Annotated in this window: 42 protein-coding genes and 1 pseudogene; 17 read left to right on the top strand and 26 right to left on the bottom strand. The window is 32.8% G+C overall.

Going from position 1 to position 47,202, the window contains the following annotated elements; translation table 11 throughout:
* Positions 1–36 precede the first annotated feature (36 nt).
* Positions 37–240: pseudogene (locus tag IX290_RS02625) on the top strand (ABC transporter permease); the annotation flags it as partial.
* Positions 241–352: 112 nt separating this feature from the next.
* Here IX290_RS02625 and IX290_RS02620 read toward each other — a convergent pair.
* Both IX290_RS02620 and IX290_RS02615 read right to left on the bottom strand, forming a co-directional pair.
* Positions 353–1,708 (bottom strand): HAMP domain-containing sensor histidine kinase, encoded by a 1,356-nt coding sequence (locus IX290_RS02620; RefSeq protein WP_211491651.1) that lies wholly within the window; start codon positions 1,706–1,708, stop codon positions 353–355.
* A 2-nt stretch (positions 1,709–1,710) separates the two neighbouring features.
* Complete coding sequence (locus IX290_RS02615) at positions 1,711–2,388, bottom strand: response regulator transcription factor (RefSeq protein ID WP_211491650.1); 678 nt, start codon at positions 2,386–2,388, stop codon at positions 1,711–1,713.
* Positions 2,389–2,542: 154 nt separating this feature from the next.
* On the opposite strand from IX290_RS02615, the gene IX290_RS02610 reads away from it, so the two are divergent.
* Genes IX290_RS02610 through IX290_RS02595 form a run of 4 tightly spaced genes read left to right on the top strand, consistent with a single transcriptional unit; the run spans position 2,543 to position 6,581 of the window.
* Positions 2,543–3,262 (top strand): glycosyltransferase family 2 protein, encoded by a 720-nt coding sequence (locus tag IX290_RS02610; RefSeq protein ID WP_211491649.1) that lies wholly within the window; start codon positions 2,543–2,545, stop codon positions 3,260–3,262.
* A complete protein-coding gene (locus IX290_RS02605) occupies positions 3,255–3,521 on the top strand; it encodes a lipid-A-disaccharide synthase N-terminal domain-containing protein (RefSeq protein ID WP_249168815.1) in 267 nt (88 codons plus the stop codon). Before IX290_RS02610 ends, IX290_RS02605 begins: the two co-directional genes overlap by 8 nt.
* 11 nt (positions 3,522–3,532) lie before the next feature.
* Positions 3,533–5,113 (top strand): glycosyltransferase family 39 protein, encoded by a 1,581-nt coding sequence (locus tag IX290_RS02600; protein WP_211491647.1) that lies wholly within the window; start codon positions 3,533–3,535, stop codon positions 5,111–5,113.
* 4 nt (positions 5,114–5,117) lie between these two features.
* Positions 5,118–6,581, top strand: a complete 1,464-nt coding sequence (locus tag IX290_RS02595; RefSeq protein ID WP_211491646.1) for a glycosyltransferase family 39 protein — start codon at positions 5,118–5,120, stop codon at positions 6,579–6,581.
* Positions 6,582–6,836: 255 nt separating this feature from the next.
* On the opposite strand, the gene IX290_RS02590 is transcribed toward IX290_RS02595, so the two are convergent.
* The gene (locus IX290_RS02590) at positions 6,837–8,705 is read right to left on the bottom strand and encodes a sigma 54-interacting transcriptional regulator (RefSeq protein ID WP_211491645.1); all 1,869 of its coding nucleotides are present in this window, start codon (positions 8,703–8,705) and stop codon (positions 6,837–6,839) included.
* A 198-nt stretch (positions 8,706–8,903) separates the two neighbouring features.
* Here IX290_RS02590 and IX290_RS02585 point away from each other — a divergent pair, with 198 nt between their 5' ends.
* The 3 genes from IX290_RS02585 to IX290_RS02575 are packed head-to-tail and all read left to right on the top strand — an operon-like array spanning position 8,904 to position 11,355.
* A complete protein-coding gene (locus tag IX290_RS02585; RefSeq protein ID WP_211491644.1) occupies positions 8,904–9,200 on the top strand; it encodes a UxaA family hydrolase in 297 nt (98 codons plus the stop codon).
* 24 nt (positions 9,201–9,224) lie between these two features.
* Positions 9,225–10,382 carry a UxaA family hydrolase gene (locus IX290_RS02580; RefSeq protein WP_211491643.1) on the top strand — a complete coding sequence of 386 codons (1,158 nt, stop codon included), beginning with the start codon at positions 9,225–9,227 and terminating at the stop codon, positions 10,380–10,382.
* Positions 10,383–10,410: 28 nt separating this feature from the next.
* Positions 10,411–11,355: a 2-keto-3-deoxygluconate permease gene (locus tag IX290_RS02575; protein WP_211491642.1), complete on the top strand. Its 945-nt coding sequence runs from the start codon at positions 10,411–10,413 to the stop codon at positions 11,353–11,355.
* 97 nt (positions 11,356–11,452) lie between these two features.
* Here the strand turns inward: IX290_RS02575 and IX290_RS02570 are convergent, their stop codons facing one another.
* The 4 genes from IX290_RS02570 to IX290_RS02555 form a co-directional block, all read right to left on the bottom strand.
* Positions 11,453–14,353 carry an autotransporter domain-containing protein gene (locus IX290_RS02570; RefSeq protein ID WP_211491641.1) on the bottom strand — a complete coding sequence of 967 codons (2,901 nt, stop codon included), beginning with the start codon at positions 14,351–14,353 and terminating at the stop codon, positions 11,453–11,455.
* A gap of 146 nt (positions 14,354–14,499) precedes the next feature.
* The gene (locus IX290_RS02565) at positions 14,500–17,760 is read right to left on the bottom strand and encodes an autotransporter domain-containing protein (RefSeq protein ID WP_211491640.1); all 3,261 of its coding nucleotides are present in this window, start codon (positions 17,758–17,760) and stop codon (positions 14,500–14,502) included.
* A 161-nt stretch (positions 17,761–17,921) separates the two neighbouring features.
* The gene (locus IX290_RS02560) at positions 17,922–19,295 is read right to left on the bottom strand and encodes an MATE family efflux transporter (protein WP_211491639.1); all 1,374 of its coding nucleotides are present in this window, start codon (positions 19,293–19,295) and stop codon (positions 17,922–17,924) included.
* A gap of 198 nt (positions 19,296–19,493) precedes the next feature.
* Complete coding sequence (locus IX290_RS02555) at positions 19,494–20,621, bottom strand: anaerobic sulfatase maturase (protein WP_211491638.1); 1,128 nt, start codon at positions 20,619–20,621, stop codon at positions 19,494–19,496.
* A gap of 398 nt (positions 20,622–21,019) precedes the next feature.
* On the opposite strand from IX290_RS02555, the gene IX290_RS02550 reads away from it, so the two are divergent.
* The 8 genes from IX290_RS02550 (at position 21,020) to pfkB (ending at position 29,835) form a co-directional block, all read left to right on the top strand.
* Entirely contained in the window at positions 21,020–21,742 is a 723-nt protein-coding gene (locus tag IX290_RS02550; RefSeq protein ID WP_211491637.1) for a GntR family transcriptional regulator, read from the top strand.
* 48 nt (positions 21,743–21,790) lie between these two features.
* Positions 21,791–23,503, top strand: coding sequence for a solute:sodium symporter family transporter (locus IX290_RS02545; RefSeq protein WP_249168816.1), 1,713 nt, complete (start codon positions 21,791–21,793; stop codon positions 23,501–23,503).
* A 25-nt stretch (positions 23,504–23,528) separates the two neighbouring features.
* Positions 23,529–24,980, top strand: a complete 1,452-nt coding sequence (locus IX290_RS02540) for a sulfatase-like hydrolase/transferase (RefSeq protein WP_211491636.1) — start codon at positions 23,529–23,531, stop codon at positions 24,978–24,980.
* Positions 24,981–25,087: 107 nt separating this feature from the next.
* Positions 25,088–25,828: a GntR family transcriptional regulator gene (locus IX290_RS02535; protein ID WP_211491635.1), complete on the top strand. Its 741-nt coding sequence runs from the start codon at positions 25,088–25,090 to the stop codon at positions 25,826–25,828.
* A gap of 64 nt (positions 25,829–25,892) precedes the next feature.
* On the top strand, positions 25,893–26,846 hold the full coding sequence (locus IX290_RS02530; RefSeq protein WP_211491634.1) for an ROK family protein: 954 nt from the start codon (positions 25,893–25,895) through the stop codon (positions 26,844–26,846).
* Positions 26,847–26,864: 18 nt separating this feature from the next.
* Positions 26,865–28,007 (top strand): SIS domain-containing protein, encoded by a 1,143-nt coding sequence (locus tag IX290_RS02525; protein WP_211491633.1) that lies wholly within the window; start codon positions 26,865–26,867, stop codon positions 28,005–28,007.
* A gap of 35 nt (positions 28,008–28,042) precedes the next feature.
* Positions 28,043–28,894, top strand: coding sequence for a tagatose bisphosphate family class II aldolase (locus IX290_RS02520; RefSeq protein ID WP_211491632.1), 852 nt, complete (start codon positions 28,043–28,045; stop codon positions 28,892–28,894).
* A gap of 2 nt (positions 28,895–28,896) precedes the next feature.
* Positions 28,897–29,835: a 1-phosphofructokinase gene (gene pfkB / locus IX290_RS02515; RefSeq protein ID WP_211491631.1), complete on the top strand. Its 939-nt coding sequence runs from the start codon at positions 28,897–28,899 to the stop codon at positions 29,833–29,835.
* Positions 29,836–29,908: 73 nt separating this feature from the next.
* Here pfkB and pdxS read toward each other — a convergent pair whose 3' ends face one another.
* Complete coding sequence (gene pdxS, locus IX290_RS02510; protein ID WP_211491630.1) at positions 29,909–30,781, bottom strand: pyridoxal 5'-phosphate synthase lyase subunit PdxS; 873 nt, start codon at positions 30,779–30,781, stop codon at positions 29,909–29,911.
* Between the two features lie 154 nt (positions 30,782–30,935).
* Between pdxS and IX290_RS02505 the strand changes: the two genes are divergently transcribed.
* Complete coding sequence (locus IX290_RS02505) at positions 30,936–32,333, top strand: PLP-dependent aminotransferase family protein (RefSeq protein WP_211491629.1); 1,398 nt, start codon at positions 30,936–30,938, stop codon at positions 32,331–32,333.
* Positions 32,334–32,378: 45 nt separating this feature from the next.
* Here the strand turns inward: IX290_RS02505 and atpC are convergent, their stop codons facing one another.
* The 18 genes from atpC to rplS all read right to left on the bottom strand — a co-directional run bounded on the left by atpC (position 32,379) and on the right by rplS (position 47,077).
* Positions 32,379–32,783: an ATP synthase F1 subunit epsilon gene (gene atpC, locus IX290_RS02500; protein WP_211491628.1), complete on the bottom strand. Its 405-nt coding sequence runs from the start codon at positions 32,781–32,783 to the stop codon at positions 32,379–32,381.
* Positions 32,784–32,785: 2 nt separating this feature from the next.
* Positions 32,786–34,186 (bottom strand): F0F1 ATP synthase subunit beta, encoded by a 1,401-nt coding sequence (gene atpD / locus IX290_RS02495; protein WP_211491627.1) that lies wholly within the window; start codon positions 34,184–34,186, stop codon positions 32,786–32,788.
* Between the two features lie 18 nt (positions 34,187–34,204).
* Positions 34,205–35,056, bottom strand: coding sequence for an ATP synthase F1 subunit gamma (gene atpG, locus IX290_RS02490; protein ID WP_211491626.1), 852 nt, complete (start codon positions 35,054–35,056; stop codon positions 34,205–34,207).
* A gap of 14 nt (positions 35,057–35,070) precedes the next feature.
* Positions 35,071–36,573 carry a F0F1 ATP synthase subunit alpha gene (gene atpA, locus IX290_RS02485; RefSeq protein WP_211491625.1) on the bottom strand — a complete coding sequence of 501 codons (1,503 nt, stop codon included), beginning with the start codon at positions 36,571–36,573 and terminating at the stop codon, positions 35,071–35,073.
* Between the two features lie 26 nt (positions 36,574–36,599).
* Positions 36,600–37,124: an ATP synthase F1 subunit delta gene (gene atpH / locus IX290_RS02480; protein WP_211491624.1), complete on the bottom strand. Its 525-nt coding sequence runs from the start codon at positions 37,122–37,124 to the stop codon at positions 36,600–36,602.
* Complete coding sequence (atpF, locus tag IX290_RS02475; RefSeq protein ID WP_349290734.1) at positions 37,121–37,618, bottom strand: F0F1 ATP synthase subunit B; 498 nt, start codon at positions 37,616–37,618, stop codon at positions 37,121–37,123. Before atpF ends, atpH begins: the two co-directional genes overlap by 4 nt.
* Before the next feature lie 56 nt (positions 37,619–37,674).
* On the bottom strand, positions 37,675–37,947 hold the full coding sequence (atpE, locus tag IX290_RS02470) for an ATP synthase F0 subunit C (RefSeq protein WP_211491623.1): 273 nt from the start codon (positions 37,945–37,947) through the stop codon (positions 37,675–37,677).
* 49 nt (positions 37,948–37,996) lie between these two features.
* A complete protein-coding gene (atpB, locus tag IX290_RS02465; RefSeq protein ID WP_211491622.1) occupies positions 37,997–38,872 on the bottom strand; it encodes a F0F1 ATP synthase subunit A in 876 nt (291 codons plus the stop codon).
* Positions 38,873–38,899: 27 nt separating this feature from the next.
* Entirely contained in the window at positions 38,900–39,277 is a 378-nt protein-coding gene (locus tag IX290_RS02460) for an ATP synthase subunit I (protein WP_211491621.1), read from the bottom strand.
* A 9-nt stretch (positions 39,278–39,286) separates the two neighbouring features.
* Positions 39,287–39,505, bottom strand: coding sequence for an AtpZ/AtpI family protein (locus IX290_RS02455; RefSeq protein ID WP_211491620.1), 219 nt, complete (start codon positions 39,503–39,505; stop codon positions 39,287–39,289).
* A 92-nt stretch (positions 39,506–39,597) separates the two neighbouring features.
* Positions 39,598–40,308 (bottom strand): class I SAM-dependent methyltransferase, encoded by a 711-nt coding sequence (locus IX290_RS02450; protein WP_211491619.1) that lies wholly within the window; start codon positions 40,306–40,308, stop codon positions 39,598–39,600.
* A gap of 17 nt (positions 40,309–40,325) precedes the next feature.
* Positions 40,326–41,681, bottom strand: coding sequence for a phosphoglucosamine mutase (glmM, locus tag IX290_RS02445; protein WP_211491618.1), 1,356 nt, complete (start codon positions 41,679–41,681; stop codon positions 40,326–40,328).
* The gene (locus IX290_RS02440; protein ID WP_211491617.1) at positions 41,678–42,199 is read right to left on the bottom strand and encodes a Gx transporter family protein; all 522 of its coding nucleotides are present in this window, start codon (positions 42,197–42,199) and stop codon (positions 41,678–41,680) included. Before IX290_RS02440 ends, glmM begins: the two co-directional genes overlap by 4 nt.
* Complete coding sequence (gene purB / locus IX290_RS02435; RefSeq protein ID WP_211491616.1) at positions 42,199–43,632, bottom strand: adenylosuccinate lyase; 1,434 nt, start codon at positions 43,630–43,632, stop codon at positions 42,199–42,201. The genes IX290_RS02440 and purB overlap by 1 nt, the downstream gene beginning before the upstream one ends.
* A gap of 60 nt (positions 43,633–43,692) precedes the next feature.
* The gene (locus tag IX290_RS02430) at positions 43,693–44,121 is read right to left on the bottom strand and encodes a GNAT family N-acetyltransferase (protein WP_211491615.1); all 429 of its coding nucleotides are present in this window, start codon (positions 44,119–44,121) and stop codon (positions 43,693–43,695) included.
* A gap of 9 nt (positions 44,122–44,130) precedes the next feature.
* On the bottom strand, positions 44,131–45,060 hold the full coding sequence (gene lepB / locus IX290_RS02425) for a signal peptidase I (protein ID WP_211491614.1): 930 nt from the start codon (positions 45,058–45,060) through the stop codon (positions 44,131–44,133).
* Between the two features lie 215 nt (positions 45,061–45,275).
* Positions 45,276–46,619, bottom strand: coding sequence for a Sapep family Mn(2+)-dependent dipeptidase (locus tag IX290_RS02420; RefSeq protein WP_211491613.1), 1,344 nt, complete (start codon positions 46,617–46,619; stop codon positions 45,276–45,278).
* Positions 46,620–46,726: 107 nt separating this feature from the next.
* Positions 46,727–47,077, bottom strand: a complete 351-nt coding sequence (gene rplS, locus IX290_RS02415; RefSeq protein ID WP_211491612.1) for a 50S ribosomal protein L19 — start codon at positions 47,075–47,077, stop codon at positions 46,727–46,729.
* Between the last annotated feature and the right edge of the window lie 125 nt (positions 47,078–47,202).

The following is a 47,202-nucleotide window of genomic DNA, read 5'->3' as shown; positions in this document are numbered from 1 at the left end:
TCCTCTATAGGTGGTGAGTAGTTCACTCCAACACTTAACTCAATGCTTGGAATGGGAATAGTATCTCTTCCAGGTATGATGACTGGACAGATTTTATCAGGAACTCTCCCAAAAGTAGCGATTTTATATCAGATTTCCATCACCCTTATCATCACTACAATAGTGTGTGTAAGCTGTTTTGGAACTCTCTATTTTGGCCAAAAAACCCTATGGAACAAAGATGCTCAGATAAATATATAAAACAAGAGGCTGTTGCAAATACTCTAAAAATATAATTCTCTTAGCTATCAATTCTTTCTAATGCCGAGAATTTTATTTTTATAATTTTAGAAATGCAACAGCCTCTTCTTAACTATTTTTCAATGGGAATAGTTAAAATCACCTTTGTTCCCTTACCTAAAGTGCTCAATATATTTATATCAATATTTAAAACCTCTGATATTTTCTTAACTATAGAAAGACCAAGTCCATGACTTCCCATCTCTCTACTTCTCCCTTTATCCACTCTGAAAAACTTATCATAAATATGTTTTAGATTCTCCTCGCTTATTCCCTCTCCCCTATCTTCTATCTCTATAATAAGATTTTTTTCAAGTCTTGATGCTACAGTTATCTCATTGCCCTTACCATATTTAACAGCATTCTCAAGAAGATTTATAAGAAGCTGCCTTAAAAGAAACTGGTCTGAAACAATGTGAAAATTCGCCTCTTTTATCTCTATTTTTTGAGCTGGATAAAGATGGTGAAGCTCTCCTTTTATCTCATCTAAAAGCTTTTGAATATCCACATCACCATTGTCTATCTCTTTAACCTCACCTTTTGCCAAAAATAAAAGTTTATTAACAAGATTGGACATGGTCTTTACCTCATCTCCAATTGCCTCAATAGCTTCATTAGTAATATCTCTATTCTCTATACCCCATCTTTTTACCATATTTATATAGCCACCTATAACAAAAATAGGTGTTTTCAACTCATGAGATGCATTATTTACAAAATCTATCTGAACATCTGTCTGCTCCTTAAGCCTTGTTAACATCTTTCTATATGAATTCATTATCATATCAAACTCTATAAAAGTGTTCTCTGAATCTATCTTATCCCCAACTGTATCAAGGTTTATATTATTAGTAATATGCTGGAGTTTCTTTAAAGAATTGGCAAACTCCTCATAAAATCCACGAGATATTCTGATACTTCCATACAGAGCAAGCATTCCTATTCCAAAAGAGATTATTAATACATTTATAATCATCTTTCTCTCATGTTTCATATCTTTTACAATGACAAGTTTTATAGGTGACTGGTCATTTACCTTGACATCTTTTACCATATATTTATATTTAAAATATCCTTCTGTTTTTATTCTGTCATATAAGACATCTAAATCAAGGCTCTTTAAAACTCCATTATCCTCTTTTTTCGAGTATTTTTTCCCGTCATGTATAAAATAAACATTTGTTCCCAATACCTCAGGACACTCTTCTAAAGCATCATGAAAGAGTTCTTCCAGACTTTTCCCCTTAGCCAGTTTTTTATCATATTCACTTGTTTCATAAGTTAAAAAGCTATCTAAAGTTTTTACATCACTTCCAGCATTCCTATTTATATATGAAATAAAGAAAAGAAGTATCCCAGTAAATGAAACTACAAATAGAAATATTATATAAAAATAGCTCTTATAAAGTTCCTTTGAGATTTTCTTCATAATTATTCTCCTTTTTTCTTAAATATATAACCAAAACCTCTTACACTGTGAATATATTTCTCCCCATCACTCTCTATCTTTTTTCTCAAGGAATTGACATATACATCTATTATCTTCGTATCCCCTTCAAAATCAAATCCCCATATATCCTCTATTATATGCTCTCTTGATACTACAATCTCTTTATTTAGCATAAAAAAAGCCACCAGAGCATACTCTTTTTTAGTAAGTGGTATCTCTACATCATTTTTATAGAATTTTTTTAAGTCTCTGTTTATCTTAAGATTTTCATAAGAGATTATATCCTCAGTACTATATGCTTTCTTATTTCTAAGAGCCACACGCATCCTTGCAAAAAGCTCCTCTATCTCAAAAGGTTTGGTGATATAATCATCAGCTCCCATATCTAAAAGATTTACCTTACTTAATAACTGCTCTTTTGCTGTCAGGACTATTATTGGAATCTGAGATGTCTCACGTATTTTTTTACACACCTCTTCTCCTGACATTCTTGGCATCATAAGGTCTAAGAGTATCAAATCAAAATACTCTTTTTTAAAAAGTTCCAATCCTTCAGCTCCATCTTTAGCTTCACAGACCTTATATCCCTCATGTTCAAGTTCCAGTTCAAGAATTCTTCTAATCTTAATATCATCTTCCATTATCAGTATCTTTTTCATAGCACTCTCCAAAATATATTATTTAACAAACATTTTCCTTGCTTAAATTATACCCTAAATTATATTTATTTGAAAAAATTTATTTCTTAACCAATTCTTAACTTTTCACTGTTATGATGATATTAAGTTGGGAAATGATTTAAGGAGGATGATTATGGACAGAATTTCAGTTATTGCACCTGTTTATAATGAAAAAGAAAATATTGTAAATTTTATAGAAAGAGTTGAGGAAAGTCTTAAAAAGGAATTTACCTCTTATGAGATTATCCTTGTTGATGATGGTAGTACTGATGGTAGCCGTGAAATCTTAGATAGAGAGGCATGTAAAAATGGCCATGTAAAAGTATATCATTTTACAAAAAATAATGGACAGACAGCTGCTCTTGCTGCAGGATTTAAAGCTGCTACTGGTAACCTTGTAGTAACTATGGACTCAGATTTGCAGACTACACCAGAGGATATCTATACTCTTCTGCCATATATTGAAAAATATGATATGGTAAATGGAAAAAGAGAAACTAGAGAGGATGGATTAAAGAGAAAATTTTCATCATGGGTTGGAAATACAGTAAGAAACCTTGTAACTGGTGACAATATCCAGGATACAGGTTGTCCTTTAAAACTCTTTAAAAAAGAGGTAGTAGACAGCTACTATCTATATGAAGGAATGCACAGATTTCTTCCAACACTTGCTAAAATAAATGGATTCAAAGTTATTGAAGTCCCAGTAAGACACTATGACAGAGAGTTTGGAACTTCAAAATATGGTGTATGGAACAGACTTTTTAAAGGTCTTAAAGATGCCTTTGCTGTTCGTTGGATGAAAAAAAGAAAATTGAGATATGTTATTGAGGAGAATGATAAGAATGATTAATCCAAAAACACTTATGATACTTGGGCTTATTGGACAGGGAATGTTTTCAATGAGATTTATCGTTCAATGGCTTGCCAGTGAAAGAGCTAAAAAAAGCGTAATACCATTTTCATTCTGGATATTCAGCCTTGCTGGGAGTATAGTACTTCTTACATATGCAATATTCCGTAAAGATGTTGTATTTACATTGGGACAGTTACCTGGATTATTTATATACTCAAGAAATATCTGGCTTATTAAAAAAGGAGCAAAAAAATAAAAGGGGACGCTATGAATGTTAAAGATAAAAAATACCTGATTACACTTTTTATAATATCTGTAATTTCATTTTTTTCTAACATTTGGGTGAGAGAAGCAGACCTCATGGAGCAGAGAAACTTTATAACTGCAAGAGAAATGGTTAAACATGGAAATTATCTTGTGACTACCTTAAACGGAAATCTGAGATTTGAAAAACCGCCATTTCCAACCTGGCTCACTGGGGTCATTATGAAACTGACTAACAATTTTAGTGATGAATGGATACTGCGTATCCCTGCAGCTTTAACAGGAGTTCTTTTAATATTTTTGATATATTTTCTTGTTAAAGTTCTTACAAAAGATTGCAACAAAGCTTTTTTCAGTTCATTTTCTGCTGTAACTATGTTTATGATTATTAAAACAGCAAATGAAAATAACTGGGATATATATACATATGTTTTTGCTTTTGGTGGTATACTCTTATTGGTGTATGGCCTTAAACAAAATAGATTAAAATATTTTATTGAAAGTGGGATATTTTTTGCCATCTCAATTATGAGCAAAGGTCCAGTTGGACTCTATGGACTTGTACTTCCATTTCTCATAGCTTATATAGCTACTTATGGAAGGGATGAATTCAAAAAAAACTGGAAAAATATTCTTATTCTGATTGGAGTGACAGGAATACTTTCAGCTATTTGGCCTCTTATGATGTATCTTAAATATCCTGATTACTTTTTAAGTGTTATGGATAAAGAGGAAGCCACATGGTCAAGTAAGCATACTCAAAGTTTCATTTTTTATTTTGATTACTTTATCTATACAGGAATATGGATATTCTTTACTCTCATAGCTCTTTTGGAAAGAGGAAAAGAGTTTAAAATAAAAAAATATTCAAAATTCCTTTTAATATGGAATATTGCTGTGTTACTTCTGCTTTCAATAATAAGTATGAAAAAGAAAAGATATGGTATACCAATATACATGGTTTCAGCTCTAAATATAGGAGTTCTTTGCAATTACTACTGGAATACAATGTGGGAACAGCTTAAAAAATATGAAAAAATCCTTCTATATATTCAGGGAGGATTTATAACTGTTGTGTCAGCACTGCTTTTACTTCTATTTATCTATGAAGCTATATTTAAGAAAAAAATTCCTATGGAATATCTGCTTTTAACACTGGCTACTTACTCTGCACTTATCTATCTCACTATCTTTACATTTAAGAAGAATAAAGAGGGTGTAGGAAGGTATATCACAATTGCAAGTGGGGCATTTATGCTCATTGTCAATCTTAATGCCAACTGGTTTATAGATAGAAACTATGTGAGAAAGCAATATAGTGGAAAATATCTGAATTCTAAACTTCTTCAGAAAAATCCACCGATTCTGGATATTTATTCAAATAATTTTGATGTTGATGAAGTCTGGGATGTTGGAAAAGAGATAAAACCTCTTAGTGATACAACTCATCTTCCAGATAGTTTTATCCTTTTAGGTGATGTTCCTGAAGGACTTAAAAACAGATACCGTATCAATAAAAATGAGATTTACTCTGAAAATGATGGAGATACATTAAAGCTTTATTACTTAAACAGGAAGGAGTAGTGATATGAACAAAAATTATAATTTTTTCAAAAGACATAGCTATCTATCTATAGTTCTTCTTTATTTTTTCATTTTTATCCCTATAATCTTTTTGAGATTTCAGGATTTAAGAAATGAGATTAAATACTTTATAGTTACTGAGCAGTTTTTAACTGAGAAAAATCTATTTGTACTCAGTTATTTCAACTCCCTGTACCCAGATAAGCCACCTCTATATTTCTGGATATTGGGGATTTCTAAATATATCTCTGGACAGTACTTCCCTATAGTAGGGATAATTTTAGGGTCTCTTATTCCATCTATTGTAATTGTTATTCTATTTTATAAGATGGTAATAAAAATAAAAGATGAAAATATGGCATTTTCATCTGCAATAGCACTTGCAATGCTCCCTTTATTTGCTGGACTTACTATGTTTCTTAGAATGGATATGCTGATGACTATGTTTATATTTATAGCTCTATATCTATTCTTTGGATTTTACTATAAATGGTTTAATATTAGTGGAGGAAAACTTACACTTTTTTATCTTGCTATTTTTTTAGGACTCTTTACAAAGGGTGTAGCAGGAATAGCTATTCCAATACTTATACCTTTGGTATTTCTAACTCTTGAAAGAGATGTAAAATTCTTAAAAAAGATTAAATTTCCATTGGGATTTTTATTTGTCCTTGCCCTTACATTGTTATGGTTTGCACTGATATATTTTTCTCCACGTGGTGTTGACTACATTTCACTTATGCTTGGACGTGAAACAGTAGGAAGAATAGTAAATTCAAAAGCACATGTAAAGCCATTCTATTACTATTTAAAAATCCTGCCACCTTTGATGTTTCCATATACTATTGCAATAGTATGGGGAATTATTCTGGGATTTAAAAATATAAAGAGATGGAGAGAGTGGGAAATTGGAGAAAAGATAGGATTTATATGGATGATAGTTCCTCTTGTTATGTTTTCTCTTGCAAGTGGAAAACTGGCTGTGTATCTGTTGCCTATTTTCCCTGGAGCAATTATTTTTATTCATTCACTCCTTTTAAAAGAGGATTCAAAGATAAAAAATATTATTTTAAAATCATGTGAGATACTATCTGTACTTCCATTTGTAATATCCCTTATAGACAGAAAAAAAAGAGATGTTTTATCACGTATAAATAGAATCAATTACTCTTTGATTATACTTATGTTCTGTACTATTGGTGGACTTAATTACTACAACGACAACTATACTGCTAAACCTTTTGTAAAGCTTGTAAGAGCTCATAAGATTTCAGCATATAATTTTGAAGATGGATTAAATCTTGTGTACTATACAACATATCCTATAAAAAACTATGAGGATATTCAGGAATTAAAAGAGACACTGCCAAACTATCTTATGACAAAGGTAAAATATGGAGCTGACCTTAAAGAGTTAGGTTATAAGGTCTCTTTTAAAAACAAAGTTTATGGAATATATGAAAGATAAAATAAAAAGAGTTGATAGAGATATCTCTACCAACTCTTTCTTCATTTAGAGGCTGTTGCAAATTCTTTAAAAATATAATTCTCTTAGCTATCAATTCTTTCTATTTATTTTGCTTACAGAAAGAAGATTCTAAACTCACTTCGTTCAAACAGTCGAATTTTCAGTATTCTGTTTCGCTGCATAAATTAAGAAACAATTTCTAATGCCGAGAATTTTATTTTTTAAGTTATAAGAATCAACAGCCTCTCTCTTTGTTTATCTACTTAGTATTCTTCCTAAAGTACCTCTATCAATTCCAAGTCTTACAGCTGCCCTGGTTTTATTATTTCCCTCTTCACGAAGTATCTCCTCAACAATCTGCTGTTCAATCTCTCTCAATGTTAAATTATCATAAGATTTTATTTTTTTATCTTCTTCGTTTAACGGAAGCAGATTAAGTATCTCTCTATCTGACAATCCCAATTTAGATTTTAAAACTACTATTCTCTTTATAAAATTTTCAAGTTCTCTTACATTTCCAGGGAAAGTATAATCTTTAAGCTTTAAAAGTATTTCTGAAAAATCTTTTTTATTAAAAAGGTTGTAACTTAACATCTCTTTTTCCAGAAAATGTTCACCAATTACTACTATATCCTCTGGTCTTTCTCTTAGAGGAATAGTTCCTAACTCCAGGACATTTAATCTATAAAATAAATCTCTTCTAAATTTGCCAAGTTCACACAGCTCTTTTAAATTTTTATTAGTAGCTGCAATAACTCTTATATCCACATATATAGTCTCTTCTCCACCTACTCTTCTAAAGCTTTTTTCCTGTAGAACCCTTAAAAATTTATTTTGTAAATGATATGGAATCTCAGAAATTTCATCTAAAAATATTGTCCCATTATCAGCCAGTTCAAATAATCCTTTCTTTCCGTTCTTCTTTGCTCCTGTAAAAGCTCCCTCTTCATATCCAAACAGCTCACTTTCTATTAAATTTTCTGAAATATTTGCACAGTTAAAAGCTATAAAAGGTTCCTTTTTTCTCATACTGCTATTGTGTATGCTCTGGGCAATAAGTTCTTTTCCAGTTCCACTTTCTCCTGTTATAAGTATGGTATTGTCTGTCTTAGCATACACTTTAGCAATTTTCTTTATCTGTTCAAAATCTTTATTTTTGGTAATAAGGTTTCCCCAGCTATATTTAGCTGTATAATCATCTTTACGAAGAGATTTTCTTAATCTATTGGCAGACTCCTCAATATTTTTTAATTTTCTTAAAGTAAAGAGAAAACTATTAATAATATCGTCTTGATAGATAGGGGTAATATCCATAGATATCTGTTCTCTTTCTATTGTTACTAGCATATTTTTATTCTCATCATCAATTTTATCCAACTTATCGCTATCTAATTCAGGTATTATTTCATAAATTCTACTATTTTTAGAGATATTATTACAAAATATCTTATTAGCTACAAGATTATAATGATTTACAATTCCATTTTCATCTGTATATACTATTCCACAATCTGTGTTATTAAGCATTGCTGTTAAATACTTATTCTTAAGATTTTCATCATCTTTAAATTTTAAAAGTTTTTTTGCCTCTTCAAAAGTTTTATATATGGAACTTGGATCTGACTTTATAAGATAAAAATCTATGTAGTACTTCCTTTTTTCCAGAACATTTAAAAGTACCGTATCTCCTATAAATACTTTAATTTTTTTATTATATATCATATCTTCTATCTCAGCTATGTAGTTATCATAACTTTTATCCTCATCTACTATGAGTTCATACCTCTCTTCAAATCCAACAACTCCTGCAAGATAACTGCATTTCTGTACAGCATTTTTATACCCAACTATCCCTAATGGAATGTTGCAATTTTCAATTTTTTTTAAAGTTTTTAAAATTTCCAAGCTTGATACTTCAATCTCTATAACTGTCAGAGGTGTGTTTTCTCTAATTATATTTGCAGTTCCACCTCTAGTTATAATAATCTCTCCACCATTGTTGTAAAAGTCCATAGCTACTCTTAAACTTTCCTTTAAATTTGCATATTTTTTAATTATAAATTTTTCAGACAGTTCAAAGTCTATAAAATTTCTATAAGGTTCTAACAAACAAACTCTCTGCATTTTTCCTCCAAGCTGTATTTTGCTGCTGTAAAATACATCGTTTTAAATTAATTTCTTTCAATTATACCATACTGAATATCTTTTTCATATGTTTAATCATAGATTTTAACAGTTGTTGCGTACTTTATACATAATTAAAATATATATGGCATAGAAGTTGCTATATAAAGAGCATAGCAAATATATAAGGAGGAGAATATGGAAAAACAGGCAGTTATAATTACGACTAATGATTCTTTAGCTACAGCAACAGTTGATTTAAAACGTGGAGATGTGGCTAAAATGTTTCTTGGAAAAGATGTTATTGAGATAACTCTTAAAGAGGATGTTAAATTTGGTCACAAGTTTGCAATTAAAGATATTAAAAAAGGAGAACACGTTATAAAATACAACGAAAGTATAGGTGTTGCAACTAAAGATATCTCTGTTGGTGAACATGTCCATGTACACAACGTTGAAAGTGATAGAGGAAGAGGAGACAAAATACACAATTAATCTATAATTTAGGAGGAAATGATTATGAAATTCATGGGTTACAAGAGAAAAGATGGAAAAGTGGGAATTAGAAATTACGTTCTTATTCTAGCAACAAGTGTTTGTTCAAATAAATTAGCACAGGATATATCTAATGCTGTAGAAGGAACTACACATATTAATAATACTTTTGGATGTTGTCAAATAGCCAGTGACGCAAGACTTACTACAAAAACTATCATAAATACTGGAATACATCCAAATGTTGGTGCAGTTCTAGTAGTTGGATTAGGATGTGAAGGAACTGAACCACTACATGTATATGAAGAGATTAAAAAAACTGGAAAACCAGTTGAAATGATAACTATTCAAGGAGAAGGTGGAACACTTAAAGCATATGCAAAAGGTGTTTCTATTGCCAGAAAGTTTGTTCAAGATTTATCTTTAGATGAAAAAGTTGAATGTGATATTTCAGATTTAATACTTGGAATGGAATGTGGAGGATCTGATACAACTTCTGGTCTTGCTTCAAATCCAACATGTGGTGTTGCATCTGATATAATAGTTAACAACGGTGGAACAAGTATACTTTCTGAAACTACTGAATTTATAGGTGCTGAACATGTAGTTGCAAAACGTGGAATCAATGCTAAAGTATCTCAGGAAATATTGGATCTAGTTAGAGGATGTGAAAAAAGAGCAATGGCTCTTGGTGAAGATATAAGAGGTGGACAGCCAACTCCTGGTAATATAGAAGGAGGATTGACATCTATAGAGGAAAAATCTTTAGGATGTATTCACAAATCTGGAACTGCTCCATTCCAAGGAGTTTTACAATATGCAGATATTCCTACTGAAAAAGGACTATTTATCATGGATACTCCAGGACAAGATATTGAATCTATAACTGGTATGGTTGCTGGAGGTGCTCAAATTGTAATATTCACAACTGGTAGAGGTACTCCTACTGGAAATCCTCTTGCTCCTGTTATAAAACTTACTGGAAATGCTCATACTTACAATAATATGAAAGACAACATTGACTTTGATGTATCTGAAATTATTTCAGGTCATAAAACAATAGAGGAAATGGGTAAAAAATTATTGGAAGAGATAATTGCTGTATGCAACGGAAAAACAACTAAAGCTGAAGCATTAAAACATAGAGAATTCTGTATATATAAAACTGCACCAACATTCTAGTTTTTTAAATATTTAGGAGGATAATAACATGAAAATTAAAAAAGCAATAGAAAGAGTACCAGGTGGAATGATGGTAATCCCTCTTATAATAGGTGCCATCATGAATACTTTCTGCCCTGGAATACTGGATATAGGAAGTTTTACTACTAACCTTGCAAGAGGTGCTATGCCTATTCTTGCTGTATTCTTAGTTTGTATGGGAGCAGAGATAAATCTTAAAGCTGCACCAAAAGTTATAAAAAAAGGATGTGTCATAACAATAACTAAGTTTGTTATTGGAGCTGCTATTGGGATACTGGTTAATAAAATTTTTGGTACAAATGGTCTTTTTGGATTATCTGCCCTTGCTATAATCGCTGCAATGACAAATAGTAATGGTGGATTATACGCAGCTCTTACAGGTGAATTTGGTGATGCCACTGACACTGGTGCAATTGCTATTGTATCTTTAAATGACGGTCCATTTCTTACAATGATTGCTCTTGGAAGTGCTGGTGTTGCAGCTATTCCATTTTCTATCCTAATTGGTGCTATTATTCCTATTGTTCTTGGAGCAATATTAGGTAATCTAGATGAAGATATGAAAGTGTTCTTATCTAAAGCTGGAGGGACTATGATTCCGTTCTTTGCCTTTGGACTTGGGTGTGGAATAAATCTTTCTATGTTAGTTCATGCTGGAATTCCAGGAATAATCCTAGGACTTATGACTGTCTTTATTGGTGGAATTTTTAACATATTCTCTGATAAAATAACTGGTGGAAGCGGGATTGCTGGTGCATCTATATCTTCTACATCTGGTAACGCAGTAGCTACCCCTATGGCTATTGCTGCTATGGATCCAAGATTATTAGATGTGGCTCAAATAGCAACAGCCCAAGTTGCTGCTTCTACAATTCTAACTGCATTTTTAGTACCTATACTTACTACTTATGTTTATAAATACAATAGAAAAAAAATGCAGCAAACTGTATAAATTAAATATTCTAACTTCACACTGAATCGCAATCTTAAATTCTATATAACGTAAAATGCCTGGTAAGTAACCCCCATTACTTACCAGGCATATTTATTTAGAATGAATATTTAAGTCCAACTGATGCTATGCTATTCCATGATTTTCCATTTTCAAATAAGAAATCAAGATTTCCTGTAATCGCTACTGATGGAGATATATCTTTTTCAGCTCCAACACCTAGCCATGTAGTATGTCTTGCTAAATCTATACCTTTAAATCTAAGCATTACATCTGAACCTGTGAAATGTCCATCAAATCCAAGGTCTCTATTTCCAACATTTATCTCATGAGATACATAACCATTTACTCTGTAATCTTCTCCACTGTATTCTCCTCTTAAACCAAGGACAACTCTGTTAGCTGTATAAGTTTTCTTATCTGCATTAATTCCCCAAGCTGCATTTGATTCTGAGAAACTTCCTCTTCTTAAATTATCATAAGAGTATCCTAAATATGGAGTAAAATATCCAAATGTTTTTCCAAACTCAGCATATAGTGAAAGCATTGTATCATGGTGTTTAATATCTCCTTTTACACCACTTAAACTGCTATCAAGTATCTCTCTTTTTACCTTTGAAGTTATTCTGCTTATTCCAGTTCTTCCAGCTATATAGCTTCTGTCTTCAAATGATTTTTTACCATATAGTGATACTCCTACATTGTCACTCTTTGCATCTCCTGCAAATCTATTAAAGTCAGCATCTCCATATGAATAATCTATTGCAACTCCTGCTCTTGCATTATTTCCAACTTTTCTATCCAGACCAAATTGTCCACCAACTACATGAGTCTTAGCTCTTGCATATCCGCTCTTATCAATTCTTCCATAAGAACCCATACCTTGCATCCAGCTTTGCCATCCCTCACCATCAGAAGTCAGCATACGGTTAGATAAAGTTCTATTTACATCTCTTGACTGAGCAAATGTCAGAGCCTGTGCTGTTGCATAAACTTCTCCAGATACAAAATCTGTAACAGTTGTAAGTGATGATGCTGAAAGAGTCTGAATTGCCCTACCTTTAATCTTATCATTAGCAGTCAAAGTTCCAGCTACCTGTTTGCTGTCAAGTTCATCTAAAACTCTGTTCATATTTGCAGCTGTATTAAGTTTGCTCTCATCAGAACCCTCTATACAATCCTCAAGATTTTTTCTCTCAAGTGTTACTGTTAAAGTCTTACCATCTGTTGTAGCACTTCCATTAAAAATATCTCCAGCCATTACTCTTGGAGCTACTCCCTCAATTCTCTGTGCTTCCATAGTTGTTGCAACTGCTCTCTTACCAATATAGTTAGAACCTAAATCCATTACAAGGGCATCATTTGCTCCAAGTGTAGCAGTTCCTCCAACTTTAAGTTTCTTACCAGTATTTATAACAGTACGACCATTTCCATCAGATTTATAATCTCCTGTAACTGTTCCATCTCCCAGTAGTTCAAATGTTCCTTTATTTAAAAGGTTGCTCTTCTTACCAGGGTCTGTAACAGCCTCTCCACGTATATCCAGTTGTCCTATAACACCTTTGTCGTGAAGAACAATTTTTGCTCCCTCTTCAATAGTTGTATTTGAAGAAGAGTGATTTTTATTTATTTTAATTGTTCCCTCTTTTACAATACTGTCTCCAGTATAGTAGTTTTTACCAGAAAGAACCAGAGTTCCAGTTCCTGTTTTATAGATTCCAGAATCTCCATATATGTCATTTTCAAATTTTGTCTCTCCACTTGGAATTCTTGCCTGGAAGTAATTTTTTCCACCCACTTTATTTGCAGAATCAACTGCAAGAAGTGTGTTTAAAAATCTTCCTGGTCCTTTCAGTGCTCTTTTTGCATTTAAAAGTCCCCAACCATACTTAATATCAGGGTCATTCGCAAGATATCTGTTTGCTTCACCTTCAGGTGCTCCAAGTGCAGTTACCTTATCAGTAGTTGTAAGAAGTGTATCTCTTACCTGTGATGCACTCATCCAAGGATATTTTATAGCTACATGAGCTGCTGCATTTGCAACAAGTGGTGCTGAGAATGATGAACCGTCAAATTCCATTTCGACAAGATTTCCAGCTTTATCATGCTTCTTAAGTTCAAAATCTCCAGGTGCTGTTATTGCCCATTTAGCAGCTACTCCTGCATATGAATGGTGTAACTTACCTGATTCTCTTGTTCCTACCACTGCAAGCCACCCTTTTTCAAGTTCTGGAAAATATTTAGGAAGTGATGCTAAAAGTGTAGCATTGTTATATGATTTTCTTTTTGTGTCTTCTGCGTTTCCAGCACTCCATATAAAGAGTCCGCCTTTATTGTTAACTGTATCCTTATAGAAAGTGAGAATCTTTTCATTTTCTGCAGTTGTTCCTGGCTCTTTATCTGAACCTATTAATTCTTTTACATCTTCTTGTCTGAGTGTAGGTCCTGTACCGTCAAAGTAATTATCCGGATAAGATGCCCCCCAAGACTGGTTAAATATCTTAACTCTCTGATGTCTAAGTTCTCCAAGTACGTCTTCATAAAGGTCAACTGATGGATGAATTATTGAAGTGTTTTCTGTCTTCTTCTCTCCAATACTTGCTGCTACTGTCTTATACTGCTCATTACCTTTGTATATAACCTCAAGTACAGCAACTCCATGCTGATTTTCTGATGGAGTATATTTCTTAGGGAGTATCTCTATACGATCTCCATACTTAGCTTCAATATCTGCCTTTTCACTTATAAAGTCACTGTCTAAAAGACCTATCAGGAAGTTTCTTTCAGCTGGTGAAGCTGTATCTATTGTTTCTCCACTTCCTCCACTGTGACTTCCAGTTCCTGTTCCAGTTGATCCTCCCCCAGAAGGTATATGTGTTGTTCCAGTTGGCGGGGTTTTGACGTTACTTCCACCTCCACCACCTCCGCCTCCTCCACATGAGGCTACTAGTAAACCGAGAAGTATATACACTGGTAAAAATTTCAATTTTCCTTTCATATTGCATCTACTCCTTAATCTAAATATATATCTTAATAAAACACAATTTTATCCGAGGTTCCCTCTACTATTATATCACAATTTGTACACAAAATTGTAATTTTTATCAACAAAAAAGCTGTAACTTCACAGCTACAGCCTCTTTACTAAAATGAATATTTTATTCCAATACTCACTATATTATCTCTTATTTTTTCTTTTTCAACAACAAAGTCAACATTTCCAGTTATGTCAAATTGAGGATTAACCTTCCTGCTTATTCCCAATCCAAACCATGTACTGTTTTTAACAAGATTCATTCCCTTAAATCTATATAATCTGTTAGAACCTGTAAATTTTCCTTCAAAGCTCAGATCACGATTGCTAAGAATTACATCATGAGCAATATATCCTGTAAACTTATAGCTGTCTTTTTCGTAAAAACCTCTTATACCAGCAGTTAAAGAGCTATAATCATAGTCCTTTTTATTGGTATTTATTCCCCATGCTGCATCTGATTCAGAGAAACCTCCCCTTCTCAAATGATTGTATGAGTATCCAATATATGGATTTATATAGTTATAGCTTCTACCTATCTCTCCATAAGCTGAAAAAAGTCTATCGTGATGTTTAATATCCCCAGTTACAGAATTCATCTCTTCATCTAAAAGATCTCTTTTTACTCTTGCTGAAATTCTTGACATTCCCAATCTACCTGCAAGATAAATTCCATCTTTAATACTGTTTTTTCCATAGATAGATACTCCTACAATATCACTATTGTATTTTCCAGCATATCTGCTGAAATCAGCTTCTCCATATGAATAGTTGATAGCCACTCCTGCAACAGCATTTTTACTCAATCTTTTATCTATACCAAACTGTCCACCTGCTGTTTTTACCTTAGCAGATGCATAACCACTCTGAGATAGTTTTCCATCACTTCCCATCCCTTCCAGCCATCCACTCCAGTTTGAAGTATCCTCAACTTTTACAAGACGATTACCTAATACTCTATTTACATCTCTTGCCTGGGTAAAAGTAAGAGCCTGTGCCGATGCATAAACTTCCCCAGATATTAACTTAGAAGCATCTTCTATTGCTCCAGCTGACATAGTCTCAAGAGTTTTTCCTCTCAACTTATCACTTTCTGACAAAGTTCCAGTTTCCAGTTTGCTATCAAGTTCTGCAAGTACTCCCTCTATATTTTCAAGTGTATTTAAACTGCTTTTATCCTCAGTTTTAACATAGTCTTTAAGATTTTTTCTCTCCAGAGTTACCGTTATATTTTTTCCATCTGTAGTAGCTCTGCTATCAAAAATAGGTGCACTCATAACATGAGGAGCAACTGTTACAGATTCAGCTTCAATTACAGGGACTTCTATTCTCTTTCCAATATAATTATTTGAAGTTTCCACTCTCAAGGTGTCATTTTCTCCAATACTTACCTCTCCAAGAACTCTAAGTTTTGAATTTATAGGGATTTTTGTCATTCCACCATCCATAGATCTGTAATTTCCACCAATAGTTCCCACTGTGCCATCCAGTTCAAACTCTCCACGATTTTCAACATTTCCAGCACCTTTCAGGATATAGTCATCACTATCCACCTGTGCTATATATCCTTTATCATGTAATACGAGCTTTCCACCACTCTCAATAGATGTATTTTGGGATGAATGAACCTTGTAAACATGAAGTTCCCCCTCTTTTACAACAGTGTCCCCTGTATAGTGGTTTTTACCCATAAGATGGAGTTTACCATTTCCTGTCTTATAAATTCCTGCATCTCCATAAATATTATTTTCAAAATATGTGTCTCCAGCTGGTATCCTTGCCTGGAAGTAATTTTTTCCATCAACTTTATTTGTAGAATCAACTGCAAGAAGCGTATTTAAAAATCTTCCTGGTCCTTTAAGTGCTCTTGCAGTGTTCAGATATCCCCAACCATATTTTCTTTCAGGTTCCATCTCAAGATATCTATTTTCATCTCTGTCACGTACCTCTTCACTATCATTATAATTTATTTTACGTGTATCATCACCAGTTGTAAGTATAACATCTCTTACCTGAGATGCACTCATCCAGGGGAATTTCTGTGATACAAGTCCTGCTGCTCTTGTAACAAGTGGTGCAGCAAAGGATGACCCTCTATATGCCTTTGAACCACCTGATTCCATAATTGTAAAATCTCCATTTGCAGCAATACTCCATCTTTTCGCATCTCCTGCATAGGCAAAATGTCCATAATCTCTCTCATACTGTTGATTTACTGCTCCTACAACAGAGATCCATCCCTTTTCAAGTTCTGGAAGATATTTAGGCATTGAGGCAAATATACTGGCATTGCCATACTGCACTTTCTGATTCTTACCATTTACCTTTATTTTATCCCAATTTCCTGCAGCCCAGATAAAAAGTCCTCCCTTATTGTTTACTGTATCGTTATAAAATTCAACTAAGGCCTCATCATCATCTGACATAAGCCGTCTTTTGAAGTTTCCACTATTTATAGTTGGATAGTTATTATCATCAAGATTTATTGCCCATGAGTTGTTAAATATCTTAACTTTCTGATCTCCAAAAAATCCCATTGCCTTTTTATAGATATCTGCTGATGGTCGTACTGCATTTAAATTTTGTCTTCCATCAAATACAACCTCACCAAAGCTTCCTGCTACAACTTTAAAGTTTTCATCTCCATTAAGATTTATAACTTTTATTACATAGGTTCCATGTTTATCTCCATTTGGAGCTCTTACCTCATGTGGCAGATCCTCTATTATCTCTATGTTATACCTGTTTTTCATATCTGTTTTGTGTGTTATAAAATCAGCATCCATAATCCCTATTATATACTCTGGCCTATTTACAGGTCTTGTTATATTTGGCAGTTGCTGATTATCTATGTACTTAAATGAGGTTCTTGAAAGATTAAGTGGATTGTCGTAATTATTGTGGCTTTCATCTGTATCACTTTCTCCAGTTGATCCTGTGCCACCATGTTGACTATCTCCACCTTGAGATTGTCCATCCCCAATTCCTGGCACATCATGTTCTCCTCCATGTGAAGAACCGCTTCCTGAACTATCTGAGGATCCTGATCCGCTATCTCCTCCACTTTGAGATCCTTCATGTCCTGTGCCTGATGAGTCATGCCCTCCATCTTGTGAAGATCCATCTCCTGAATCAGATGATGAATCTAACCCACTTTCTCCTGTTGATCCATGATCTCCACCGGATGGATGCTCATCTCCTGGATTTACAGCTGGATTTTCATGCTTTGGTCTCTCAATGCCTCCAGGTACATGAGAAACATTTCCAGGGTGAGTGGCTACACTGCCTCCACCCCCTCCTCCACCGCCACATGAAGCAATAAGAAGGCCCAAAAAAATATAAAGTGTTATAAACATCAATCTCTTTTTCATATTAATTTTCCCCTTATCTTAATATTTTATACATTTTTTTAATTATAACATATTTTTTAAAATTTTATATTAAAAAGCTCCTATATAAATCCTTTATTTTCAATAAAAAAAGGTGGACACAGGTTCAAGTTCCCTCATCTCCACCATTATTTTTTAAATATTTATATTGTTATTTCCTCATCATCTCTTAGAAGTTTCTTCATAGTAAATATCATAGTTGTATAGCAGGCTATTCCACCTAGGAAGTTTGACACAGGTTCAGCCATAAATATACCATCTACTCCCAAATTCCATAATCTTGGAAGAAGAAGTGTAAGTGGAACTACAACAAAAACCTTTCTAAACAGTGTAAAGAAAATTGCCTGTTTTGATTGTCCAAGTCCTACAAATACTGCCTGCCCTGAAATTTGGAAAGCCATCATAAAGAATCCAAAGAAATAGATATGAATTGCTGAAATTCCCTTTGAAATCATATCTGGATCTGAGTTGAATACCTTTATCAATGGTTCTGGGAATACTAAAACTGCCACCCAGCTTACAACCATATATACTGAAGTTATAAATGTAACAAATATTATTCCTTTTTTTATTCTATCATACTCTTTAGCTCCAAAGTTATACCCAAGTACTGGCTGAGCTGCAGCTGTAACTCCATGAATTGGCAGCATAGCCACATCTCTTATAGAGTTTACAACAGTCATTAGTCCTACATATACGTCTCCACCAAACTCCTTAAGCATTGTATTACAAGCCACCTGTACCACACCATTTGTTGCAGTCATTAGACAACTTGCCATACCAAGTCCCAATATCTCTCTTAATATTCCAAATTGAACTTTCAAAGTATCTTTAGTTATTTTAAGGAGAGTTCTCTTTCCAAGTAAGAAAGACATTACCCAGGCTACAGATATAAATTGAGAGATTACAGTAGCTATTGCAGCTCCCTGAATTCCCAATCCTAAAAGAAAAATAAATATTGGATCTAAAATTATATTAACTATTGCTCCTGCAAGAATGGTTATCATTCCAATATTTCCAAAACCCTGAGCATTTATAAAGCCATTCATTCCTGACCCAATCACTATAAAAGGAGTTCCTATAAGATAGATCCTCATATACTGCATTGCATAAGGATAACTTGCATCACTTGCTCCAAATAGATACAATACAGGCTTTAAAAAAGTATATGCTAAAAACATAAGTATAAAACTTGAAATTACAAGCATAGTAAGGGTATTTCCCATAACTTCTTCTGCTCTTTTTACATTTTGCTGCCCTCTTGCTATAGAACAAAGAGGTGCTCCACCCATTCCAAAAAGATTTGTAATAGCCATAACTATTGTTATAATTGGAAATGTAAGTCCAAGCCCTGTAAGTGCCAGAGAAGATGCTCCTGGAAGATGTCCTATATATATTCTATCCACTATATTGTATAGAACCTGTACCATTTGAGCTATTGTCATAGGTACTGCCAGTGCCAGAATATGTTTGTAAATACTTCCCTTTGCAAAATTGCTTTTATTAGTTGTTTCCATCAAATCACCGTCTTAATTTTTTCATATGCGTTCTTACATTATATCATACTTAACGGTGATATTTAAAAGAAATAAAAAATTCAATTCTTCATTTATCCCTTAAAATAGGCTATTTTATTAACCAAAAATCATCTAAAACTTCTATTTATTCATATTTATAACGATAAAATGTAGAAATTATTAACATCGTCAATAGAACTATCTATTTCCCATTCTAACTTTTATCACATAATTTGCCACATCTATTAATTTATCCAAATTCTTATCAAAGAACATTGTATAACTTTTACAAAATCTGTTATGATACTCTCCATTTTCATCTATCTCTTTGTGTCTTCTACATCCACCTCTACACAGTTTAAAATAATTGCATTTTTTACATTTTTCATTTACAACTAGAGATGAACTTAAAAACTGATTCTCTTTTTCGCTATTTAAAATATCAGTAAAAGATGAATCATTTATATTTCCAATTTTATACTCATCTAATACGTAGAAATCACAAGGATAAATGCTTCCATCAGATTCAACTATAGCATTGATATTACAATGCCCCACCATGTCACAAGCTTCAGGTTGCTCTCCAAGAATGATTTTTACCATGTTATCAAAGTATCTGACACTTGTAAATCTTCCATTCATAATATCCTCATACCACAATTCAAATGTGTCATTTAAAAAATTACCATAATCAACATCTGTAAGTGTATACTCCTTTTTCTCTTTTGAGTAAAGCTCATCTAAACATGGAATAAATTGAAAATATCTATATCCATTATTCTTGAAAAAGTTATATATCAATTTACCATTTTCTGCTGTGAGTTTATTTACAACTGTTAAAATATTGAAGTCAATTTTTTCTTTTTTTAATAAATTGATACTCTCTTTAACTTTAGCAAAAGTTCCATTTCCACTTTTATCAATTCTAAAAGCATTGTGAGTATCTCTATTACCATCTACTGACACTCCAATAAGATAGTTATGCTCTTTAAATAACCCTGTCCATTTTTTATTAAGTAAAGTTCCATTAGTTTGTAGAGCAAAAGTAGTATTTATTTTTTTAACATTGTATTTTTCAACTAAGTTATGAAATCTCTTAAAGAAATCAATTCCAGCCAATGTTGGCTCTCCACCTTGAAACATAAAATTAACCTGGTAATCTACCTCTTCAAAAGCTTTTCTGACCATATTTTCAAGAGTTGTATCATTCATAATCCCATAATTTTTTATTACTCTATTGTCAGCAATATCATAATAAAAACAATAAACACACTTTAAATTGCACCCACTTGACGCTGGTTTTATTAATAAATTTAGACTATTCATTTTATCCTCCAATACTTTATCATTAGTAAAAACATAACATATAAAAAAACTATAAGCAAGAACTTATTTTTCATCCAAATTTTTATAAGATAAAATAACTAACTCCTACTTCTTATTTTTTTCACAATTTCTTCATCATAAAATAGCACTAAAAAATTACATTTTTATATATTAATCGTGCACACTATTCTTATTATTTCCTATTTTTTTGAAAAAATACAAAAAAAATAAAAAAATTTTTTTTAGATACAAGTACATACAAGAGTAAATTAATTGTGTTTTATGCTCCAATACAAGTTTTTTGTGTCAAAAATCATCATTGACAATAGTATTTTCAATGATTATACTTGTTATAACAACTTAGTATGATTAAAAGATATAATTCAAAAGGTGATAATATGTTTGAGATTAATAAGAATAGTTCTGTACCTATATATGTACAGTTAGCTGATTATATCAAGAAAGCTATAGATAATGGTGACCTTTTGGAGAATGATAAAATTCAAAGTGAAAATGAATTGTGTGCTTCTTATGATATAAGTAGAACCACTGTTAGACAGGCATTAAAAATACTTCACAATGAAGGATATATATACAAGGTTAGAGGAAAAGGAAGCTATGTATCCTCTTCAAAAATATATCAAAATCGTTCTACATTCAGTAAATTTTATGACGATATCAAAAATCTGGGAAAAACCCCAAAGTCTAAGATACTATCTCTAAAAGTAGTAACACCATCTACAACTGTAAGGGAAAAAATGAAATTAGATGATAAAGACAAAGTTTGTGAAATAGTCTGGGTGAGATACAGTGATGATCAACCACTTATCTATGAAACAATTAACCTAAACTATAAACTTATGGAGGGAATAGAAAAAGAACCTCTTCAGGAAATGAAGTTATACGACATAATTACAAAAAAATACAATATAAAGCTTACTCATGGAAATGAACAGTTTATGCCATGCAAGATCTCTAAATCAGAGGCTGAATACTTAAATTGTAATACTGGAGACCTTGGTATGAATGTAATTCGTACTGTATACCAACATGATCAGGTAATTGAATATACAAATTCAACTGTACTTGGAGACAAATTTATCTACACAGTCAATTTTTAACAGGCGTTAATTTACTATAAAAATTAATTTATTTCAAGGAGGATTTATATGTTTATGACGTTTTTAACATTTTTCATTGTAACAGCTTTAGTCGCTTTTATCTCTTGGCTTAAAACTAAAGGTGAAGAAAACAGTGCTAAGGGATATTTCCTAGCAGGTAGAGGACTTAGTGCAACAGTTATTGGGTTCTCAATGGTTTTAACAAGTTTATCTACTGAACAATTGGTTGGAGTTAACGCTTCATCTTATCAAAGTAACTTTTCAATCATTGCGTGGACAGTTCAATCTGTAATTCCACTTTGTGTATTAGCTCTATATCTACTTCCTAGATACCTTAAAGGAGGATTTACTACAATCCCTGAGTTCTTCGAAGAAAGATATGACAAACAAACAAGACAAATAATGTCTCTATTATTCCTAGTTGCTTATACATTCGTATTAATTCCAGGTGCTCTATATTCAGGAGCTATTGCATTTACTAAGATATTTGACGTAGAAGCAATGTTCGGTGTAAGTTTCAACGTAGCTCTTTGGGGTGTTGTATGGTTAATCGGTATTATCGGAGGTATATATGCAATATTCGGAGGATTAAAAGCAGTTGCTGTATCAGATACTCTTAACGGATTTGCTTTAATAATCGGTGGTATCATGATTCCTTTCTTTGCTTTAAGATTCTTAGGAGACGGAAGCATGGTTAAAGGTATCGAAATTGTAACAACTAACCATCTTGATAAATTAAATGCATGGGGAGCTGCTGGAGACCCAGTACCTTGGACAACAATATTTACAGGTATCTTAATAGTTAACTTCTTCTATTGGACAACAAACCAAGCAATCATTCAAAGATCACTAGCTGCTAAGAGCTTAGCTGCTGGACAAAAAGGTATCTTATTTGCAGGAGTATTCCTATTATTACTACCTTTATTACTAAATGTTCCTGGATTAACATCTTTCTATATCTTTGGAGATGCATTAAAAGATCACATAGACTTAGCTTATCCAAGTCTGGTATCAAAAGTATTACCAACACCACTATTAGGATTCTTTACAGCATGTCTATTTGGAGCAATATTAAGTACATTTAACTCGTTTATTAACAGTGCTGCAACACTATTCTGTTATGACTTATATAGACCAATATTCAAAAAAAATATCTCTGATGAAGATTTAATTAAAGTTGCTAAAATAGCAGGTACTATAATAGCAATCATCGCTATGACAATCGCTCCATTATTACAATATGGAAGTGGAGGATTATTCCTAGTATTAAGAAGATTTGCTGGATTCTTCAATATCCCAGTTATCGCTCTAGTTGCTATTGGATTCTTAAATAAGACAGTTTCTGGTAAAGCTGCAAGAATAACTGTATTACTTCACATTATCCTTTACTACTCACTAGTATGGATTTTCAAAGTAAAATTAAACTTCGTACACGTTATGGGTGGTCTATTTGCATTTGACATTATCGTAATGCTTATCCTAGGAAATGTATATAAGAGAGAAACTCCATATGTTTTAACTCATAAAAATAAATCAAATGTTGATTTAAGTAACTGGAAATATGTAAAACAATTCTCAACAGTATTAATTTTAGGTCTATTCTACCTATACACAGTTCTATCTCCTATTGGTTTAGCTGGTGGACATGGTATAATGGGTATAACAATTGTTTATGCTATAATCATTGTAGTTGCATTAATTATCTTAACAATGTATGATAAACAAAAGGCAAAAAAAGTTACTACTGAAACTGAAGAATAATTAAGTTATTTAAAGGAGAATTTCTATGCGTAATATAGCTTACATCTTACTTGACCAAGTAAGATTGGATATGCTCGGAACTTATGGGCATAAAATAGTAAAAACACCTAATATGGACGCTATTGCAGCTGATGGAATAAAGTTTACTAATGCTTTTACTCCTGCTTCTGTATGCGGTCCTGCAAGAACTTCACTATTTACTGGACAAATGCCTAGTAACCATGAACTTATGAGAAATAGTGAAAAAGGTGGACAGGGAGACCCTAAATTAGATAATCCAAATATCATCTCTGAAATGGGAGATTATGTAAATTATCTAATTGGAAAATGGCACGTTGGAAAAACAGTTTTACCTAGAGACTTCGGATTCAGAGGACATAACTTTGATGGTTATGGATATCCTGGAAGCGGAGTTTATAAAAATATGGTATTTGCTCAAGGACCTACTCAAGAACCAAGATATGTAGATTGGTTAAAAGAAAAAGGATTTGAAATTCCTGAAGTAACTAATGCATACTTTGGAGAAAACCCTCACTTAAGAGTACAAGAATTATGTGGATTCTTAAGTGGAACAAGAGAATCTACTCTACCATTCTTCGTAGTAGATGAAGCTAAAAAAGCTATCCTTGAAGCTAAAAAAGAAAATAAACCTTTCTTTGTATGGATGAACTTCTGGGGTCCTCATACTCCATGTGTAGTTCCTGAACCATACTACTCTATGTACAAACCTGAAGATGTTGTACTGGATGAAAGCTTCTACAATCCTATGGATGGAAAACCTCTTCACTATAAAGATATTGCAAAAATGTGGGGAGTATGGGAAGCTACTGAAGAAAGATGGAAAGAGATTATATGTAAATTCTGGGGTTATATCACTCTTATAGATGATGCTATTGGAGAGTTTGTAAAATTCTTAAAAGAAGAAGGATTATATGATGACTTATTCCTAGCTATCACAGCTGACCATGGAGATGCTATGGGAGCTCATAAGATGATAGAAAAAGGTGAATTCATGTTTGACACTACTTACAGAATTCCTATGATTATAAAAGACCCATTAGCTAATAGAAAAGGTGTAGAGGATGACAACTTTGTATATCTTCACGACTTAACACCAACTTGTAATGAAGTTGCTGGAAAGAAAGCTCCTGACTTCTTTGATGGAGAATCACTTTTACCTATCCTTAGAGAGGGAAAAAGAAATAATAGAAAAGGAGTTCTTGGACAATTAGCAGGTCACTTTGTAGCTTTCGAACAAAGAATGTGGAGAAGAAATGATTATAAATTAGTATTTAACGCCACTGACGTTGGAGAACTATATGATCTTAAAAACGATCCTGGAGAATTACATAATCTTTTCTACGATGAAAAATATGCTAAGATAAAAAGAGAAATGTTAGAAGAACTTCATGCTGAAATGGTAAAAATTAAAGACCCATTAGAAAACTGGTTATACAGAATCATCTATGAAATATAAATCTTTTTAAAGGGGGCGCATGCCCCCTTTATAATAAAATTGTATTGTCAAATGATATTAAAGGTGATACTATTAATATAAGAATAAATTCTAATGGAGGGATCCAAATGGTATTAGGTAAAGAAAGAATTCCTCTTTATTGTCAGTTGGCAGATATTATAATAAATGAAATAGAAATCAAAGGATTAAAAGAAAATGATAGATTACCTGCTGAAAGAGAGTACTGTGAAAAATATAAACTTAGCAGAGCTACTGTAAGACAGGCTATCAACTATCTTGAAAAAAAAGGATATCTTTATAAGGTACAAGGTAGTGGGACTTTTGTTTCTTCAAGAAGATTAAAACAGAAACTTCTTAAGTTTTATAGTTTTACTGAAGAGATGAAAAAACAGGGAAAAACTCCAGAATCTAAAATTCTATCATTTAAAATAATTGAATCTGATGATAAAATTTCAAAGGAATTAAATATAACCAAAAAAGAGAAGGTCTTTGAATTGGTAAGACTTAGACTTGCAGATAATGAGAAAGTCATGTATGAAAAGACATATCTTCCATATAAAAGATTTTCTGATTTAACAAAAAAAGATTTGCGTATCAGCCCTTTGTATGATATTCTACAAAGTAGATATGGACTTTCTTTTACAAAAGCAATAGAAAGATTTTCAGTTGGAATTGCAGATGAAAAGGTAGCAGATATTCTCTCTATCAACCCTGGTATGCCAATTATAAATCTTCAAAGATGGACTCACACAGGTATTGAAATTATAGAGTATACAGTAAGTTCAGTAAGAGGAGATAAATTCGAATTTGAAGTTGAGCTGAATAAAGAACAAAATAGCAGACTCTAAAGAGTCTGATTTTATAACAAAACAAAATGGTACGGACAACAGTATGACTTTAAGGAGGGTGAATATGTCTTATTACGTAGGAATAGACATTGGTGGAACTAATGTAAAGCTTGGAATATTAGATGAGTGTGGTCAAATTCTTAAAAAGAAAAGTATAAAGACTGAGTCAAAAAAAGGACCTGAAAATACTTTTACAAGAATTTGGAATACTGTAAAAGAAATGGCTGAAGAGCTAAACATCAATATAGATGATATTATATCTGTGGGATTAGGTATTCCTGGTCCTGTAATTAACAACTCAATAGTTAAAATAGCAGCAAATTTTTCCTGGAATGATGATTTCCCAGCTAGGGATTTAATGGAAAAAATTTCAGGTAAACCTGTAAAAGTTGGTAATGATGTTAGAGTTATTGCTCTTGGAGAAACACTGTTTGGTGCTGGAAGAGGTTATAAAAACAGTATCACTATACCAATTGGTACTGGTATTGCTGCTGGAATAATAATAAATGGAAAAATTCTTGAAGGTCTTGATGGAGCAGCTGGAGAATTTGGTCACGTTGTAGTTGAAAAGAATGGTTACAAATGTGGTTGTGGACTTACAGGATGTCTTGAAACATACTGCTCTGCTACTGGAATTGTAAGAGAGGGTAAAAGAAGACTTCAAGAAAATCACGACAACGCACTATATAAACTATTAAATGGTGATATAGAAAAACTTGAAGCTAAAGATATATTTAATTTGGCTAAAAAAGGAGATCCATTTGCTATGGAAATAGTTGATTTCTTCTGTGATAAGCTGGCTCAAGGTATTGGAATGTTAATCAATATAATCAATCCAGAGGTTATTATTTTAACTGGTGGAGTTGCTAAAGCTGGACAGATTATTGTTGATACTATGAAAAAACATCTTCCAAAATATGCACTTAGAATGAGTATGGATAATATTGCATATAAATTTGGAGAATTAGAAGAAGAAGCTGGAATTAAAGGTGCTGCTGCACTTGTTATGGATAAATAAAAAGGAGTCTGATAAGAAATGGAATTAAAAAATTGTATAACTTTTAAAGAGATTGCACAACAACCTTCTATCTGGAAAGAAGAATTGGACATAATCAAAAATAACCTAAAATCACTTGGTGAATTTATAGACAAAGTTAAAGGGGACAAAATTAAAGTTGTCTTCACTGGAGCAGGATCTTCAGAATTTGTTGGAAATACTTTATGCTCATATGTAAACAGCAAAGTTGATATTGAAGTATTATCTATCCCAACTACTGATATTGTATCTATGCCTGAACAATATTTAGATAAAGATGCAGCTATGATAATGGTGTCATGTGCAAGATCAGGAAACTCTCCTGAAAGTGTTGCTACAATTAAATTAGCAGACAAATTAGTAAAAAATATACACCATGTATTTATTACATGTAACCCAGAAGGAAAACTTGCTCAAATGGCAAAAGATTCAGATAATAAATATCTTCTTTTAATGCCTGAAGAGACAAATGATAAAGGTTTTGCAATGACAGGAAGCTTCTCTTCAATGGTTGTTGCTGGAGTACTTGTATTCTTAAGACAGGATTTTGATAAACTTGCAGACAGAGTTACTTATGTTTCAAATGTTATTGAAAAGAATTTTGATAAGATATTTGCTGATGCAGAAACTATAGCTGACCTTGATATAGAAAGAATAGTTTACTTAGGAGATGGAGCTTTAAAAGGACTTGCTGAAGAAGTTTCATTAAAAGTTCTTGAACTTACAGCTGGAAAACTTGCTTCTTTCTTCAATACATTCCTAGGATTCAGACATGGTCCTAAATCAATAGTTAATGATAAAACAGCTATTGTTTGTATGATGTCAAATAACCCTTATACTAGAATCTATGAATTAGATCTATTAAAAGAGTTCAAACATGAAGGTGGAAAAAAGAAAATTATAGTTTTAGACACTGTTGATGATAAAGAAGTAAGAGCAAACTGTGATTACTACTTCACTTTAAATGATGCAAAAGTTGGTGCTATGGAAGAGGTATTCTCTGGACTTTCATACTTAGTATTTGGTCAACTTCTATCTCTAATTAAATCAGCTAAATTAGGAATTAATCCTGACAATCCTTGTCCTACTGGTGAAGTTAACAGAGTGGTTAAAGGTGTAATAATTCACGAATATAACAAATAATTTATTATTTTATTTAATTTTTAAGGAGGCAAAAAATGTTAGTTTCAACTAGACAATTATTATTAGACGCTCAAAAAGGAAAATATGCTGTACCTGCTTTCAACGTACACAACATGGAAACAATTCAAACTGTTGTAGAGGCTGCTGTTGAATTGAGATCTCCAGTTATTGTTGCTGCTACTCCAGGAACAATGAAATATGCAGGACCTGAGTTCTTTATTAAACTTGTAGAACTTTGTTCAGAAAAATATGACATCCCTATTGCTATGCACCTTGATCACCACGAAGAGTATGATGAGATAGTAAATGGTATCAAATTAGGTACTAAATCAGCTATGATTGATGCTTCTCACTTTGATTTTGAAGAAAATGTAAGAAGAGTTAAGGCAGTTGTTGACTATGCTCACAAATTTGACGTTACAGTTGAAGGAGAATTAGGAGTATTAGGAGGTCAAGAAGATGACCTTATAAGAGATGACAAAGATAGTAAATATACTAACCCTGCTCAAGCTAAAGAATATGTAGAAAGAACAGGAATTGACTCTCTGGCAGTTGCAATTGGTACTGCTCACGGAGTATATAAAGAAGAACCAAAATTAGACTTTGATAGACTTGCAGAAATAAGAGCAGTTGTAGATATTCCATTAGTACTACACGGTGCATCTGGAATTCCTGCTGCCCAAGTAAAAAGAGCTATTGAACTAGGAATTACTAAAGTAAATATCGCTACTGAATTAAAAATGCCTTTTGCTGCTAAAGTAAGAGAAGTTTTAAATGCTAACCCTAACGAAAGTGACCCAAGAAAATACTTCACACCTGCTAAAGAAGTAATGAAAAAAGTAGCTATGGATAAAATCCTTATGTGTGGAAGTAACGGTAAGGCATAGTTATGAGCAAAATATTAACTATTACTTTAAATCCTGCAATTGATGTGAGATATAATCTTGATACTTTAAATCTTGGAAATGTAAATAGACCTCATTCCATTGAAAAAAGTGCAGGTGGAAAAGGAATAAATGTCAGCAGAATTATCAATTTTCTTGGTGGTAACGTTTTAGCTACTGGTATTGTTGGTGGATTTACTGGTAAACTATTTCTAAAAAAATTAAATGATAATGGAATACATAATGATTTTTTAGAAACTCAGTATGAAACAAGAACTTGTATAGCTATGATTTCGAAAGATGTAAAAGGTGTTACTGAAGTACTGGAATCAGGAAAAGGTGATGACCTTGTATGCAAAGAGTTTGTAGATAAATATCTATCTATTTTAAATTCACAAAAGATAGATGTAATCTGTGCATCAGGAAGCATACTTAAAAATATCGATCCATTGATATATAATACCCTTATTGAAGAGGCAAATAAAAAAGGAATCAGATTTATCCTTGATACAAGTGGTTCATCTTTAACAAATGGTATTAAGGCACAACCTTTCCTTATAAAGCCTAATAAGGAAGAGCTTGAAGGTATCTTAAATAGAAAACTTCATAGTGATGAAGATGTTGTAGATGCTGCAAGAGAGCTTATAAAACAGGGTGTTAAAAACGTCATGGTAACATTGGGAGGAGATGGAGCTCTATTTGTAACTGAAGACAGAGTTATGAAAGCTACTTTCCCAAAAGTTGAAATAAAAAATACTGTTGGTTCAGGAGACTCTACTATTGGTGGATTTGCCTTTGGACTAGCTGAAAACAAAGATATAACTGAGTGCTTTAGACTGGGAGTTGCTTGTGGAACTACTAATGCAATGCTTGATTCTACAGGTACTATTGAAATCCCTTTACTAAACACAATTTTACCTACAATTACAATTACCCAGTTGTAATATTTAATCGAATATAACCTAACCTTTACCCAAAACTGCACCTGATAAAATATCAGGTGCAGCTTTTTTTATATTAATATCCTCTATCTGCCATTTTTTCCTCATCTTTTAAGCTGTAAACATTGATTCCTACCATAGCCTCTCCAAGATTTTCAGATACTTCAGCTAAAACTTCAGGATTGTTATAGTTTTTAACAGCTTTTACTATTGCAGCAGCTCTCTTTGCTGGATCTCCAGATTTGAATATTCCAGAACCTACAAAGACACCATCGCATCCTAATTGCATCATTAAAGCTGCATCTGCAGGTGTTGCCACTCCTCCTGCTGCAAAGTTCACAACTGGAAGTTTTCCATTTTCATGAACATATTTTAATAGATCATATGGAACCTGCAGCTGTTTTGCTATATCATATAGTTCTGACTTATCAACAGAAGCAACTCTTCTTATCTCTTCATTCATCCTTCTCATATGTTTTACTGCTTCTATTATATCCCCTGTTCCAGGTTCTCCTTTTGTTCTTATCATTGAAGCCCCCTCTTGTATTCTTCTTAGAGCTTCACCTAAATTTTTTGCTCCACATACAAAAGGTATAGCAAACTTTGTTTTATCTATATGAAATCTATCATCAGCTGGAGTCAATACTTCACTTTCATCTATATAATCTACTTTTAGTGCTTCAATTATTTGAGCTTCTACAAAATGTCCAATTCTAACCTTTGCCATTACAGGAATTGATACAGCTTTTTTTATCTCCTTTATCATTTTAGGATCTGACATTCTTGCTACTCCACCACTTTTTCTAATATCAGCTGGTACTTTTTCCAAAGCCATTACTGCACAAGCTCCTGCTTTTTCAGCAATTATTGCTTCCTCTGGTGTAGTTACATCCATTATTACTCCACCTTTTAAACTTTCAGCTAGATTTTTATCAAATTTATATTCCATTGTTGTATCCCCCTTTATTATTTTTGATTTTTCAATTATAATAAAAGTACCGGTACTCTAAATATATATATCCTACATTTATTATTACATAAATAATTGCCTATTTCAATTGATTACAACAAAAGTGTACCCATACACTTTTTAAGGAGATGACATGAAAGATTTTAGAAAATTTAAAGGAGATACTCTATATTTAAAACTTTACAACTGTATTAAGAAAAAAATTGAAAGTGAAAAGATAAAAGGAAAGCTTCCTCCAGTAAGGAAAACTGCTGAAAACCTTAATATCAGCATAAACACTGTAATAAAAACATATGAACTTCTGGAAAAAAACAGCTATATAACAGCTAAAAAAGGGAGTGGTTTTTTTATTACATATAATAAAAATCAGGATTTCTATCCTGAAGACCATATGAAAAATGAAGATTTTAAATATAGTTATTTTAACAACCAGTGTGAAATAAACTTCTCTTCAGCTTCTCCCAAAACAGATCTTTTCCCAATTGAAATGTTAAAATCAGCTATCTGTGATATTTTAGATAGGTATGGGGAAAAAGCTCTACTATATGAAAATCCTCAGGGGAATATTGAATTTCGTAATACAATAAAAAAAGAGGCAAATAAGTTTGGAATTAAAACCTCTGTAAAAAATATACAGATAATCTCAGGTGCCCAACAGGGAATTAATATCATAAGTAAAATCCTTGTACAACCTGGAGATATTATAGTTAGTGAAGAGCCAACATATAAAGGTGCTATCCAGACTTTCAAAGAAAATGGTGGAAAGATAAAAACAATTCCACTGGAAAATGATGGTATAAATATAGATGCTCTTGAGCAGTTTTTAAAGTTCAATAAAATCAGGCTTCTATATATTATCCCTATATTTCAAAATCCAACTGGAATATCCCTTAGCAGTGAAAAGGCAAAAAAATTAGTAACCCTTGCTGAAAAATATGATTTTTATATAGTTGAAGATGACAGCAGTTCAGATCTATATTTTGATAAACCTGTAAAATCCATTAAAAATTATGACTGCTATAACAGAGTTATCTATATAAAGAGCTATTCTAAAATCTTTATGCCTGGATTTAGACTTGGATTTATGATTCTTCCAACTGAGATTACAGAACCGGTTATACGGGCTAAATATATCTCAGATATATCTACCTCAGGACTTAATCAACGTATATTCCATCATTTTATGAAGAATAAAATCTGGGGGAGTTTTACTGAAAATTTAAGAGAGGAATTTAGAAAGAAACAGGATTATCTCTATGAAAAGTTAAAAAATAATAAGCTTTTATCTTTTGAAAAGCCTCAAGGTGGCCTCTCTTTCTGGATTAAACTTCCTGATGAGATAACTGGTGAAGCCGTATATTTTAAGCTCTTAAAAAAAGGAGTAAGTATCATTCCAGGAGTTGTCTTTTCTCCTAAATTCGTATCATATATAAGGCTTAGTTTTGCACAATGCTCCTATGAGGATATAGATAAAGGGATAGTAAAATTAGAAGAGGTATTAGATGAGCTTGTAAATCTGAATTTAGAGTAATTTAAAATAAAAACGAGGTGGTTATCCACCTCGCTTCTTTATATATTACATCATTTTTTCTGCAACATGAACTTTCATCAAAGCTTCTCTCAGGTTCTTTTGAGTTAACAAAATATCCTTGTCTTCCTGAAGCTTTGCAAGTTTAGCTTTAAGTCTTTCAACTTCTCTTCTTTCTCTTTCAATATCAAGCATATCTGCAGGGATAGCTTCTGTTGCAATTATACTTACAACATTATTTGAGATTTCCAATAATCCTTCTGAAACGAAGTATTTCTCTTCATCATTACCAAGTCTTATCTTCATCTCTCCTGTACTAAGTTCTGCTATAAAAGGAGCGTGATTTGGAAGTATTCCCATATCTCCTTCAGTAGTTCTCACAAGTACAAAGTCAGCTTCCTGCGCTAAAACTTTCTGCTCATATGTTACAACTTTGACTTTAAATGTAGACATAACTACTCATCCCCTTTCATAAGGTCTCTCGCCTTTGCTACTGCCTCCTCTATTGTTCCTACATATAGGAAAGCTTGTTCAGGGATATCGTCATGTTTACCTTCAAGTATCTCTTTAAATCCTCTGATAGTTTCTTTTACTGGAACATATTTTCCTTCCATTCCTGTAAATTGCTCAGCAACAGCAAATGGTTGTGAGAAGAATCTTTGGATTTTTCTTGCTCTTGATACAGTAAGTTTATCTTCATCAGATAACTCATCCATACCTAGGATAGCAATGATATCTTGAAGTTCTTTATATCTTTGTAGTACTTCCTGTACTTCTCTTGCTACATTGTAGTGCTCATTTCCAACTATATCAGCTGAAAGAGCTTTTGATGTAGAGTCAAGTGGGTCAACTGCTGGATAGATTCCAAGTGATGCAATCTGTCTTGATAGAACTGTAGTAGCATCCAAGTGTGAGAATGTAGTTGCTGGTGCTGGGTCAGTTAAGTCGTCTGCTGGTACATATACAGCTTGAACTGATGTAATTGATCCAGATTTTGTAGATGTAATTCTTTCTTGAAGTGCTCCCATTTCTGTTGCAAGGTTTGGTTGGTATCCAACTGCTGATGGCATTCTTCCAAGTAGAGCTGATACTTCAGATCCAGCTTGTGTAAATCTGAATATATTATCTATAAATAGTAGAACATCTTGTCCTTCTTTATCTCTGAAGTTTTCTGCTACAGTAAGCCCTGTAAGTCCTACTCTTAGTCTTGCTCCAGGTGGCTCATTCATTTGTCCGTACACTAGTGAAGTTTTAGATAGAACTCCTGATTCTGTCATTTCATCATAAAGGTCTCTACCTTCTCTTGTTCTTTCTCCAACTCCTGCGAATACTGAAAGTCCTCCATGTCCTTTAGCAATGTTGTTAATAAGTTCCATGATAAGAACTGTCTTTCCTACTCCAGCTCCTCCGAATAGTCCAATTTTACCACCTTTAATATATGGTGCTAATAGGTCAATTACTTTTATTCCTGTTTCGAAAATTTCAGTTTCAGTTTCCTGCTCTTCAAAGCTAGGAGCAGATCTATGTATAGGTAGATATTCATCAGTTTCAATAGGTCCACCATCATCAACTGGTTGTCCTAATACGTTTAATATTCTTCCTAATACTGCTTTTCCTACTGGAACTTTTATAGGAGCTCCAGTATCTATTACTTCCATACCTCTTTGCAGACCGTCAGTAGAGTCCATTGCTACTGCTCTTATTACATTATTACCTAAGTGCTGTTGTACTTCTAGCACAAGTTCTTTATCTTTAACCTTAACTTTTAAGGCATTGTATATATTAGGCAATTCATCTTTAAAAGCAACGTCTACAACGGCACTGATAATTTGAGTTATAGTTCCTTTGTTTTCCACCCTATTGCCTCCTAATCATTAATTTAGTGCTGCTGCTCCTCCAACGATCTCTGTAATCTCTTGGGTAATTGCAGCTTGTCTTTCTCTATTGTACTTCAAGTTCAGCATTTTCAACATATCTTCAGCATTGTCAGTTGCATTCTTCATAGAATTCTTTCTTGCAGAATGTTCACTTGCTGCGTTGTTAAGCAATGCCTGATATATCTCAACATTTAAATATTTCGGAAGAAGTGCAGATAATATGGTCTCTGCATCTGGTTCAAAAATATATGGAGTATTGTCTTTAGCTTCTACTCTTTCTATTGGAATAAGTCTTTTAACTACAAGATCACTTCTCAAAGCAGATACGAATTTATTATAGATTACATAAACCTCATCAAAGATGTTGTCATAGTAATACTCTACAATATTTTCACTTATCTCTTCAGCTTTTTGTCCCATTACTTCAGGAATAAGTTGAATATATGTAGCTTTTAAATCGTAATCTCTCTTCTTACAGTAATCTCTTCCTTTTCTTCCTATAGCTATTACTGAAACCTCTTTTCCACTGTTACGTTTTCTGATTTTTTCAAGTTCTTTTAAAGTTGCGTGGTTAAAGCTTCCGCAAAGTCCTGTATCAGATGTCATAACTATAACACCTATCTTTTTAACTTCCTCTCTTCCGTCAAAAAGTGGGTGCTTTTCAGCTTTGATACCAGCTGCAATATTAGAAAGTATATTATTAATAGTATCTGCAAATGGTCTTGATTTTATTACAAGTGCAGAAAACTTTCTAAATTTTGTAGTGGAAACGATCTCCATGGCTTTAGTAATTTGGTGAGTAGACTGAATACTCTTTATTCTTGTTTTTATCTCTTTAGCTCCAGCCATGCTCTCACCTCTTTCTAGTTAAAATTCTTTTTAAATGCTTCTATAGCATCTGCCAATTTTTTCTCCAAATCTTTATCTAAAGCTTTTTTATCTTTAATTTCAGTTAGAATATCAGTTGTATTTCTAAGTTCTGTTAATAATTCAGCTTCAAATCTTCTTACATCTTTTAATTCAACTGAATCAAGGTATCCATGAACAAGAGTAAAGAAAGAAACAACTTGTTCTTCAACAGGGAATGGTTTGTATTGAGCTTGTTTCAATACTTCCATAATTCTGTGTCCTCTTTCCAATTGAGCTTTTGTAGCTTTATCAAGGTCTGATCCAAATTGAGCAAATGTTAAAAGTTCATTGTATTGAGCAAGTTCCAATTTAACTTTTGCAGCAACCTGTTTCATAGCTTTAATTTGAGCTGATCCCCCAACTCTCGATACTGAAATACCTGCATTGATAGCTGGTCTGAATCCAGAGTTAAATAGTTGTGAGTCAAGGAATATTTGTCCGTCAGTAATTGAAATAACGTTTGTAGGAATGTATGCTGATACGTCTCCTGCTTGTGTTTCAATTATTGGAAGAGCTGTTATTGACCCTCCACCTAATTTATCAGATAATTTTGCTGCTCTTTCAAGTAATCTTGAGTGTAAGTAGAATACGTCTCCTGGGTAAGCTTCTCTTCCAGGTGGTCTCTTAAGTAATAGAGACATCTCTCTGTAAGCTACTGCATGTTTTGAAAGGTCGTCATATATGATTAATACATGCTCTCCCTTGTCCATGAAGTACTCTCCCATAGCTACTCCTGAATAAGGTGCCATATATTGTAACGGTGCAGCCTCTGATGCTGTTGCAGCAACGATAGTAGTGTACTCCATAGCTCCAGCATCCTCTAATTTTTTATAAATTTGTGCTACAGTTGATCTTTTTTGTCCAATGGCAACATAGATACATTTTACTCCTGTTCCTTTTTGGTTGATTATAGCGTCAACTGCAAGTGCTGTTTTTCCTGTTTGTCTATCTCCAATTATAAGTTCTCTTTGTCCTCTTCCAATTGGTACCATTCCGTCAATTGACTTGATACCTGTTTGTAAAGGTTCAAATACAGGTTTTCTAGAAATAATTCCTGATGCCTTTCTTTCTATATCCATGTATTTTTCAGGTGTTATATCACCCTTTCCATCAATTGGTTCTCCAAGAGCATTTACTACTCTTCCTAATATAGACTCTCCTGCTGGAACAGATACAACTCTTCCAGTAGCTTTAACTTCATCTCCCTCTTTTATTAAAGAGAAATCTCCAAGAATAACGGCTCCGACGTTATCTTCTTCAAGGTTTAGTGCCATTCCCATTACTCCGTGAGGGAATTCTAGAAGTTCTCCTGACATTGCGCTAGATAATCCGTAAATTCTTGCAATACCGTCTCCTACCTCTAGTACTGAACCTGAAGTTTTTATATCAAGACTTTTTCTATAGTTCTCAATCTCATTTTTGATTATGCTGCTAATCTCTTCTGGTCTAATGTTCAACTGATTTACACCTCCTGCTACAAGTATTAATTTCTTTTCAAAGCTTCAAGCTCTTTACGGATAGATCCATCCATAACGGTATCTCCCATTCTCAGGATACCTCCACCTATGATACTCTTGTCTATCTTTATAGCCAGTTTAACTTTTTTACCAGTTTTCTTCTCTAAGTTTGCTATTAATTTATCCTGTTGAGCTTTTGTAGGTTCCACTGCAAATGTAGCTTCTACGTCAACTATCTGATGGTTGAAATAATATATTTTTAAATACTCAGCTACAATGCTTCTAATATATCTCATTCTCTTTTTATCCATTATATAGAATACAATATCTAAAACCTGCTCATCAGCACTTTGATACATATCTTTTAAAAATTTCTTTTTCTCATCAATATCGATTAACGGATGAGTTATAAAAGTTCTAAAATCTGTATCTTTTTTATAAAGTTCCATAAGATTGTTTAAAACTTCATAAACCTCTTTTATTTTTCCAGTAGATTCGGCGATTTCATAAATAGCTTCGGCATATCTGTTACCTACTTGATTCGCTATCATTTGTCTTCCCCTACCTCTTGAACAAATTCATCTATTAAGGTAGATTCTATTTTGGAATTAATTTTTTCATGTATAAGTTTTTCAGCTAATTCAACAGCAAGAACCTTAACTTCTTGTTGAAGCATATCTTTAGCATCTGCTTTCATTTTTATTGCTTCCATTTCAGCTGATTTGATGATTTTTTCTCTTTGAGATTTAGCCTCATTAAGAATATCCTCTCTTCTTTCGTCAGCTTTCTTTTCAGCATTTTTCAAAATCTCATTAGCTTCTATTTTAGCTTTCTTTAAGATTTCTTCAGATTGCTTTTGAAGTTGCATAGCTGCATTTCTTGTTTGTTCAGCCTGTTTTAAATCGCCTGTTATCTTTTCTTTTCTACTGTCTAACATTCTTCCTAAAGGTTTTTTGAAATACTTGTTGAATACAAATACAAGTATAAAAAAGTTTATTATCTGCCAGAACATGTTAATATCAATTGATACTACTTTTCCATTCACAAATTTCTACCTCCTTTCTGTAATTAATCAGTCATCTTCTCCATACTGATTAAGGATTATCCTAATAATCCAATGAAAGGATTTGCATACATAAGAATTAATGCAATAACTAGAGCGTAAATACCTGTAGATTCTGCTACTGCTTGTCCTAATATCATTGTAGAAATGATGTTTCCTTTAGCTTCTGGTTGTCTAGCAACAGCTTCAACTGCTTTACCTGCTGCATAACCTTCTCCAATCCCTGGTCCTAATCCAGCTATCATTGCACATCCTACACCAACTGCTGATGCTGCTAAAACTATTGCCTTTGCTAATAACATTTGATCCATTTTTTTACCTCCTAAATTTTAAAACTTTATTAATTTTTATTTCGGGTTTCTAGACAGTTTCCTCACTGTACTCACTGTCTCCCAAAGCTCCCTGAATATATACCATACTTAACATTATGAAAACAAAACTTTGTACAAGTCCCTGGAACAGGTCAAAGTACAAGTGTAATGCAGCTGGTACAACTGCTGGTGCTCCCATATATAGAAGCCCCATAATTACTCCTCCTGCAAATGCGTTTCCGAAAAGTCTGACGGAAATGTTTACAGGTTTTGCAAATTCTCCAACAACGTTCAAAGGAAGCATTATTGGAATTGGTGCTAAGAATCCTTTAAGATATCCAAAAAATCCATCTGTTTTGATTGCTGCTGCTAAAAATGTGAAAGTGGTCAACAAGGCCAATCCAACTGTTGTATTTAAGTCAGCTGTTGGTGTCTTAAATGCTGGTGCAAATGTGAGATGCCCATTTTCTACAAAACCCCATGGAATCGGGAAAAATGCCACGATATTTGAAGTAAATATAAATAGAAATAGTGGTCCGATGTATGAAAAATATTTTTTCTTCCAACTTCCCATCATCTGTTCTATTATTCCATCTAAGAAATCATATACTACTTCTAGAAAAAGTTGCAATTTTCCTGGAATAACTTCAAGCTTACTGGTTCCAATCTTAAATAGTAAAAACATAACTAAAATTAAAAACCAGGTTGTTACTACTGTAATAGTTACAGGTAGTCCGAATTGTCCATTTCCCATATCCATTGCTAGAGGCATTTTATGTAAAAACTCTGGCAAAGGTACGAAAAAGACTATTCTTGGTCCTTCTACTAGCGACGGTGTTACAAACTCAATGGAACCAATTCTTCTTATAATTCCACCTATAATTGCTATTATCGCTATTGGAAGGATTGTTTTTAGTTTCTTCATAGATTCTTATACCCTCCTTTCTTAATGTTATTTTAGGTGCTTATCCCTAAATCTTGAAAATTTATCAGAAAGAGTCATCAATAGAATATTGAACTTCACATTTAACAACCCCAATCCTGAACATATTATCATTGATATCCCCCAAACATAGGCTATCACCCCAAGGTATACTCCATATAGAAAATATCTTTGGAGGTATCCTAAAAAAGCTTTCTTTTTAGATGCATCTTTTGTTGCTACGATTCTTTTAACATCAATAGATAAGAGATAAAGTGCAAGTATCGACACAAGTGCCCCTGAGAACATACCAATATATACTTCTTTACTTTGCACAAGTATCCCATAAATTAATATTGCTACAGCTGATATCCCAGCTCTTTTGAACAATCTCTTTATGTCTTCCACCTAATCACCTTATTTTTTCATAATCAATTTGTAACAGCTGTAAAATCCACTTGCCACTCCTAATAGCACCAAGGCTATAAATAGAAGGGTACTTTTGAACCAGTATCGTTCTATAAGTTTGTATGCCCCAATACACACAAGGATATTCCCAACCATTACAATCCCTAAATGTCCCAGAAGTGAAAAGGCATGAAGTATATCTTTATTTAACCATTTGAAATATTTCAATCTGAATCACTTCCATCAACTACAATTTTATAATATAAAACCATATTAGTCAAACATAAAATTAAACCTAGCCCATATTTCATGGGGCTTCGTCACTGTTTTTTCAACAGATACATGTGTCTTTTCCCCGCTATTTTATCATTTATCAAAATTTTTATAAGGTTTAAGTTCGCCTTTTGCACAGAACTTTTTATCTCTTCCTCAGTAAAAATTTTTTTTGTGTAGGTCTCTGTAAGCTTGTCCCATGTACCTCTTGAGTTCTTTAAAAAGTATACAGCATCAATATAATCAATGCCATTTTCAATCTCATGCTCCCATATGCAAGTTAAATCTTTTCTATCATCTACAAAGACATCACTTGGGAACATTGTTTCCATAAACTCTCTATCTACAACATCAAAGATATATACTCCACCTGGATTTAATGATTTATATACATTTTCAAAGTGACTTGTAAGTTCATCTACTGTAAGTATGTGGTTTACAGTATCAAATAGAGATACCATAATATCATATGTCTTTCCAGTATCAAACTCTATCATATTACCAAGGAAAAGTGATACTTCTCTGTGTTTTAATTTTTTAAATGCTATCTTTAACATCTCTTCTGAAAGGTCCATTCCATCACATTTGTAATTTTTAGCCATTCTTAGAAGAAGTTCACCTGTTCCACACCCAATATCCAAAAGTGTTTTTCCATTGGGTTTTCCCTCAGCTATAAGTTCTTCTATCTGCTTTTCCCAAGCACCATAGTCTGAGTATTTCATAAACTTATCATAAAGTTTTGAAAAAATCTTATACATCTATTTTCTCCTTATACCTATGCTAGTTCTCTTTCTACAACCTCAGCAATTTCATGGGCAACTCTGTCTACCATTGCCTCATCATTACCTTCAACCATAACTCTCACTAATGGCTCAGTACCTGAGGTTCTTACGAGTACTCTACCAGAAGATTTCATTTCTTCCTCTTTTTTTGCTATGAATTCTGTAATGTTTTTATTTTGATTCCATAGATTTTTCTTTTTATTGTCCACTCTTACATTGATAAGTTGTTGTGGCCAATCTTTGATATCTCCTACCATTTCATCAAGATATTTCTTCTCATCTCTTAATGCTTCAACAAGTTTTAATGAAGTTAAAACTCCATCTCCAGTAGTTGCATATCTAAGCATGATAATATGTCCTGATTGTTCTCCACCTATTGCAGAATCTGTTTTAAGCATTTTTTCAAGAACATATCTGTCTCCAACATTTGCTCTTAATAGCTCAATTCCATTTTCTTTAAGGTAGTTTTCAAATCCCATATTACTCATTACAGTTGTAACTACTCTATTTCCAGTAAGTTCACCCTTTCTCTTCATATTCATAGCAAGTGTAGCTATAATCTTGTCACCATCAATAATATGACCTTTTCTATCTACAGCAATAAGTCTGTCAGCGTCACCATCATAAGCAAGTCCCAGGTCAGCTTCATAACCTATTACTACTTTAGATAAAATCTCAGGGTGTGTAGAACCACATTTTACATTGATATTAGTTCCATTAGGTGCATCATTTATAAGTACTACCTCTGCTCCTAAAGCTAAGAATACATCTTTAGCTATTCTATAAGCTGAACCATTTGCAGTATCCACTACTACTTTTATTCCATTAAAATCTCCACTTACTGTTGATAATAGATGATCTCTATATAGATAGTATTCATCTTCAGCATATCTGAATTTTCCAACTTTATCTCCAGGAATAGCATCTTTTAATATCTCTGGATTGTCCATTAATTCCTCTATTTCCATCTCTACTTCATCTGGAAGTTTATATCCATTTGATGCAAATACCTTAAGTCCATTATCCTTTGCTGGATTGTGTGATGCTGATATCATAATCCCTGCATCTGCCTCTTTAGCTTTTGTAAGATAAGCTACTGCTGGTGTTGATATTACTCCAACAAAGTCAACATCTACCCCCATTGATGTAAGTCCAGCAAGAAGTGCTGATCTTAACATATATCCTGAAATTCTTGTATCACAACCTAAAATTACTTTTATCTTCTTTTCATCTTCATTTTTCTTCTTTAAATAGTATCCAAGGGCATATCCTAATTTTAACGCCATATCTACTGTTAACTCTCTATTTGCTTCTCCTCTAATACCATCTGTTCCAAAATACTTTCTCATTTTATATTACTCCTTCTTAAGTTTAATTTTTCTGCTATAAACCCTGTTATTACCCCGGCTATAACTCCGATGAATAGGAATATCCACACAAATCCCATTATTGATTTTGAGTATATAGATACATTCCTGAACATCAGAAAATATACAACTATAAGCTGTATCAAATTATGCAAAAATGCTGATAACGAACTTATTGATATAAGTGACAGATAATTTCTGAATCTATATAAAAATATAGTAAACAGAGTCGTCAATGCCCCTGCTGTAAGGCTTATAATAAAACCAGGTGTAAACAGTGTTCCTAACATAAGTCCCTGAATAAATATTCTAAGGAGTACCAGCTCCATAGCAAATTTAGAATCGAACTTTTCAAGAGCAATGAGAACAGCTATATTGGAAAGTCCCAATTTCATCCATGGAAATGGTTTAGGAATAAAGTTTTCAGCAAGGGAAAGATAAAGTGCCACCAGTACCAACCCAGTCAGATACATCTCTCTTCTCTTTATATTCTTTTCCATTAAACCCTCAATACAGCCTTCATTCCCAATCTATCTTTATATTTTTCAAGGATTGGTTTTACCTCTACATTGATAAATTCTTCTGTTTGCTCTGGTGCAAATCCTATAAAGTTTTTAGGTGCTAAGATTTCAAGAAGTCTCTCTTTATCAAGGTTGAAATATTTGTCATCAAGAATTCTTTGGATAAGGTCGTTGTCTTTTCCCTCTACTTTTACAGCTTTTCCAGCTTCCATAGAATGTACTCTTATTCTTTCATGAAGAGCCTGTCTGTCTCCACCATTTTTTACACATTCCATAATTATATATTCAGTTGACATAAATGGAAGTTCTGCCATTATATGTTTTTCTATCATTTTTGGATATACTACTAATCCATCTAAAACGTTTTTCCAGATGATTAATATTGCATCAACTGCTAAGAATGCTTGTGGTAGCGAAAGTCTTTTATTTGCTGAGTCATCCAGAGTTCTTTCAAACCATTGAGTAGATGCTGTCATAGCAGTACTTTGTTGAAGTGCAATTACAAATTTTGCAAGAGATGATATTCTCTCACTTCTCATAGGATTTCTCTTATATGCCATTGCTGATGATCCTATTTGGCTCTTTTCAAATGGTTCTTCTACCTCTTTCATATGTTGAAGAAGTCTTAAGTCATTTGTAAATTTATGAGCTGACTGAGCTATATTTGCAAGTAAGTTCATAGCCTCAGAATCTATTTTTCTATCATAAGTTTGACCAGTTACCAGAAGTCTCTTGTCAAATCCCATTTTTTCAGTAATTTTTTCATCAAGAGCTTTTACCTTTTCAAAATCTCCATCAAATAACTCTTTAAAACTTGCCTGAGTTCCAGTAGTTCCTTTTACTCCTCTAAATCTTAAAGTCTTTTGTCTAAATTCAAGTTCTTCAAGGTCTAAAAGAAGACTTTGCATCCAAAGTGTGGCTCTTTTTCCTACTGTTGTAAGTTGTGCAGCTTGAAAGTGTGTAAATCCTAAAGTAGGAAGATCTTTATATTTCATTGCAAAATGTGACATCTCTGCAATAACATTTACAAGTTTAGTTTTGATGATCTCAAAACCATCTCTTATTTGAATAAGGTCAGTATTGTCTCCTACATAAGCACTTGTTGCTCCTAAGTGAATTATAGGCATTGCAGATGGTGCCTGTGTTCCAAATGTATGTACATGTGCCATTACGTCATGTCTAAATTCTGCTTCTTTTTTTGCAGCAAGTTCGTAGTCAATATTATAAATATTTTCCTTCATCTCTTTTATCTGTTCATCAGTTATTTTAAGTCCTAATTCTTTTTCAGACTCTGCAAGTGCAAGCCATAGTTTTCTCCAAGTAGAAAATTTCTTATCTGGTGAAAAGTTCTCCAGCATTTCCTTAGAACTGTATCTTTCTGCCAAGGGATTTGAATAAATATTTTTTTCCATCTCTACCATCCTTTATCTCTTTAATTATTTTAATATTTTATGTTAATTTCTTTTGTAACTTTAATCTTTTAGACTTTTTATCATTATAATTGCAGCTTCTCCTGTATCCTCATAGTAATGTTTTCTCATTCCTATCTTCTCAAAACCTTTTTTCAGATAGAAGGATATTGCTGTGTCGTTATTCTCTCTCACTTCAAGGAAAATATCCTTTCCCATTTTTCCCATCTCATCTATAAGTATTCCTCCCAAACCTTTTTTTCTATGTTCAGGAAGTGTTCCAATCTTCATTATTTCAAGAGATTCACTATTATCAAAAACTATCACATATGAAAGAATCTCTCCATCCTCTTCTAAAGATATAATGCTGTATAACTCTTTAGCTTCAACTATTCCCAACAGTTGAATTTTTGAGTAATAACTTTTAGGAAAGCATCTTATCTCAAGTGATTCAAGAGTATCTATATCCATTTCATGATTTATTTTATACATAATTTCTCCCTATTTCAAAAGTGATATTCTGTTAAGTGGCCAGAATCTTATAAGTCCTTTTCCTTTTATTCTGCTTTCCTTAACAAATCCCCACATTCTTGAATCAAGACTGTTATTAGTATTATCTCCAAGTGCAAGATAGTAGTCCTCATCAAGTGTTAAAGTAACCTTCTCACCGTTTAAAAGCTCTTTTACGTACTTTTTATCATGTATGATATCCAATACCATACCTGTAGGTACACCATTTACTTTAAACTGTAAATCAGGAAGTATCTCATCTACTGCTCCAGGATTTTTAACCAGGAATTTTTGAACTTTATCTATATCATAGTTCTTAGCTCTCATTGCCTCTTTATAATCACTTCCAGGTATTACCTCTAGAGTATCTCCCTTTTTAGGTATAATCCAATAATCAGCAGCTCCTAGAGCTCCTAAAGGAGTGTATTCTCTCTCATCTATTCTTTTATCATTTACGTATAAGTGATTATTTTTAATCTCAACTTTTTCTCCAGGTAATCCCATCAGTCTTTTTGTAAATAGTACCTTGTTCTGTATAGGTTCTTTAAAAACTATAATATCCTCTCTTTGAGGTTTTGAAAATTTATAAATAACCATATTACCAAAAAGTCTATCTTTTGGCTCAATAGTTGGAATCATAGAACCTGTAGGCACAACAAAATTCCCCAGATAAACATGCTGAATAATAAGTACTAAAATTACAGCACTACCTAGAGATTCTAAAAAAGCTATAGATTTCTTTATAAATGTACCAAAGGGAACTCCATCAAAACCAAGTCTTTCAATAAGCCTGTCAGCAAAGGCATCCCTTCGAATTTTTATCCATTCCCCAATGCTTTTTTCTTTAACAAATAAGATAATAAATAAAGCTGTTACTATTAAGTAAAAAATTCCGTTTAAAATAATTTTATTTCTGTCCATCTTTTACACTCCATAACTTTTGTAATTATGAATATTTTACCATAATTTTACATAAATTACATTAAAAACTTCTTTTTACACAAGGGGTCAATAAAAATTAAAATTTAATTTTTCCTATATAAGAATACTTGAATACTTTTCATTCTCCACTTTTTTAAAAAAAGGACTGCTTAAATTTACAAAAGCAGTCCTTTATATCAGATTTTTAATACAGTCTATCTATTTAGTTTTTCAAAAGCTGACATATACACTTTCATAGCTACTTTCATATCATCTAAAATAATATATTCATTAGGCTGGTGCTCAGTCTTAGCTCTTCCTGGTAAAACACAACCAAAAGCTACACAGTTATTTATTGCTCTTGCATATGTTGCTCCTCCACTTGCTATAGGAGTTGATGTCATATCTCCAGTTACATCCTGATATGCAGACATTAAAGTTGTAATAAGTTCTGAATCAAGAGGTACATATATAGATTTTAAGAAATCATATTTTCTATAAATAAGTCCATACTCCTTAGCTTTTTTAGTAAGAGTATCTACAATTTCATCAACATTTGCAGTAACTGGAATTCTCATATCTATTGACAGGATTTCCTGGTCCTTATTAAATTCAATTTTACCAAGGTTGAATTTCAATTCTCCTGAATGTTCATCTTTAACATCTCCAAATATCGGCTCTGCAAATTTATGTCCTATAAGATTTTCTACTACAAATTTTCCAGCTTTACTGTGTCTTCCCATAGTCTCAAGTGCATGAAGATATCTATTGATTGCATTTATTCCCTCTTCTTCTACCTGAGCATGGACACTTTTACCTAATACTTCTATTTTTCCATCTTTTATCTTATACTCATATTTTAACTCTTTTAATGTTTTTAAAAGCTCTTCATTATATAGAACAGTTATTCCTGATGGTACAGAGTTAAATGCATCTCCACCTTTAAACTCCATTCCACTCTCATTTTTTCCAACTAACTGGCATTGTAATAACCCTTTTTCTGAATATATAAGTGGGAATTTTGAATCTGGAGTAAATCCTATAGTAGGCATCTCTTCTTTTGCTACATATTTAGGCATATCTCTCCAAAGGTTTTCTTCATCTGTTCCAAATATAAATCTCACTCTGCTCTTTAACTTAAAACCACAATCTAATAAACTCTTAAGAGCATATATTGCTGCAAGAGTAGGTCCCTTGTCATCCTGTGATCCTCTTCCATAATATTTACCATCTTTTATAACTGGTTTAAATGGATCACTATTCCACATAGCAAGATCTCCAGGAGGCACTACATCAAGATGTCCTAACACACCTATAAGTTTTGCTCCCTCTCCAATTTCTGCATATCCGTAATATCCCTCAGGATCTATATAAGTTCTAAATCCAAGTTCTTTACATATTTCAAGCATCTCTTCTAAGGCTTTTTGTATAGGTTCTCCAAATGGAAATCTGCTTCCATCCTCCTGTAAAAAGCTTGGCACTGATATCAATCTATCTAAATTTTTTAAATATTCAGGAAAATTCTTTTCCAATTGATCATAATATTTCTCTACGCTCATTTCTCCTCCATTTATTTATGAGTTTTTATATCTATTATTTTAACTTATTACTTTTACTTTATCAAGGAAAAGAAAAAGGAGATGGTATTTTCCATCTCCTCGCTCTATTATTTTCTGATTTCTTTGATTCTTGCTTTCTTTCCTGAAAGTCCTCTTAAGTAGTAAAGTTTTGATCTTCTTACTTTTCCAACTTTTAATACTACTATTTTGTCAATTCTTGGAGAGTTAACAGGTATAATTCTTTCTACTCCTACACCTGCGCTTATTTTTCTAATTGTGAAAGTTTTAGCGATTCCTCCACCATTTACTCTGATTACTACCCCTTCAAATACTTGAACTCTTTCTTTGTTTCCTTCTACAACTTTGTAGTGAACTGCAAGAGTATCTCCAGCTTTAAATTGAGGGATATCTGTTCTTAAGTAGTCTTTTTCTACTAATTGAATTAATTTTTCTTTCATTCTTACTCCTCCTACGGATATTCATTTAATTATTTTTTTTGCTATTAAAGCGGAATATCGATTTAACTGTAGTAGTATAACATAATATTCAGCTTATGTCAAGCTATTAACATTTCCAAAAAATA

The organism is Fusobacterium sp. DD2 (assembly GCF_018205345.1).
Lineage (GTDB): Bacteria > Fusobacteriota > Fusobacteriia > Fusobacteriales > Fusobacteriaceae > Fusobacterium_A.
This window is presented reverse-complemented; position numbering and strand designations above follow the sequence as displayed.

Excerpts from the sequence above, each read along its gene's own strand:
- IX290_RS02620 (WP_211491651.1), bottom strand. The coding sequence starts at position 1,708 with ATGAAGAAAATCTCAAAGGAACTTTATAAGAGCTATTTTTATATAATA.
- IX290_RS02615 (WP_211491650.1), bottom strand. The coding sequence starts at position 2,388 with ATGAAAAAGATACTGATAATGGAAGATGATATTAAGATTAGAAGAATT.
- IX290_RS02610 (WP_211491649.1), top strand. The coding sequence starts at position 2,543 with ATGGACAGAATTTCAGTTATTGCACCTGTTTATAATGAAAAAGAAAAT.
- IX290_RS02605 (WP_249168815.1), top strand. The coding sequence starts at position 3,255 with ATGATTAATCCAAAAACACTTATGATACTTGGGCTTATTGGACAGGGA.
- IX290_RS02600 (WP_211491647.1), top strand. The coding sequence starts at position 3,533 with ATGAATGTTAAAGATAAAAAATACCTGATTACACTTTTTATAATATCT.
- IX290_RS02595 (WP_211491646.1), top strand. The coding sequence starts at position 5,118 with ATGAACAAAAATTATAATTTTTTCAAAAGACATAGCTATCTATCTATA.
- IX290_RS02590 (WP_211491645.1), bottom strand. The coding sequence starts at position 8,705 with ATGCAGAGAGTTTGTTTGTTAGAACCTTATAGAAATTTTATAGACTTT.
- IX290_RS02585 (WP_211491644.1), top strand. The coding sequence starts at position 8,904 with ATGGAAAAACAGGCAGTTATAATTACGACTAATGATTCTTTAGCTACA.
- IX290_RS02580 (WP_211491643.1), top strand. The coding sequence starts at position 9,225 with ATGAAATTCATGGGTTACAAGAGAAAAGATGGAAAAGTGGGAATTAGA.
- IX290_RS02575 (WP_211491642.1), top strand. The coding sequence starts at position 10,411 with ATGAAAATTAAAAAAGCAATAGAAAGAGTACCAGGTGGAATGATGGTA.
- IX290_RS02570 (WP_211491641.1), bottom strand. The coding sequence starts at position 14,353 with ATGAAAGGAAAATTGAAATTTTTACCAGTGTATATACTTCTCGGTTTA.
- IX290_RS02565 (WP_211491640.1), bottom strand. The coding sequence starts at position 17,760 with ATGAAAAAGAGATTGATGTTTATAACACTTTATATTTTTTTGGGCCTT.
- IX290_RS02560 (WP_211491639.1), bottom strand. The coding sequence starts at position 19,295 with ATGGAAACAACTAATAAAAGCAATTTTGCAAAGGGAAGTATTTACAAA.
- IX290_RS02555 (WP_211491638.1), bottom strand. The coding sequence starts at position 20,621 with ATGAATAGTCTAAATTTATTAATAAAACCAGCGTCAAGTGGGTGCAAT.
- IX290_RS02550 (WP_211491637.1), top strand. The coding sequence starts at position 21,020 with ATGTTTGAGATTAATAAGAATAGTTCTGTACCTATATATGTACAGTTA.
- IX290_RS02545 (WP_249168816.1), top strand. The coding sequence starts at position 21,791 with ATGTTTATGACGTTTTTAACATTTTTCATTGTAACAGCTTTAGTCGCT.
- IX290_RS02540 (WP_211491636.1), top strand. The coding sequence starts at position 23,529 with ATGCGTAATATAGCTTACATCTTACTTGACCAAGTAAGATTGGATATG.
- IX290_RS02535 (WP_211491635.1), top strand. The coding sequence starts at position 25,088 with ATGGTATTAGGTAAAGAAAGAATTCCTCTTTATTGTCAGTTGGCAGAT.
- IX290_RS02530 (WP_211491634.1), top strand. The coding sequence starts at position 25,893 with ATGTCTTATTACGTAGGAATAGACATTGGTGGAACTAATGTAAAGCTT.
- IX290_RS02525 (WP_211491633.1), top strand. The coding sequence starts at position 26,865 with ATGGAATTAAAAAATTGTATAACTTTTAAAGAGATTGCACAACAACCT.
- IX290_RS02520 (WP_211491632.1), top strand. The coding sequence starts at position 28,043 with ATGTTAGTTTCAACTAGACAATTATTATTAGACGCTCAAAAAGGAAAA.
- pfkB (WP_211491631.1), top strand. The coding sequence starts at position 28,897 with ATGAGCAAAATATTAACTATTACTTTAAATCCTGCAATTGATGTGAGA.
- pdxS (WP_211491630.1), bottom strand. The coding sequence starts at position 30,781 with ATGGAATATAAATTTGATAAAAATCTAGCTGAAAGTTTAAAAGGTGGA.
- IX290_RS02505 (WP_211491629.1), top strand. The coding sequence starts at position 30,936 with ATGAAAGATTTTAGAAAATTTAAAGGAGATACTCTATATTTAAAACTT.
- atpC (WP_211491628.1), bottom strand. The coding sequence starts at position 32,783 with ATGTCTACATTTAAAGTCAAAGTTGTAACATATGAGCAGAAAGTTTTA.
- atpG (WP_211491626.1), bottom strand. The coding sequence starts at position 35,056 with ATGGCTGGAGCTAAAGAGATAAAAACAAGAATAAAGAGTATTCAGTCT.
- atpH (WP_211491624.1), bottom strand. The coding sequence starts at position 37,124 with ATGATAGCGAATCAAGTAGGTAACAGATATGCCGAAGCTATTTATGAA.
- atpE (WP_211491623.1), bottom strand. The coding sequence starts at position 37,947 with ATGGATCAAATGTTATTAGCAAAGGCAATAGTTTTAGCAGCATCAGCA.
- atpB (WP_211491622.1), bottom strand. The coding sequence starts at position 38,872 with ATGAAGAAACTAAAAACAATCCTTCCAATAGCGATAATAGCAATTATA.
- IX290_RS02450 (WP_211491619.1), bottom strand. The coding sequence starts at position 40,308 with ATGTATAAGATTTTTTCAAAACTTTATGATAAGTTTATGAAATACTCA.
- glmM (WP_211491618.1), bottom strand. The coding sequence starts at position 41,681 with ATGAGAAAGTATTTTGGAACAGATGGTATTAGAGGAGAAGCAAATAGA.
- IX290_RS02440 (WP_211491617.1), bottom strand. The coding sequence starts at position 42,199 with ATGGAAAAGAATATAAAGAGAAGAGAGATGTATCTGACTGGGTTGGTA.
- purB (WP_211491616.1), bottom strand. The coding sequence starts at position 43,632 with ATGGAAAAAAATATTTATTCAAATCCCTTGGCAGAAAGATACAGTTCT.
- IX290_RS02430 (WP_211491615.1), bottom strand. The coding sequence starts at position 44,121 with ATGTATAAAATAAATCATGAAATGGATATAGATACTCTTGAATCACTT.
- lepB (WP_211491614.1), bottom strand. The coding sequence starts at position 45,060 with ATGGACAGAAATAAAATTATTTTAAACGGAATTTTTTACTTAATAGTA.
- IX290_RS02420 (WP_211491613.1), bottom strand. The coding sequence starts at position 46,619 with ATGAGCGTAGAGAAATATTATGATCAATTGGAAAAGAATTTTCCTGAA.
- rplS (WP_211491612.1), bottom strand. The coding sequence starts at position 47,077 with ATGAAAGAAAAATTAATTCAATTAGTAGAAAAAGACTACTTAAGAACA.